The sequence below is a fragment of the Lysinibacillus sp. PWR01 genome, assembly GCF_043359455.1.
Lineage (GTDB): Bacteria > Bacillota > Bacilli > Bacillales_A > Planococcaceae > Lysinibacillus > Lysinibacillus fusiformis_F.
This window is the reverse complement of sequence record NZ_JBHERJ010000065.1, coordinates 1-57,671: the sequence shown is the minus strand read 5'-3', so window position 1 is coordinate 57,671 and position 57,671 is coordinate 1. Positions and strand designations below refer to the sequence as shown.

General features: G+C 37.1%; 58 protein-coding genes (1 of these 58 running past the window's edge). 22 read left to right on the top strand and 36 right to left on the bottom strand.

Annotated elements, in window-relative coordinates; all coding sequences use genetic code 11:
• A protein-coding gene (locus ACEVFT_RS13130; RefSeq protein WP_393950229.1) for a methyl-accepting chemotaxis protein crosses the window boundary here: on the bottom strand, positions 1–1,463 show its 5' portion. Its footprint begins 625 nt before the window's first position; 1,463 of the gene's 2,088 nt are visible here — the first part of the coding sequence; the start codon lies at positions 1,461–1,463; the stop codon falls past the left edge of the window.
• A gap of 157 nt (positions 1,464–1,620) precedes the next feature.
• A complete protein-coding gene (locus ACEVFT_RS13125) occupies positions 1,621–1,749 on the bottom strand; it encodes a hypothetical protein (protein ID WP_004227289.1) in 129 nt (42 codons plus the stop codon).
• Between the two features lie 198 nt (positions 1,750–1,947).
• Between ACEVFT_RS13125 and ACEVFT_RS13120 the strand changes: the two genes are divergently transcribed.
• The 8 genes from ACEVFT_RS13120 to ACEVFT_RS13085 all read left to right on the top strand — a co-directional run bounded on the left by ACEVFT_RS13120 (position 1,948) and on the right by ACEVFT_RS13085 (position 8,446).
• Positions 1,948–2,433, top strand: coding sequence for a hypothetical protein (locus ACEVFT_RS13120; protein ID WP_393950239.1), 486 nt, complete (start codon positions 1,948–1,950; stop codon positions 2,431–2,433).
• A 154-nt stretch (positions 2,434–2,587) separates the two neighbouring features.
• A complete protein-coding gene (locus ACEVFT_RS13115; RefSeq protein ID WP_393950238.1) occupies positions 2,588–2,992 on the top strand; it encodes a MerR family transcriptional regulator in 405 nt (134 codons plus the stop codon).
• A 32-nt stretch (positions 2,993–3,024) separates the two neighbouring features.
• Entirely contained in the window at positions 3,025–4,359 is a 1,335-nt protein-coding gene (locus tag ACEVFT_RS13110; RefSeq protein ID WP_393950227.1) for a hemolysin family protein, read from the top strand.
• A gap of 92 nt (positions 4,360–4,451) precedes the next feature.
• Entirely contained in the window at positions 4,452–4,856 is a 405-nt protein-coding gene (locus tag ACEVFT_RS13105) for a hypothetical protein (protein WP_004227282.1), read from the top strand.
• Positions 4,857–4,994: 138 nt separating this feature from the next.
• Positions 4,995–5,444 (top strand): helix-turn-helix transcriptional regulator, encoded by a 450-nt coding sequence (locus ACEVFT_RS13100; protein WP_205444392.1) that lies wholly within the window; start codon positions 4,995–4,997, stop codon positions 5,442–5,444.
• A gap of 259 nt (positions 5,445–5,703) precedes the next feature.
• On the top strand, positions 5,704–6,438 hold the full coding sequence (locus tag ACEVFT_RS13095) for a metallophosphoesterase (protein ID WP_205444393.1): 735 nt from the start codon (positions 5,704–5,706) through the stop codon (positions 6,436–6,438).
• A gap of 360 nt (positions 6,439–6,798) precedes the next feature.
• A complete protein-coding gene (locus ACEVFT_RS13090; protein WP_393950224.1) occupies positions 6,799–7,344 on the top strand; it encodes a sigma-70 family RNA polymerase sigma factor in 546 nt (181 codons plus the stop codon).
• A 4-nt stretch (positions 7,345–7,348) separates the two neighbouring features.
• Positions 7,349–8,446, top strand: a complete 1,098-nt coding sequence (locus ACEVFT_RS13085; RefSeq protein ID WP_393950222.1) for a DUF4179 domain-containing protein — start codon at positions 7,349–7,351, stop codon at positions 8,444–8,446.
• Here the strand turns inward: ACEVFT_RS13085 and ACEVFT_RS24745 are convergent.
• From ACEVFT_RS24745 to ACEVFT_RS13055, 7 genes are all read right to left on the bottom strand, one after another.
• Positions 8,395–8,577: a BLB8/JUQZ-1 family protein gene (locus ACEVFT_RS24745; protein ID WP_483869622.1), complete on the bottom strand. Its 183-nt coding sequence runs from the start codon at positions 8,575–8,577 to the stop codon at positions 8,395–8,397. The two genes, ACEVFT_RS13085 and ACEVFT_RS24745, sit on opposite strands and share 52 nt — an antisense overlap.
• 283 nt (positions 8,578–8,860) lie before the next feature.
• Positions 8,861–9,103, bottom strand: a complete 243-nt coding sequence (locus ACEVFT_RS13080; protein ID WP_393950221.1) for a hypothetical protein — start codon at positions 9,101–9,103, stop codon at positions 8,861–8,863.
• Positions 9,104–9,829: 726 nt separating this feature from the next.
• Complete coding sequence (gene cyoE / locus ACEVFT_RS13075) at positions 9,830–10,780, bottom strand: heme o synthase (RefSeq protein WP_205444397.1); 951 nt, start codon at positions 10,778–10,780, stop codon at positions 9,830–9,832.
• A 312-nt stretch (positions 10,781–11,092) separates the two neighbouring features.
• Positions 11,093–11,746, bottom strand: coding sequence for an alpha/beta hydrolase (locus ACEVFT_RS13070; protein ID WP_393950219.1), 654 nt, complete (start codon positions 11,744–11,746; stop codon positions 11,093–11,095).
• Positions 11,747–11,784: 38 nt separating this feature from the next.
• Positions 11,785–12,342, bottom strand: coding sequence for a hypothetical protein (locus ACEVFT_RS13065; RefSeq protein WP_393950218.1), 558 nt, complete (start codon positions 12,340–12,342; stop codon positions 11,785–11,787).
• A 136-nt stretch (positions 12,343–12,478) separates the two neighbouring features.
• Positions 12,479–13,180, bottom strand: a complete 702-nt coding sequence (locus ACEVFT_RS13060) for a tetratricopeptide repeat protein (RefSeq protein ID WP_393950216.1) — start codon at positions 13,178–13,180, stop codon at positions 12,479–12,481.
• Between the two features lie 704 nt (positions 13,181–13,884).
• Positions 13,885–14,364, bottom strand: a complete 480-nt coding sequence (locus tag ACEVFT_RS13055) for a thioredoxin family protein (RefSeq protein WP_205444401.1) — start codon at positions 14,362–14,364, stop codon at positions 13,885–13,887.
• Positions 14,365–14,559: 195 nt separating this feature from the next.
• On the opposite strand from ACEVFT_RS13055, the gene ACEVFT_RS13050 reads away from it, so the two are divergent.
• Both ACEVFT_RS13050 and ACEVFT_RS13045 read left to right on the top strand, forming a co-directional pair.
• Positions 14,560–16,854 carry a YhgE/Pip family protein gene (locus ACEVFT_RS13050; protein WP_393950214.1) on the top strand — a complete coding sequence of 765 codons (2,295 nt, stop codon included), beginning with the start codon at positions 14,560–14,562 and terminating at the stop codon, positions 16,852–16,854.
• An 80-nt stretch (positions 16,855–16,934) separates the two neighbouring features.
• Positions 16,935–17,447, top strand: coding sequence for a PCYCGC motif-containing (lipo)protein (locus ACEVFT_RS13045; RefSeq protein WP_205444403.1), 513 nt, complete (start codon positions 16,935–16,937; stop codon positions 17,445–17,447).
• Between the two features lie 32 nt (positions 17,448–17,479).
• Here the strand turns inward: ACEVFT_RS13045 and ACEVFT_RS13040 are convergent, their stop codons facing one another.
• The 6 genes from ACEVFT_RS13040 to ACEVFT_RS13015 all read right to left on the bottom strand — a co-directional run bounded on the left by ACEVFT_RS13040 (position 17,480) and on the right by ACEVFT_RS13015 (position 24,932).
• Positions 17,480–19,522 carry a cellulose biosynthesis cyclic di-GMP-binding regulatory protein BcsB gene (locus tag ACEVFT_RS13040; RefSeq protein WP_393950212.1) on the bottom strand — a complete coding sequence of 681 codons (2,043 nt, stop codon included), beginning with the start codon at positions 19,520–19,522 and terminating at the stop codon, positions 17,480–17,482.
• Positions 19,522–20,793 (bottom strand): glycosyltransferase family 2 protein, encoded by a 1,272-nt coding sequence (locus ACEVFT_RS13035; RefSeq protein ID WP_393950210.1) that lies wholly within the window; start codon positions 20,791–20,793, stop codon positions 19,522–19,524. The genes ACEVFT_RS13040 and ACEVFT_RS13035 overlap by 1 nt, the downstream gene beginning before the upstream one ends.
• Positions 20,786–22,234: a DUF2334 domain-containing protein gene (locus ACEVFT_RS13030; protein ID WP_393950208.1), complete on the bottom strand. Its 1,449-nt coding sequence runs from the start codon at positions 22,232–22,234 to the stop codon at positions 20,786–20,788. Before ACEVFT_RS13030 ends, ACEVFT_RS13035 begins: the two co-directional genes overlap by 8 nt.
• Entirely contained in the window at positions 22,224–23,081 is an 858-nt protein-coding gene (locus ACEVFT_RS13025; protein WP_342532981.1) for a diguanylate cyclase domain-containing protein, read from the bottom strand. Before ACEVFT_RS13025 ends, ACEVFT_RS13030 begins: the two co-directional genes overlap by 11 nt.
• Complete coding sequence (locus ACEVFT_RS13020) at positions 23,062–24,120, bottom strand: hypothetical protein (RefSeq protein ID WP_393950206.1); 1,059 nt, start codon at positions 24,118–24,120, stop codon at positions 23,062–23,064. Before ACEVFT_RS13020 ends, ACEVFT_RS13025 begins: the two co-directional genes overlap by 20 nt.
• A gap of 275 nt (positions 24,121–24,395) precedes the next feature.
• Positions 24,396–24,932, bottom strand: a complete 537-nt coding sequence (locus ACEVFT_RS13015) for a hydrolase (protein ID WP_393950204.1) — start codon at positions 24,930–24,932, stop codon at positions 24,396–24,398.
• A 384-nt stretch (positions 24,933–25,316) separates the two neighbouring features.
• On the opposite strand from ACEVFT_RS13015, the gene serC reads away from it, so the two are divergent.
• On the top strand, positions 25,317–26,405 hold the full coding sequence (serC, locus tag ACEVFT_RS13010; protein ID WP_393950202.1) for a 3-phosphoserine/phosphohydroxythreonine transaminase: 1,089 nt from the start codon (positions 25,317–25,319) through the stop codon (positions 26,403–26,405).
• 279 nt (positions 26,406–26,684) lie between these two features.
• Positions 26,685–27,044: a hypothetical protein gene (locus ACEVFT_RS13005; RefSeq protein ID WP_205444410.1), complete on the top strand. Its 360-nt coding sequence runs from the start codon at positions 26,685–26,687 to the stop codon at positions 27,042–27,044.
• A 64-nt stretch (positions 27,045–27,108) separates the two neighbouring features.
• On the opposite strand, the gene ACEVFT_RS13000 is transcribed toward ACEVFT_RS13005, so the two are convergent.
• The 3 genes from ACEVFT_RS13000 to ACEVFT_RS12990 are packed head-to-tail and all read right to left on the bottom strand — an operon-like array spanning position 27,109 to position 29,158.
• Positions 27,109–27,537, bottom strand: coding sequence for a Fur family transcriptional regulator (locus ACEVFT_RS13000; RefSeq protein WP_004227247.1), 429 nt, complete (start codon positions 27,535–27,537; stop codon positions 27,109–27,111).
• Positions 27,534–28,397, bottom strand: a complete 864-nt coding sequence (locus tag ACEVFT_RS12995) for a metal ABC transporter permease (RefSeq protein ID WP_393950200.1) — start codon at positions 28,395–28,397, stop codon at positions 27,534–27,536. The genes ACEVFT_RS13000 and ACEVFT_RS12995 overlap by 4 nt, the downstream gene beginning before the upstream one ends.
• 14 nt (positions 28,398–28,411) lie before the next feature.
• Positions 28,412–29,158: a metal ABC transporter ATP-binding protein gene (locus tag ACEVFT_RS12990; RefSeq protein ID WP_205444412.1), complete on the bottom strand. Its 747-nt coding sequence runs from the start codon at positions 29,156–29,158 to the stop codon at positions 28,412–28,414.
• A 168-nt stretch (positions 29,159–29,326) separates the two neighbouring features.
• On the opposite strand from ACEVFT_RS12990, the gene ACEVFT_RS12985 reads away from it, so the two are divergent.
• Positions 29,327–29,563 carry a Nif11 family protein gene (locus ACEVFT_RS12985; protein WP_155591608.1) on the top strand — a complete coding sequence of 79 codons (237 nt, stop codon included), beginning with the start codon at positions 29,327–29,329 and terminating at the stop codon, positions 29,561–29,563.
• A 47-nt stretch (positions 29,564–29,610) separates the two neighbouring features.
• Here the strand turns inward: ACEVFT_RS12985 and ACEVFT_RS12980 are convergent, their stop codons facing one another.
• Together ACEVFT_RS12980 and ACEVFT_RS12975 are read right to left on the bottom strand one after the other, a co-directional pair.
• On the bottom strand, positions 29,611–30,504 hold the full coding sequence (locus tag ACEVFT_RS12980; RefSeq protein WP_393950197.1) for a deoxyribonuclease IV: 894 nt from the start codon (positions 30,502–30,504) through the stop codon (positions 29,611–29,613).
• A gap of 12 nt (positions 30,505–30,516) precedes the next feature.
• Positions 30,517–31,818 carry a DEAD/DEAH box helicase gene (locus ACEVFT_RS12975; RefSeq protein ID WP_205446996.1) on the bottom strand — a complete coding sequence of 434 codons (1,302 nt, stop codon included), beginning with the start codon at positions 31,816–31,818 and terminating at the stop codon, positions 30,517–30,519.
• A gap of 293 nt (positions 31,819–32,111) precedes the next feature.
• Here ACEVFT_RS12975 and ACEVFT_RS12970 point away from each other — a divergent pair, with 293 nt between their 5' ends.
• Positions 32,112–33,167 carry a 2,3-butanediol dehydrogenase gene (locus ACEVFT_RS12970; protein ID WP_342440995.1) on the top strand — a complete coding sequence of 352 codons (1,056 nt, stop codon included), beginning with the start codon at positions 32,112–32,114 and terminating at the stop codon, positions 33,165–33,167.
• Positions 33,168–33,349: 182 nt separating this feature from the next.
• Here ACEVFT_RS12970 and ACEVFT_RS12965 read toward each other — a convergent pair whose 3' ends face one another.
• Positions 33,350–33,493 (bottom strand): hypothetical protein, encoded by a 144-nt coding sequence (locus ACEVFT_RS12965; protein ID WP_393950195.1) that lies wholly within the window; start codon positions 33,491–33,493, stop codon positions 33,350–33,352.
• Positions 33,494–33,603: 110 nt separating this feature from the next.
• On the opposite strand from ACEVFT_RS12965, the gene vrrA reads away from it, so the two are divergent.
• Positions 33,604–34,098, top strand: coding sequence for a VrrA/YqfQ family protein (vrrA, locus tag ACEVFT_RS12960; RefSeq protein ID WP_205444422.1), 495 nt, complete (start codon positions 33,604–33,606; stop codon positions 34,096–34,098).
• Positions 34,099–34,174: 76 nt separating this feature from the next.
• Positions 34,175–35,143 (top strand): 4-hydroxy-3-methylbut-2-enyl diphosphate reductase, encoded by a 969-nt coding sequence (locus ACEVFT_RS12955; protein WP_342440997.1) that lies wholly within the window; start codon positions 34,175–34,177, stop codon positions 35,141–35,143.
• Between the two features lie 47 nt (positions 35,144–35,190).
• Here ACEVFT_RS12955 and ACEVFT_RS12950 read toward each other — a convergent pair whose 3' ends face one another.
• Positions 35,191–35,892 carry a response regulator gene (locus ACEVFT_RS12950; protein ID WP_393950192.1) on the bottom strand — a complete coding sequence of 234 codons (702 nt, stop codon included), beginning with the start codon at positions 35,890–35,892 and terminating at the stop codon, positions 35,191–35,193.
• Positions 35,893–35,910: 18 nt separating this feature from the next.
• Entirely contained in the window at positions 35,911–37,512 is a 1,602-nt protein-coding gene (locus ACEVFT_RS12945; RefSeq protein ID WP_393950191.1) for an ATP-binding protein, read from the bottom strand.
• Between the two features lie 90 nt (positions 37,513–37,602).
• Here ACEVFT_RS12945 and ACEVFT_RS12940 point away from each other — a divergent pair, with 90 nt between their 5' ends.
• From ACEVFT_RS12940 to ACEVFT_RS12930, 3 genes are all read left to right on the top strand, one after another.
• The gene (locus ACEVFT_RS12940; RefSeq protein WP_393950190.1) at positions 37,603–38,652 is read left to right on the top strand and encodes a TRAP transporter substrate-binding protein; all 1,050 of its coding nucleotides are present in this window, start codon (positions 37,603–37,605) and stop codon (positions 38,650–38,652) included.
• 263 nt (positions 38,653–38,915) lie between these two features.
• Positions 38,916–40,175, top strand: coding sequence for a dicarboxylate/amino acid:cation symporter (locus ACEVFT_RS12935; RefSeq protein WP_205444427.1), 1,260 nt, complete (start codon positions 38,916–38,918; stop codon positions 40,173–40,175).
• 153 nt (positions 40,176–40,328) lie between these two features.
• A complete protein-coding gene (locus tag ACEVFT_RS12930; RefSeq protein ID WP_393950188.1) occupies positions 40,329–40,865 on the top strand; it encodes a tubby C-terminal domain-like protein in 537 nt (178 codons plus the stop codon).
• Between the two features lie 75 nt (positions 40,866–40,940).
• Here ACEVFT_RS12930 and ACEVFT_RS12925 read toward each other — a convergent pair whose 3' ends face one another.
• Positions 40,941–41,567, bottom strand: a complete 627-nt coding sequence (locus tag ACEVFT_RS12925; RefSeq protein ID WP_393950187.1) for a hypothetical protein — start codon at positions 41,565–41,567, stop codon at positions 40,941–40,943.
• Between the two features lie 284 nt (positions 41,568–41,851).
• Here ACEVFT_RS12925 and ACEVFT_RS12920 point away from each other — a divergent pair, with 284 nt between their 5' ends.
• Positions 41,852–42,031, top strand: a complete 180-nt coding sequence (locus ACEVFT_RS12920; RefSeq protein WP_004227198.1) for a hypothetical protein — start codon at positions 41,852–41,854, stop codon at positions 42,029–42,031.
• Between the two features lie 65 nt (positions 42,032–42,096).
• Here the strand turns inward: ACEVFT_RS12920 and ACEVFT_RS12915 are convergent, their stop codons facing one another.
• The 11 genes from ACEVFT_RS12915 to ccpN form a co-directional block, all read right to left on the bottom strand.
• A complete protein-coding gene (locus ACEVFT_RS12915; protein ID WP_205444434.1) occupies positions 42,097–42,636 on the bottom strand; it encodes an NADPH-dependent FMN reductase in 540 nt (179 codons plus the stop codon).
• Positions 42,637–42,850: 214 nt separating this feature from the next.
• Positions 42,851–43,099 carry a DUF2164 domain-containing protein gene (locus tag ACEVFT_RS12910; protein WP_342441003.1) on the bottom strand — a complete coding sequence of 83 codons (249 nt, stop codon included), beginning with the start codon at positions 43,097–43,099 and terminating at the stop codon, positions 42,851–42,853.
• A gap of 113 nt (positions 43,100–43,212) precedes the next feature.
• Entirely contained in the window at positions 43,213–43,437 is a 225-nt protein-coding gene (locus ACEVFT_RS12905) for a hypothetical protein (RefSeq protein ID WP_342441004.1), read from the bottom strand.
• A 14-nt stretch (positions 43,438–43,451) separates the two neighbouring features.
• Entirely contained in the window at positions 43,452–44,573 is a 1,122-nt protein-coding gene (locus ACEVFT_RS12900; protein ID WP_393950185.1) for a Nif3-like dinuclear metal center hexameric protein, read from the bottom strand.
• Positions 44,574–45,266, bottom strand: coding sequence for a tRNA (adenine(22)-N(1))-methyltransferase (locus ACEVFT_RS12895; RefSeq protein WP_393950183.1), 693 nt, complete (start codon positions 45,264–45,266; stop codon positions 44,574–44,576). It lies immediately after the preceding gene.
• Between the two features lie 165 nt (positions 45,267–45,431).
• Complete coding sequence (gene cccA / locus ACEVFT_RS12890; protein ID WP_205444443.1) at positions 45,432–45,794, bottom strand: cytochrome c550; 363 nt, start codon at positions 45,792–45,794, stop codon at positions 45,432–45,434.
• A 464-nt stretch (positions 45,795–46,258) separates the two neighbouring features.
• Positions 46,259–46,825 carry a hypothetical protein gene (locus ACEVFT_RS12885; protein WP_393950181.1) on the bottom strand — a complete coding sequence of 189 codons (567 nt, stop codon included), beginning with the start codon at positions 46,823–46,825 and terminating at the stop codon, positions 46,259–46,261.
• A gap of 245 nt (positions 46,826–47,070) precedes the next feature.
• Positions 47,071–48,198, bottom strand: a complete 1,128-nt coding sequence (gene rpoD, locus ACEVFT_RS12880) for an RNA polymerase sigma factor RpoD (protein WP_004227165.1) — start codon at positions 48,196–48,198, stop codon at positions 47,071–47,073.
• Positions 48,199–48,230: 32 nt separating this feature from the next.
• A complete protein-coding gene (dnaG, locus tag ACEVFT_RS12875) occupies positions 48,231–50,063 on the bottom strand; it encodes a DNA primase (RefSeq protein ID WP_205446999.1) in 1,833 nt (610 codons plus the stop codon).
• Positions 50,064–50,269: 206 nt separating this feature from the next.
• Positions 50,270–51,082, bottom strand: a complete 813-nt coding sequence (locus ACEVFT_RS12870) for a pyruvate, water dikinase regulatory protein (RefSeq protein WP_205444447.1) — start codon at positions 51,080–51,082, stop codon at positions 50,270–50,272.
• Between the two features lie 16 nt (positions 51,083–51,098).
• On the bottom strand, positions 51,099–51,731 hold the full coding sequence (gene ccpN, locus ACEVFT_RS12865) for a transcriptional regulator CcpN (protein WP_205444449.1): 633 nt from the start codon (positions 51,729–51,731) through the stop codon (positions 51,099–51,101).
• A gap of 427 nt (positions 51,732–52,158) precedes the next feature.
• Between ccpN and ACEVFT_RS12860 the strand changes: the two genes are divergently transcribed.
• Positions 52,159–53,544 (top strand): glycine--tRNA ligase, encoded by a 1,386-nt coding sequence (locus ACEVFT_RS12860; protein ID WP_342441007.1) that lies wholly within the window; start codon positions 52,159–52,161, stop codon positions 53,542–53,544.
• A gap of 39 nt (positions 53,545–53,583) precedes the next feature.
• Here ACEVFT_RS12860 and ACEVFT_RS12855 read toward each other — a convergent pair whose 3' ends face one another.
• A complete protein-coding gene (locus ACEVFT_RS12855; RefSeq protein ID WP_393950178.1) occupies positions 53,584–55,314 on the bottom strand; it encodes an HD-GYP domain-containing protein in 1,731 nt (576 codons plus the stop codon).
• Between the two features lie 826 nt (positions 55,315–56,140).
• Between ACEVFT_RS12855 and ACEVFT_RS12850 the strand changes: the two genes are divergently transcribed.
• Positions 56,141–57,541: an S-layer homology domain-containing protein gene (locus ACEVFT_RS12850; RefSeq protein WP_342441009.1), complete on the top strand. Its 1,401-nt coding sequence runs from the start codon at positions 56,141–56,143 to the stop codon at positions 57,539–57,541.
• The last annotated feature ends 130 nt before the right edge of the window (positions 57,542–57,671 follow it).

The window sequence follows — 57,671 nt, the reverse complement described above, 5'->3', positions numbered from 1 at the left end:
TCCATCCCTTGAATCGATTGTTCCGCATGAACCAACCCTTGCTTGGATGCCTGTGTTGTCTGCTGAGAGCGCTGCGTCATTTCTTTAATTGCCACTTGAATAGCTTGCAATTTCTGCTCAACCTCTTGCGTTACGCCTAATGTTAGGGCTGCTTGCTCGGCTTGTAAGGTTGCTCCTGTTGCCAACTCACCTGTTGTTGTTAGCACTTGGTCGATACTAACACTCATATTAGTTGTGGAGGACATGAGTCGATCACTATAGGCACTCGCCTGATTTGAAATTTGCGTCGCTTCTTGAATCAATGTTCGTGTATTACTTGTCATGATATTGACAGCCTTTGCTAAATGGCCAAGCTCGTCCTTGCTATCCTCTGCTAATGGTTCCACTGCTAAATTTCCATCTGCTACTGCTTGTACTTGTGCCACTGCCAATACAATGGGTCGAACAATTCGACGAATAAGCCATGTTAACACGATTAAAAGATAAATCATACCAGCAACGCCTATGATAACCATTGTCCATGTTAGCTTTGTTGTTTGTGCTAATACTTCTTGAGTCGGTACTGTGACCAGCAATGACCACGGTGTCTCGGTTTTCCCAATGTGAATGGGAGCAGTGACAATATAGCTATCCTCTTGTAAATAGCTTGAAAAATCCTGAATAACGGAAGACTTGCCCTGCTGAATGGCTGTTTGGATCTCTTTTATATATGTATAGTGTTCTTGCTCAGCAAGTGGCATTGTCACATAATCATTGTTTGGATGTGTCACAAACATGCCATTGTTCGAGATAATCGAGCCATAGCCATTATCAAATAATTTTACTTGTTGGCTTAGTTGAGCAAATGTTTCTAAACTCATGTCCACAGCCACGATGCCTTTAAATTCATTGTCAATCGTAACAGGCACAATGATGGACGTTAATAGCACATCCTTACCAGCGACAGGATAAACAAATGGTTCCAAAATCATTTCCTGCCCTTTTTGTTTCGGTAAAAGATAAAAATCAGACGTATCATAATCTACAATAGGAGAATGAACGATCCTATCGCCATCTCGCGTCCAGAATGGAACATAGCGTCCTGTTGTATCATGTCTATCTGTATTGACGTATTTTTCATCTTGCCCGTCAAAGGCATTAGGCTCCCATACAGACCAAACACCCATAAATTGCTCATTATTATTCAAAATACGTTGGAACATAGCATCTGTTAAAGCACGATCAGCCTTTTGTTCTTCCACCATTGTCGTTAAATTGGCTGCAAGCGTACGTGCTGTATCCATTGCATAATCCAGCTGGATTTGAATCTGATAGGCATTATCAGATGTTTCTGCCTGTGCCATTTTTTGAGCTGTTTCTATCGTTAAATTTTTTGTTTGATAAATATTCACAGCTGTTATAACTGCAAATACGACAAATACCGTTCCAATGACAGTGGCAAGTATTTTCCCCAATAAATTCATATGTATCATCCCCCTTTAGATAGAAAGTAATAGAGAAGTAACCAATTAAGCTAATTATAGCATTAGTTACTATGAGTAAAGTATCTAAATTAGAGGGATATATGTCTTTTTTATAGATAAAAACTCCTGTTTCCAGGAGTTTTTACAGTACAGCTCACTATATGTCAAGTATGCCTCGTAGCCAACGCTCCACAAAGTTTTCAAACGTAATACCATAATTATCATAAACAGCATGATAAACAAAATATGTTCCTAATCGATCAAGCATTTCATCATTAATTTTCATCACACACCGCTCCCATTCTCTTGAAATTTTACTAAATTTTCAGACTTCTATTCTTCCCAAATGCCGAACAATCAAGTGGAGGTCGCATCGTTGCAAAACCGTCACAATCTGCCGCCTTCATGCCCTTTCTTCGTATTTTTCTTTTCGTTAAGATAGTAATAACAACTTACTAGACTGGAGGGACTACTTGTGAAATGGATGACAAAAGTAGCTTGTATCACATGCATCTGCGCACTACTTTCTGGCTGTGGTAATCGATTATCAGAAATTAAAGATGCTGCTTCAGGCATCAATTCAGCTGCTAATTCCGCAGCTAGTGCAGTTAGTCGAGATGTCCATGCAATACGTGCTCTAGACATTAACTATAAAGATACATCGTTTACGGTTAATGACCTATTTAAAACTATTTTACGTGACATACGCTGGGATTATGACCTTGAAAAAAATGAGCTACATGTGAGAGGTATTTGGCAGTCTCCACTATTTTCTGATCAGGCATGGAGTGAAGAGATGAAAGAAAAGCTTGCTGAATCAGGCTTTGTAACTGTTACCTGTAAAATAATTGATGACAAAATTGATAGCCAGCACACAAACGTAACGCTTACATATAATGAAGAAGTTCTCTTACAAAAAAATGGTGAGGAAGCACTCCATCACCTCTATGATACTTATTTACTTCCGTAAACCTAGTAACGTCTCTACCATTTAATCCTGGTAGAAACGTTATTTTTTTTGTAAAGAAATTTTATAATTTCGAAATATTAGAGGCTATCATTTGAATAAACTAAAACCATCACGTTATAATCAAAGTATCACGTGATGGTTTGGAGGTGTTTGCATTGGGACAGAGAAATTAAAAATTGGCGAGCTTGCAGAAAAAACAGGCATTACTAAACGAACAATCGACTACTATACGAATATTGGTTTGCTAGATGCAGAACGTTCTGCAACAAATTATCGCTACTATGACCCAGCCATGATTAAACGGCTTCAATTTATTGAACAGCGCAAACAACAGGGGCTTTCACTCGTACAAATCCAACATGAGTTAAACATCACACCCTATGAAGAAATCGATGTACAAGTGCTTCGTTTAAAAATGCAAGATCTAGAGCATGATGTCACTTCTCTGCTAGCACAAATGAACAAGCAAGATGATAATAAAATTGAAACGATTAAGAAAAATGTTTCACCCGAAAGTATTGCATTGATGCAATCCTTATTATTACTCATTCATAATTAGGAGGTGACGTTCTGTTTTTACAGAACGACTATTTGGAGACCATAATAAACCTATCGATTTTTACCATTTTATTAGCTTTAACAGGCTTTTTCGTGGCAACAGAATTTGCCATTGTAAAAGTACGTTCCTCAAGACTTGATCAACTGGTTGGAGAAGGCAATAAAAAAGCAATTGCTGCTAAGCATGTTGTTCAACATTTAGACGAATACTTATCAGCCTGTCAATTAGGAATTACTGTAACAGCTCTTGGTATCGGGATGGTTGGTGAAAAAACATTTGAATTTATGCTTCACCCGCTATTCGAAATGATCGGCATTTCCGATAAGTATATGACGATCTTTACAATTGGAACAGCCTTTGCCATTGCAACGTTTTTACATGTAGTGGTCGGCGAGCTAGCCCCAAAAACGGCAGCCATTCAAAAAGCTGAATCCATTACACTTCTTTTCGCAAAACCAATTATGTTTTTCTATAAAATCATGTATCCATTTATTTGGTTCTTGAACGGCTCTGCACGCGTGTTAGTTGGTTTATTCGGCATGAAACCTGCTAGCGAACATGAGCTTTCTCATACAGAGGAAGAATTGCGATTATTACTGTCTGAAAGCTTTAAAAGTGGTGAAATCAATAAATCTGAGCTCAAATATGTCAATAACGTCTTCGAATTTGACGAACGTATTGCGCGCGAAATTATGGTTCCCCGAACAGAAATTGTTGGAATTGAACAAAATGAATCATTTACCAATATTATTCATTACATTGCGGCTGAAAAATATACGCGTTACCCGATCTATGATGGTGACCGAGATAATATATTAGGTTTCATCAATGCCAAAGAACTATTAACGCATGGTCTACTTGAACAACTGACAGACGACTCATTAGTTCTGGAGGATTTCATTAACCCTGTCATTCGAGTAATTGAAACAATTCCAGTCCAAGAATTACTTGTACGTATGCAAAAAGAACGAATCCATATGGCCATCCTCATGGATGAATATGGTGGCACATCTGGTCTAGTAACAGTTGAAGATATATTAGAAGAAATTGTTGGTGAGATTCGAGATGAATTTGATGATGATGAAATTGCGGATATTCGAAAAATTACAGATCATCACTATTTATTAAATGCAAAGATGCTTGTGGAAGATGTGGAAAATCTATTAAACATTACGCTGGATGCCGAAGAAGTGGAAACATTAGGTGGTTGGTTCTTAACTGTGAATAATGGCATTAAAGCATCAAAAAATATTGAGCTAGGCTCCTACATTTTTAGCATCTATGAACAACAAGGTCATCAAATTCATTATATTGAGGTACGTCCTCTTCGAAAAAATCTCCCTCTCAAAACAGAGGTTCAATCGTAATAGTATGAAACAGGTATTCCTTATTCCATTATTAGCCATTTCACTATATAATGAATAGAGAAAAATGATTCTAGTTGCAGGGGGCCATACACATGACATTATTTAAGCTATATCATTCAGATGGTATTCACATTATTACTGACGTAAAAAAACACAAAACAAATATTGAATTAAAAACAATCACGGGAGAAGTTCTATTTATTATCGTGGTAACAGATGAAAATTACACAGTCTACGATGATCGTTTTGCAGGCGCATCTAAGCAATTAAATTCTGTTGAAGCTTTCGATATTGATGGGAGTTTTCGTAGTTTAGATTTCGATAATATGCGCTCCTTATTTAAAGAATCTTTTACAAAGCTATTACAAGAGATTGCTGTGTGTGTTAAAAATAAAGAGGAGCTTGTAGATATTGATACACTTCGCCATAAAGTAAGTGCACAGATTAAAGGCATCCACTTCAGGGTGATCTCTGATACGAAAAAATATGAGATTTAACATCCGATAGACTGTCCATTATGGGCAGTCTGTTTTAATTTTAGTCCATCTCCTCACCTTCCCATGTTGAAAGAAAAACACGCATCTTTACTTTCATGTATAATGGAATTTAACAATCTGAAAATAAGGGGTGTTAGGATGAATCGTGAACAATTAATCACACTCGTTTCAGAAAAACTGAAATTAATCCGTACAGAAAAATCTTTTACACAGGATCAAATGAGTGATTTACTAGGACTATCCAAAAAAACACTTGTCCAAATTGAAAAAGGTCGAATACTAGCCGGCTGGACAACCACTGTCACTGTTTGCACATTGTGTCGGGACAGCACGATATTACAGCACGAGCTTGGTGGTGATCCATTAGAGGTTGTGGATTTAATCGCGAATAATGGAACATTGCAGCCAAAAGAAAAAACGATGGGTGGATACATATGGTGGAAAAACATTCAGGAGCACGGTGGTTTTCGACTACAGCAAAACGTCATCAGTCAGCATTTCCGCATTTTAGACAGCCATAATTTTCGCCTAATTTCAACATTTGATGAGCAAATAGCAAAGCAAGCATGGGAAAAACTACAAATATAATCTTACTATTGAACAGTAGAAGCATTGCTATTTGCTTCTGCTGTTACGTTTCCCCCTTTCCTTCCTCTCATAAGTCATCCTCTCTAGACAAATGAATAAAGATATAAAATCACCTATCATATGATAAAAATAGTAGTAAGAGAATTATTTCTCTAAAATTTCTATGGAAAAAGCCAGGAGAAGCTGGAAAAGTCGAAATTTGTAGAATAATTCTCTATACTTAAGGGTAAAGCTGTACTATTAGAAAGGATGCTCGTAAATGAAGCGAATACTAGCAATTAGTGATATACATGGAGAATTAGGGCTGCTGGAAGAATTACTATTAAAAGCAAACTACGACCCAATGAACGATCAGCTTTTTTTACTAGGTGATTACATTGATAGAGGGCCCTCTTCTAGTGGTGTGTTAAATTTAGTGAGTGAATTACAGGCAAAGGGTGCACGCGTTTTGCTAGGCAATCATGAGGCGATCATGCTCAATGCATGTCGTTCAGGCCTTGCTAAACCATGGAACCATTGGGTAGGACTTTGTGGTGGAGAGGCAACATTAGCAAGCTATGGCTACCAGCTAGAAGACTTTGAGGAAGCGATCCAAAGCAATACTTTGCCTAGCTTTATTAAAACATTGCCGAAGCTCGAAGAACATTTACAGTTAATCGAGACGTTTGAAATATACATTGAATTAGAGGATGCTATTTTTGTCCATGGTGGCGTTGTACCAGATGTTGCGATAGCCGAAACTGACCCCATGCGCTTACTTTGGATTCGCGAGGAATTTCATGCCGGCTATCAAGGGAAAAAAACGGTTATCTTCGGCCATACTCCTACCTATAACCTACACCACAATCCAACTGATTATCGTGTCTATTTCGGAGAAAATAATATTATTGGCATAGACGGTGGGGCTGTGTTTGGTGGACAGTTACATGCATTCGAATGGCCAAGTCGCCAAATCATTTCAGTCGATAATGAAAAAACAACAAATATACTCTGAAGAATGTATTCTAAAACCATAATCAAATCAGTACATCACTAAAATAATAGTGGTGTACTTTTTTATTTGTAGACCACTTGTATCTTTAAAACAAAATTTAACCGTTTGTAAAAAAGATGAACTGTTTTTTAGAACTTAGAATAATACTTTAAAAAAGTTTGAACAACACCTTTAAAGAAAATTGGATTTTTATGTTAGAGTATGGATAAGATTGTGAAGGATTGTAGGTTTTCAAATTATATAAAGGAAATTTTTAAAAGATTAACATTTCTGTTATTCTTTTTTTCTTTTGTGATAGATTTATCGTATTCATTTCGTATTACATAGTAGGTACCAATATTCATTGAGCGGGGTGAACAATTGAAAATTACAGAGAACAATGTTGTACAACACATACAGAAAAAAAATGAAAAAGCAATTCCTTTTATTATTAATCAGTATGGTGGTTTACTTACAGTGATCATTAAACGTCATTTAAATTACCAGCAGCAAGATTATGAAGAATGCCTTGATGATGTTTTATTATCGATATGGAATAATGTTCATTCCTTTGATCCTAAGAAAAATTCATTCAAACAATGGATTGCAGCGATTGCAAAGTATAAAGCAATTGATTATCAAAGAAGACAAATTACCATACAAAATCAGCAATTTTCCGTTTCAGAAATTGATGAATCCATGGTAAAGGCAAAACAACCATCAGAAGAAAACTGCGTTGAGGAACTCCTTGAGCAATTGTCAGCTAGTGAACGGGAAATCTTTGAAAAATACTATTTAGAAGGAACCCCTTCAAGTGAAATAGCAAAAGAATTTGATGCGAAAGAGTCTTGGGTTTATAACAAGCTTTCCAGAGGACGTAAAAAGCTTAAAAGTTTTTTAGTTCAAAAAATGAAGTGTGAGGAGTGAGAATATGTCTATTTATAAAGATTTAAATGATATGAATATTGATTTGGAACAGTATGAAGAACAAAACCTTACAAACTTCGAGAAAAAGAAATGGGAAAAGCGTATATTAAAAAAGATAAGTAAAGAAAAGCCATCTCACGTAAAAAAATATTTAGGAGTTACAGCAGCTGTAGCAATGATTTTTAGTTTGATTATTGTTACGGGTTTAATTTCGCCAACGATGGCTGCGACGATGAAAGAAGTGCCTTTATTATCATCTGTTTTTAAATTTACAAGGGATCTTGGTCTACACGCCGCAGATGAAAAGGGACTCTCAACAAAATTGAATACAAGCGTTACGCATGAAGGCTTTACATTAAATGTAACAGAAGTAGTGTATGACGGTACACGTGTTGCAATTGGGATTGAACGCCATCATAAAGAAGGTGAAAATGCCAAAGAAAGTTTATCAGATCAAATTAGTAATATTGAATTTTTACTAAATGGTGAACTATTGAATCAAACCAATTTTAGTGGTGTTTTTGGACAACCAAGTAAGGATAAGAATTCAGCAATATTTGAATTTGCAGATTTGAAAAACCAAGGTGGAAGTCCTTTCCCGAAGAAGTTTAATTTGACATTATACATTACAATAACTGGGATTTCTGAACCTTTTAAAATGGATATTCCAGTGAGTGATATTGGTAACTATGTAAACTTACAACCTAATATAAGTAGAAAATACAAAAATAATCAGTTTACTATTGAACAAATTATGCTAACTCCCATAACAACTAGTATTACAACAAGAATAGCCTTGCTTGATAAATCAACTTCTGTAGATTCCCGGCAAGGAATAAGTATCGAAGTTTTTGATGAACAAGGTCATGAACTAAAACTAATTCATGGCAATGGTAGACGTGAGACAAATAAAGGAAATAGCGATCTCATCATGGATCTACGGGTACATCCATTTGAAACCTTACCAAAAGCCATTACAATCAAACCGTATATTCATCTTTATGACGATGAGGGATCATACCAAATGGATGAAAACGGAGACCCGAAGATTCAATACATTCCAGAGCTAGAAATAACAATACCAATTAACTCAAAAGAATAAGTACCAAGTAGTGCTCCGTTAGATTTAAACGCTTTAACTTGAGCAGTTCCTGTATTTATCATAATAGCTTTATTACGAACAAGACGTACAACAATATTTCCATACAAAACTAACCAATGAGTACCTTGCATAGCGTATTCAGAGCTATAAGCGATTTTAGGAGTAAGCCCATATTTTAGTTATTCCATTAAAGGCGCGATTGTGGAGCAACACAGGTAGAAAATAATCAACATTTTTTATAATAACCTAACTTAAAACTGCTAAAGAAGAATCCCTTTTGATCAAACTTTTTTCAAAAGGGATTCTTCTTATTTATCGTAAAATAAGGGTTTGCGAAGTATTTTTGCTCAAAAGACATCTTTTTATGGAATTACATATAACGATTGCTGTCTCTTTTTCAAATAAAGCATCCCGTTAATTGAAGAGTATCTCCAAAACTACAGAAATTTTCTTTCGTCTATCAAACCAAGGCACAATTTTCTTTTCATATATTTTCATTCCTACATATCCATCAACAAAAGCAGCGAATAATCCAATAAGAGTCATGCTTATTCCCGTATTGTCAGCCAAAACAATTGGTTTAAGCACTGTAAAAACAACCAAGAACACGATTGGCACTGTTAAACCAACCCATAAACTCACAAAGGTTATAGCCATTTTCCCATCTCCCTTTAATAGTCATTATCAAGCGTTATTCTTTTCAATTCACTTGCACCGTTAGTTGAATAAGAATCAACATTTCTTTCGTGAACTTAGATAACCTAGGTGTATGATAGCTTCCATTGGTATACATCATAATCCAAACGATACTATTGTCATATAATTTACCTCTTTTATAAATAAAATAATCATGCACGAAATCAAGTGTGTATAGGGCAACTTACATCATAATTTCGCATTTAAAAATCAGAAACACTATCATAAAAAAACCTTATGTACTATATAACTTCATTTTTATCCTTCCTAAATATAAAGATTTACACAGTATCCCTTTGTTCTGAAAATTTCCCAATAGGATGTTTGACCTATCAAATCTTAACAATGTATTGCCTGATTTCATATATGTAATTTTTTCCACATCCACCTAAACTGACCCGTTAGTTGAATAGATAGAAGCTCCTTTTGAATTACTTAAGGTCATTTGTGAAAAGAAAAAGGATAGAAAGAGCAAATTTACTTAAGCTCTTCTATCCTTTTTCTTTCTATATATATAATGTGTGACATTATATAAGAATTCACTATTTAAAATAAATTTAGCTTCTACCTTAACTTTTAATAAAAACGCGTAAACTTGTTGGTTTTTATTTAGCAATTGCTTCTGAACTAAGTAAATTTTTCTTTTTCCCTGCCATTTCGGAAATAAATAGACATCAAAGGGGAAAATTAATATAGCTTAAAGATAACCCCTACTAACGAGTACACAATGACTGTTGAGAATAGTATAGTCATATGGAATAGTGAAAAAACAAACATTTTGGTAGCCCATTTCACTTGATCTGTATTACTATGATAGCCGTAAATACTCATCACTAGCCAAGCAACGCTTAAGATCAATGCCACGAGCATAATACCTACACTTAAAGAGCCAAATAAAAAGCTTGATAGAATCAATAAGATTAAATAAAAATTGGTTTGATAATACGTACGTCGCATCCCTTTGACAACTGGTAGCATGGGCACACTGGCTGCTTCATAGTCTATACGTTTGCGAATGGCAATAGCATAGAAATGCGGCATTTGCCAAATGACCATAACAAAAAATAAACCAAGTATCGCTGGGTGTGTAATATCTGTCGATACAGCAGACCAACCAATTAATGGTGGTACTGCACCACTAATACTACCGATTTCTGTATTATAAATCGTACGACGCTTTGTCCACATTGTATAAGGGACTACATATAGGAATACACCTAATAAACCAAATGCAGCGGCTAGCGGTGAAGCAAGTGCTAGCACAGCTATCCCAATAATTAACATTACGACAGCTAATGATAAAGTCGATTTCGCTGACATTTCACCTGTAACAGTTGGTCGGCTTTGTGTACGAGGCATAATCGCATCAATGTCACGATCATAGACATTATTAAAGGCCCCTGCTGCTCCAATGACAAGGGCAGAACCGATTGTTGAAAAAATGATTTCTGGTATATTGTCTACAAACGTCATTTTATTTTTGTACATGCCTAGCGTTAAACCAGCCCACATAGGTATTAAATTGGATTTGATAATCCCTGTTTTGACGGTTTGCGCTAAAATAGAAGAACGTGATGACTTCCCTCTTGTTTTTTCGGAGGATTGTGGTTTATGCTCCGTTTTCAGATTTTGTTCCATTCAGCTTAATTCCTTTTCTCCATAATTTCTACACGCTTCCATCGATAGAAAGCGACAAAATTTGCATCTAGCACATCAAATTATTATTTTACCCCTTTTAGATCTGTTCTGTCTCTCTGTTCACATAAAGTACATGTTTTCATCTAACAAAGCACGCTCATTCACAACATCTTCTATGATACCACCGACTGACATGAATTTGAACCTTCTTGCCTCGATTCTTCCAATCACTATTGGAGAAAAATAATTGGATGATAGATCATACTGCAGTAGCCAAAAAAACCGAGACAAATCTTTGCCTCGGATTTCCTTTTATTGAATTTCTTCCTGCAGTTGCTGCGCTAAAAATGCTACCAAATCCCGAAGATTGTCAGGTGTTACACCATGTCCATCTGGGTATTGTTTAAATGTCACCGTGGCACCAAATTGTTCAAAGATCTCTTTGCTTTCCATGCCCCATTGAGAAGGGATGACATAATCATAATCTCCGTGCGAAATAAAAGCCTGTAAATGTTCTACAGAACGGATGGCATATTCCTCTGTCACAAATTTGGGTGTATAGCCACTTAATGCAACGATTCCTGTCACTAAATTCCCCATAACAAAGGCAAGTGATTGTGCTAATACCGCACCTTGGCTAAAGCCTAGAACAAATACTTTATGGGGATCGATTTGATATTCATCGATGGCCTCTAATATAAACCGTTGCAATGCCACCAACACTTTATCAAAGATAGCACGATCTGGTTGCCCTACTTCTTGAATGGTGAAAAAAGCATAGCCAGGTTTCTGTGTAATCGGCCCTCGTAAGCTAAAAATATGACATTGCTCTTGAAAATCCTGCACTAATGTTGGTAAATCATCCTCATGGCTGCCCATGCCATGTAGCAAAAAAATAGCAGGGTATTTCTTCGTTGGATCCATATTTGTTGGTTGTGTATGTTTAAAAGTAAATGGTGTATTCATTCAATTAAATTCCTTTCACGTAAAGCTTTGTAACAAAATTAGCATAATTTTGTTTTATTAATTAGTCCATCTGTATGGTAGGCAATATAGCCATTAACAATACGTATCGTTTCTTGTGGGTCTGCGTCAAAGAGTATTTTGGATTGTTCTGGCGTTGATACAAGAACAGTTAATAAATCCATGCGCATGGAATGCCCAGCAGAGCTATACGCATAATCATAAATAATCGCTTCCTCTGTCATGCCTTCCGTCTCATATTGCTGATGGAATAAATCCTTTGCAGCATCCATTTGCTCTGCAACTTGTTGACGAATTCGCATCTGATGCATTAATAATTCCTCTTCAAGAGCTGCTGGCTTTAGCCACTTTTTTGCCTGGAGCATTTTTAGAAATTCCTGCTCCCAAGCCTGTTCATTTTCTGTAAAATAAAGCATATTAATCATCAACATATCCCAAAAGTCCATTGATGTTGCGGCTGATTGTCGCTGCACGGCAATCGTTTCCTTAAAATGCTCTTCCACTTTTGTAATATTCATATTGCGAACTAAATGATTACATACGTTTTCAATAAACTTATTTGCCACTTCTTGTGCCATAAAAAATCCGTCCTTTATATCTACAAATCATTTTCTTTCTTATCATACCATGATTGTGGAATATGGCAACGAACCCCGCTCACTAGATTTCTAAGTGAAAAGGATGTCTCCATATGCGTTGGAGACATCCTGAATGTTAGGAGAAAACATAGCTATCCATATTATCTATTGTATTTTGAATGGCCTCTTTCAATGACCGCTGCTGTTCGCCACAAGAAGCTAGTGCGTCCTCTAAAGTGATTGCCGCATTCGCCATAAATGGAGCCATTTGCAAATCTTTAGCTAATTGAATAAGTATGAGGGCTTTATTCCATTTCCAACGAGGGTTTGTGGGATCTAGATGTATCGCTTGCTCTAAATAACCAAGCGCATCGAAAGGCATCCAGCCAAAACGGTGCATGGTCTGTCCTGTGATTCCCCAGTAGACCGCTTTATTCGGGTTTTCCCTTACGGCTTGTTGAAAGCAGTGAACACTCTCATTGTAATGATGTGCAAATAAGAACAGCTCTCCCTGTGTAAAAAAAGACTGTGCTTTGTCAGCTGGTGTTCCTGTTTTCGCGACTTCCTCCAGTTGCTGAATACGCTTCGCAAATGCCTCCTCATCTTTTATTGCCCGTATTTCTACAACTAGATCTGATTCTGGATAGCTTTCATCGGCACGTTCCACATGCTGTACTTCGATATGAGGAGTTGGCTTTGGATAGCGATCATATTCATACTCTTCTAATAAAGTGATATATTTTTGTGCCAGTGCTTTGTCCTCTTCGTTTGTCACCTGCTTCGCTAATTCATAGCATTTCATTAGCTCACCATTATAAAAATAATCATCCATTGACATTCATAATTCCTCCAGTGTACAACTATTCAGTATTTTTAGTATACACTACAAAAACAAAAGAGACTGTATTAAAATAACTTTTGATACAGTCTCATGTTGTTGAAAAAAGATGATGTCAACGGCAGAAAAAGCAACTTTGCAAGGCGAGGGGTTGATTTCCGTTCCGCCAGCATCCTTTCCAGGGGGCGTCCGATGAGCCGCTTCACTCACTTCCGTTCGCTCCAGGCTCTCCTCTGTGACGCTAAATCCCCTTGGAGTGACGCTGGCTCCACTCCAATCAACCATTCTGCAAAAGTGGCTTTTCCTTATCTTTCAAACTAGCTAGCCGTAGTAATCAAATTAGCCCATTATTTGTATGATTAGAGAAAGGATAGACTCTTAATTTCATTGCGAAGAAGTGATGAGTGTCAAAAGCCCTCCATAGAATGGGTAGTGAAGACCTTCACTTTATTTGAAGACCTTTTCTAAAAAGTTAACATTTTGTAGGTTGGAGTGGAGGGCTACTTGACTCCCGTGGGATAGCGAGACAGGCAAAACTCTAAACGGAGCGGTAGCGGAGGAAGCGATTCGGCGCTCGCCCACAGGAAAGCAAGTAGCCTGTAACGGAAACCATTTTCACCTTTCACAAAAATTCTATTGATTGTTTTATTTTTCAACACTAAGAGACTGTATCAAAATAATTTTTGATACAGTCTCACACTTCTCTATTTATTTAACACAACGGTATTTAAGAATGTGCGTAAATCCTCTTCTTTTAAAGCTCCTACAAAACGATTTACTTCTTTACCATCTTCGAAACGAATGAATGTTGGTGTTGCTTCAATATTATATTTTTCCCATAAATCATCATATTCATAGACATTCAATTGAGCAATATCCACACCTAGCTCATCGGCAATCGGCATTAATTCAGGTGTAAATGCTTGACAGTGTACACAGATTGGACTGAAGAAATAAGCATTAACCGGTTCGCCCGCTTTAATTTTAGCTTCTAGTTCGTCTGGTAACATAATGTTTTGATAGTTTGCATCATCCAATTGATCAATTGTTTCTTGTTTTAGCTTTTTATCGCCATAAGGATTGTTTGCGCTTTCTAATTTACTTTTGTTTGAGACATTGGTAAGCACAATAATTGCAGCAAATAAAACAACAATTACAGAACCAATAATTAATAATTTTTTCACTAAAGTAGTGACCTCCTTTTTTACACTAAAAGCCCTAGTTTTAGTGCATTCGCGATTGATTATAAATTGTTTTGAAAACCTAGTAAACTAATTCGCCTTTAAATGAAGATATTTCACATTTATAACATAATTTTAAGTATATTTGGGAACATACATAATGAGAGTTCATGCAAAATTTGAATGTGGGGTGATTAGATGAAAAACTCGTTCCAGCATGTTTTTCAAATTTATTCAAAAGATATCCGTAATATTGTCACAAACTGGGTCGTAGCTGTCATTATCGGTGGACTAATTTTCCTTCCTTCTCTTTATGCCTGGCTAAATATTTATGCCTCCATGGACCCATACGCCCACACCTCTAATATGAAGATCGCGATTGTCAATGAAGATACGGGAACCACTGTAAGAGATGAAGCAATCAATGTCGGGAATGAGGTTATCGAGACTTTACGTACCAATAAAAGCTTTACTTGGGCGCTCGAAACGGAGAAAAAAGCCAAGGAACATTTAAAAAATGGTGATTACTTTGCTGTCATTGTCATTCCAAATGATTTTTCCAAAAAACTAACCTCCATTCTAACCGACCAACCAATGAAAGCCCATATTGATTATTATGTAAATGAAAAAAAGAATCCTATTGCCCCTAAAATTACAAGTAAAGGAGCGAGCGTACTTACGCAGCAGGTTTCGAGTGAATTTGTCTCGACAGTCAATGGCACACTTTTTTCTATTTTTAATACGATTGGGATTGAAATGGAACGTGACATTCCTGATTTCCGTAAATTCGAAAACTATGTCTTTACAATAGAACAGCATTTACCTGATATTCATACATTTTTGACTCAAGCCTCTACACAAGGACAAGAGGCAAATCAATTACTTAATCAAGCGCTTACACAAGTTCCCCAGGTGGAACAATTGACAACAGATGGTTTAACAACCATTCAGAAGGGTTTACATTTAGTGAATGAAGCAGATGCTTTGTTTAATGAACTATCGCCCGTCATCAAAAAGGATATCGCAACTGTCCAAAATATCGCACAACATTTTACAGATATCATCAATCAGCTCAATAGTATAAGCCTTGATCCTACCTCTATCACGCAAACGAAAGAGGCACTTAAAAATCAATTGGCAACATCCAAAGATAATATAACCAATAGTATTCAAACGCTTGAGGCACTGCAAAAATTAATTCAGGCAGATGCTTTGACTCGTAAACAATTAGAGGACTCCTTAACAACCATTATCGACTCTTTGCAGGAAAGTAATGCGGAAGCGAATCAACCAATTATTGAACAGCTTACAGCCATTCGCGAAGTTTTGCAGCATCCTCCAAGCTTCATTGATTCAACGTCAAATGCGCTTACCGCTTTACAGCAATTGCAAAATTTGCATGACGATATACTAAATAAAATCAATCAATTAAAGCCAATTGATCAAGATGTCATCCAGCAGGATATTTCATCTATTCAGCAAATCGCACAAAATGCTACAGCTAATTTACAAAAATTCTTATCCTACTATAACGAAAGTCTAGAGCCACAAATTCGATCTACCCTTACCAGTGCGAAACAAACTTTAACTAACGCTTCTACCATGCTGACAAATGTAAAACAATTCATACCTCAGGCAACAGATAAATTGACACAGGCCAAAAACACGCTAGGAACAGCAAATCAAGCTATTCAAAAAATACAAACTGAATTTCCAACTTTAAGTGCTAAAATCAAAGAATTAGCGAATAAGCTACGAACTTTAGAAGAAGAAGCGGATCTAGCAGAGATTGTGCAATTACTAAAAAATGATGTCAACGCCGAACGTGATTTCTTTGAGGAGCCTATTAAATTAAAGGAACATCGCGTATTCCCTATTGCGAACTATGGAACAGCCATGACACCGTTTTACACAGTACTATCTATTTGGGTAGGCTGTTTACTGTTAATTTCATTATTATCTGTGAATCTTCATGGAGATACACCTTACAGTATTCGAGAAATTTACTTTGGCCGACTCTTAACATTTGCAACTTTTTCGTTTATTCAAACCCTTATTATTACTATCGGAGATATTTTCTTAGTAGATGGCTCCATTCAAGCACCTACCTACTTTATCTTATTTGGACTTTTCATTAGTCTCGTATTTGTAACGGTTGTCTATACACTCGTATCCGTCTTCGGCAATGTAGGGAAAGCATTAGCTATTGTGATGCTCGTATTACAAATTGCTGGCTCTGGCGGAACCTATCCAGTTGAGTTATTGCCAAGGTTTTTCCAAATAATCAACCCGTTCTTACCTTTTACGTATGCGATTGAAATGATGCGTGAAGCTGTTGGAGGAATTATCTGGTCAACAGTCTGGATGGATCTTCTTTTCCTAGCAGGTTTCTGGTTCACTTTTATCCTGTTCGGCTTTTTCCTAAAAAAATTATTGAGCGAGAAAATGGAACATTTCATGAACAAAACACGTGGATTAGATATATTTCATTGATTTTCAACGAGGCTGCCTGTAAATGTTTATGAAAACGATGTTATAATGGAAGCATTGTAAACATGTAGGAGGCGCTATTTTTGAAGAAATCGATTTCTATTTTTGTTGTATTGGCGTTACTGTTATTAAGTGCTTGTGGAGAAAATAAAAACAGTGCTGATACCACTCCTGAGGCAAATGACGCCTCACATGAAGGACATAGCCATGCGGAGGCTTCGGGTGATATCCAAGAAGTAACCGCTTCTGCTGACGTCCTACCGACCTTTTTAGAGGACAAACAAGAAAATATTCGCTTAGTCTATCAAATCGCTGGACAATCGACAGAGATTCTCGAATGGATGCCATGCTATTGCGGCTGTGGAGAATCTGCTGGCCATAAAAGTAATTTAAACTGCTTTATTCAGGAAAAACGTGAGGATGGTTCTATCGTCTGGGATGATCATGGGACACGTTGTTTAGTTTGCTTAGAGATTGCTGTCCAGTCAGCACAACTGCATAAAGAAGGCAAGAGCTTAAAAGAGATTCGTCAGTTCATTGATGACACATATAAAGAAGGCTATGCAAAACCAACACCAACGGACATGCCTGCGTAAAAAAGCAAAGTCGCACAATCGCGACTTTGCTTTTATTGTTTCAATTGATTTTTCTTTCGTTTACGAAGGATGATATACAATATTACTGCGATGACAAGGATGAGCCCAAGAAATTCTGCAATTAAAATATAGGATATTTCACCTTTTTTATCTACCTTCACATCACCACTATCAGCTTTTTGCTCCACTGCCACGACAAATTGTCCTTCTTTTGTTTCAATCGCAGCGTCTGTCTGTGAATCTGTCTCTTTTAAGTGAGCATAAAAGTCACCTTTTACAGAAGCATGTTCTACTGAATGAATCCATAATAAAGGCTCGTTAAGCTGCCAGAAATTTTTTGTTATAAACACATATTGACCAATTGCCTCAGGTAAAAACCCTTGTGTAAGAAGCTGCTCAGATGTATGAGGAATTTTTGTGGCTTGTTTGGAAAGCCATGTGAGCTGTTCCATTTCGCCCATAAAAATCACTGCATGCTTTTGTAAAGCTTCCTCTGTTACATTCTTATCCTTCATCAGCGAAATTTGCGCCATATTGCCATTCGTCATTAGCGATTTATAAAGCGATACCATTGTTGTATCGTCCATTTCCCCATTATCAGGTATAACGATTAACGTATTTTCATGAAAAGCATTAGGAAAATCACGTAATGTAAATGTCGGTTCAGAAGTGTCTTTTGTAATCGATAATGTACTGTCACTATCAATGTAAATCCAATAGCGTTCATTGGTTGTTTCGCATGGATCTTCTAGTTGGAAGCCCGTTACTTCAAATTGGATATCGGTCATTGATAGTCTGTTGAGCACATTGGTTTGAATCGGTATAAGGGCCTCATACATATCTGTTGTTGTTTGTTCTAATTTTCGTAAATCTACTGCATGTGGCACATTATTGATATACGCGATCAATTCTAATTTTCGATCCTCATCCTCTTTGCTGTCCGGTATAGTTGCTGATTTTTTGACTATCAAACGCATGAAAGCTTCTTTATTTGCCTCTAACTGTGGCAAGGACACATAGTAATGAGGTGTCATTGTCGCCTGGCTGGATAAAAGTCGATCCTCAAAGCCAAATTGCTTAAATGAAATCGTTGTATCAGATGAATCCTCTATTTTAGGAATATCTTGAATCGCTAATGTATCACCGATTAATTGCTCGAATAATCTTGCTTCGGTTAAAAAAGATAGTCGTTCCTGAATCACTTGTCCATTTGAAGAGGTTACGGCTAAAAGAGGTACTTTTCGATGAGAGTCTGTATTCACTAGTTCCTGCATCGTAAGTGTCATGGCATCTTTCTCAACACTTATATTTTCTAACATTTTTTTCAATAGGCTTGTACTAAATTCATTTTTTGCCCCTACGATGATGATGGGACCTGTTATCTTATTAATAGCACCTTCACGCTCAATCTGTACATCTGTGTCACCATGTTCAGATAAAAAGGCTGCAAGCTGATACCCGCTGTTTAATGTGGCTTCAGAGGCTTGCTTTGGTACAATAACCGTCGTTGCATAGCCCTCATAGCCTAAAAACGCAGCAGGATAGCTATTTAATGACCAAACATTGCTCTCCTCGCTAAATGCTGAAATAGACGATTGTATTTCGATACGTAGCCAATTTCCAGCGTTGCCAGGAGGTACACAAATCCCTTCTTTAAGAATGCCATAAAAACTAGCTGAAATTTTATGAGAACCCTTTAGCAGTGCTTCTTTTGGAAGATTGGCGGTAACAGTCTGTTTTAATAAATCTGCTTTCAATGGGATTGTTTTAATGGCTACATCATCCACTTTCACCGTGAAGGAGGATGGCGCTATAAGTAGCTCAGAATGCTGGATTTGAAAAGTAACTTGCTGGTTATTGGATGCTACATCTTCGTTTAGATTGTAATAAAAATCTCTGGACGAGGAAGGTCCCTGGAATTCAATTGGCTGTGCTAATAATGGCTTTTTCTGCTGTTGATTGCCTTCAATTGCAATGGTGTTGTCATCTACGGTAATGGTAGCTGCAACGGCATCGTTAGCAAAACATAAAAAACCAATATAGAATAAACATAAATAGAAAAATTTGGTTCTCATTATTTTGCTCCTTTATCTGATTGCTTGGAAAAACGCTCTGTCTTATACCACTGAACTTCTTGGCCTGTAAACATGCGCTTTATTTCTAATAGTAATGACCAAACGACTAGTACAATCCACATTTGTGAATAGGTAAAATACATAAGTATGACATAGAAGAAATTTTTTCGATTCATTTCTGTTTTTTCAATACTTAAGGTAATCATCACTTCACCTAAAAATAGTAAAAAGGCTAAAACCCATAAAACAAGGGCAATGTCGCCAACGGTCAATCCAATATCATAAAATAAATTAATAATAAACAGGGCATTGGATAAAATGACACCAAAGAAAAATAAAAAATACGTAAAGAAGAAATAAAATAAATCAAATATTATACTTTTTCTTTTTAGGGTGAAGAATTGACTTAAAAACTTCAGCACGACATATTGATTACCTCTTGCCCATCTTGTGCGCTGCTTCCACCATACTTTTAACGTTTCTGGTTCTTGCTCCCACGTAATGGCTTTTGGGAAAAAACGAATATGGTAGCCTAAATTATAAACACGGATGGTCAGCTCCGTATCTTCAGCTAATGCTTTCACATCCCATCCACCTAATTGCTCCAAAACCGTCCGCCGGATTGCGAAATTGGTGCCAGGTATAGTTGCCACCTTAAACCATTTCCAACGCCCGCCTTGAGCCATCCATTGGAAACAAATGGTTTCTATATTGATAAAACGCGTTAACCATGTTTCTGCCGCATTAATAACGCGAAATTTCCCAACAGTGGCAGCCGCTTTCGGATCATTCATGAGCCCCATCACTAAATACCAAACGGCCATCCGTTCAGGTGTATTATCAGCATCATAAACCACTACAATATCCCCAGTTGAATCAGCTAGGGCAGAATTTAAGGCAGAGGATTTACCTTTCCCTTTGTTTGGCTCTACCGTTTTAATGACACGAATAAATGGGAATTTCTCTGCGTATCGCGCTGCAATAGCTCCTGTTTCATCCGAGGAATTATCATTAATGACGATCACCTCGAGTTGATCTTTCGGATAATAAAGTCGTGACATGGCCCGTAGTGTCTGTTCAATAACGAGCGCTTCATTGTGTGCAGGAATAAAGACACTAACAGAGGGAACCTTGTCCATTTTTTTAGCCCAGTCATCAATGGGCTTTTCAAATGTCCGAAAGTGTAAATAACCACCCTCCATTAAAAACATATGGTAGAGCAGCATGATCCAAATGAGGAAAAGAGAAATAAAAAATAATGTATTAGCCATTTGTTTTCCTCTCCTCAAATAATCTCTTACGTAAGGTAATCCGTAAACGCAAGGTACTTATAAAAAATAATGTAACAAACAGCGAAACAATCAAGACAAGCGCCCATAAGATCAATTCAAATGGTCGTTCATCAAATAAAATCTTCAAACGATCTATTTTTGTAAACGATAATTGAATCGTTTGTTCGCCATTTTCATCTTGCACAATCGAAACATTTTCTGATGTGACTCGTTGCTTTGTTTGCCGGAAATTAAGTAGTTCAATTTGTGGATGTTCACTTAAATAAGTGGCAAGATCTTGAACATAGGAAGCATTAAAATAGGCTGGGTATTGAATACCGATGATAGAACTCGGAACTTTTAATAACTGCTCTATTTTCTGTTTAACAGGATACAAAGGATTATTGTCCGTATTGGCAATAGCTCCTACTGTCATCGGATATATGGTGTGACTGTCGTTTTGCGATAGATAGAGCATTTGATTTCCTTGTTGAATACTACCTTGAAAAAAAGAGCTACTGCCACTAATTATTGTTGGATAGATTTTACGAAGCACTAAATAATCGAGATTTTTTTCAGTTTGACTAGCAGTAGACGAAGAAAGGACGAATGGATACCCTTCCTTTTGCAATTTTTGTAAATAACTTAATAATTTTTTGTTATCGTGCAAGTGATAGGTTTTTTTTTCATATTCATCCTGCAAAATCGGTGTGACTTCAAGAGCTACCGGGATTCTTTTTTCAGAAAATTCTATCACCACTTCTTTTAATTTCTGTACCTCTGTTTTCATATTGATATCTGTTAAAACGATAAAGGCAGGATGTATCTGCGGCTTGGATAAATGTAATAATTCACCTATTATGGCTGGCCATTGATAGTGCAAAAAATCCTTATTGATGAAATCCCCAATAAATGACCAATTGTCCTTTGTGACGATAAAAGGATAGGACTGATTCAAAGAAGAAGCATACTTTACTATTTCCGAATCTGCAGAAGGTTGTATACTTTTCCATCGAACAGGGTTGTTTAAACTTTCTTCTCCTATAGCTCGAAGTTCCACTACAGATCCTTCCTGCCACTTGGAAAAAGTTGTGAATTGAAGTGCATTCTCACCAATCAGCAACACAGGTCCTTGAAATTGATTCAATGCAGATAGTGCATTTTGAGGGATTTTTGTTTGGTAGGAGTTCAAAATTACAATGCGTTTATACTGTTGTAGATTGCGTTCATTGACATCCTCTATATAAACAACATCTACGGACGTAGATGTTTGCAGCATCTCTTGCAAAGCGAATACATCATCAGTTGGCTGCTGGTTGCTCGTGACATAAATCAATGCCACGTCCTTGTCAGCTTCTACTGCAGATGCGATTTCATTATTGATGAAAGTATAAAAACAAAGCAATCCCATGGCGAACCATAATTGATAGTTAGAGTGCACTTGTTTTCATCTCTCTTTCCAGATCTTTTAATAATTCATCAAACGTGGATTCTTGCAGTGGCTGATAGGTGAAATAGCTTGTTTTATAACTTATGGTTACCCATTTACCATTTAACAATTGATGATTTTTCAAAGCTTGGTCCAATTTGTCATAGATGACTTCCATATATTTGTCAGTCGTATCGATTAGTAGCAATCCGATATGATCTTCACGAAAACGAAATTTTTTATCTGTTAGTCTGACAGTTTGCTGTATCCTTTGTGAAAGTTGTTGCCATAAATGTTGAATTTCTTTTGCCCCGTAAAGCTGTTGGAACTTTCGATAATTCTCAATTTTTAACACCATAAAAACAAAGGTTTGTTTCTGTCGATCCGCTCTTCGCATCTCCTCATTGACACTGATATACATACGTGTTTCATTATCAAAACCCGTTTCAACATCAATCGCTACATAATTCCTTACGTCTTCTTGCAGTTTCTTTAAATAGTTTTCCTGATCCTTCATTAATTCATGCACCCTACCGGCACAAAGAATAAGTAGCAATAACATAATGCCATAGAGGAAAAACAGCTGCATGGAGAAGGCTGGATTTAGAAATGTCAAAGATCCTGATATTCCTGTATAAAGCAACGTTGAACCTGTAATAAAAATTAATACTAAGCTACTTATAAGTCCAAATACGATCCCTCTCCAAAGTGTAAGAACAATTAATAGCAATAAAAGAACGTATAATAGCAAGCCTTCAGCATCCTGACGCAATAAAAAATAAGTAGGTATTTGTAAGAGTAAAATAAGGATGGTTCCATAGACAAAAATAGCTCTATTTCTAGTCATTGTTGTACGCATTTTCTACCTCCCTTTCTGCTAATAGTGGTAGTAAATTATCAAAACTATGCGTTGCCCTTGTTTTTTTATCAACATAACCTGTTGTAGGGTCCTTTAAGGTTTCCATTTTCTCAATAAACTGCTGTGCTATTTGCTGTTCGCCTAGTGCAAGCATGTATCTCGCTGCCATGGCATAAACAGCTGGTGATTCATAGTCAACAGTTGGTTGATTCGTTTGAGGATTATAACGACCATATAATTGATTGTCTCTTTTCAGAAGGTTTAATAGCCAGTCTTTGAATGCTGCTGTATCCCCATCTATAGAAGCCAGATGATAAGCTGTATACAACTGATCAATCATGTGTAATTCTTCGTCAAACACATACTTTTCAGCGGAAATATCATAATATTTTGGAAAAAACCCTGCGTTAGCTTGTGGCGCATTTTGTATAATAGCTAACTGCTGTTGGACTTGTTGTTGGGATAAGAGACCGTTTTTTTCCATCTCATAAAAAGCTGAAGGCATAATATAGCTAATCGTTAACGTATTGGCTTTGTCATGGCTGTCAACATCTACAAAATCGACAAATAATTCTTTATTCATTCCATGCTGAACCAAGTTCTCTCCTATTTTTTTACCCAATTGTAAGTAAGTTGAATCATGCCATTTTTCACCCGCTGACAGTAAAACACGAATGATTCGCAAATCATCAATCAATGCATTAACAGAAGCCTTTCTAGTCCCCTCGATTCGCCAGACAATAAAATCATTTGTTAAAAAGTATGATTTCATAACATTTATTTGTTCATTAAAACGGGCTTGATCATCTTTTTCTAGTAAATACGCCAACCATAACCCTACCGACTCTGATAAAAATAGATCTTTTTGGTTTGTTAAATCTGTGCATAATAATCCTTTATCATTCAGTAAATCTTGAATAACAAATTGTTCCGTTGATGAAAGAGGATCTTTTTGTCCATTTACTTCTTTACCTGTACAACTAATCGAAAGAAAAACTACACTAACTATTAACAGTAACCATTTAATATTTTTTATCATCGTCATCATCCTCATTAATAGTTATCTCCCTATAATGAATTCCGGTTTTTTATTATAGTATACAACAATTAGAATGGCTAAGTTTTTATATGAGTAATGTCATAATTTATACAGATTTAATAAAAAAAGATGTTTGAAAAAGGTCTATATACCCATCAAACATCTCCTGTTTTATATATAAAATTATTATATTTTTATACATTTCTATCGAAAGCAAAAATTGTTATTACAGTGAATGAAGGACACAGACCTATTGTTTCAATTTTAACTCCACGTCACTTAACAAGCTTCAAAATGGTTTTAAAATGTTCATGATCTGCACGTTGTAGTAGCTCATATAAGATCATTTCGGTGCTTGTTGGATAAATACCAAGGGCATTCATCTTTGCAAGCCCAATTTCTTTATTTGCCTTTGTTCGAGAAGATACGGCATCAACAACAACCTCGACTTCAAACCCTTGTTCTTTCAGTTGTCTAGCCGTTTGGTACACACAAATATGTGTTTCGATACCTGTGACAATGAATTGAGAACGTCCATTTTCCTTCATCGCCTCTACAAATGCCTCTTCTTGGCACGCACTAAAGACCATTTTGGCAATAGGTTGCCCTTGTAAATGCTGGGCAATATCAAGTGCCGTTCCGCCTAAACGACTTGGATTCTGTTCTAGCCATAAAATAGGTACTTCTAGTGCTTGCATCGCTTGTACTAGCTTTGCCACATTATCAATTATCGTTTCACTGTCATCCACAATTGTTGCTAACTTTCCTTGCACATCTACAACTACTAAACAAGCTTTCTCTACTGTAAACATCCTAAACACCTCTTTTTCTTTTCTTTATAATATTATACAAAAATTTGCTTACCTATCGTAAAGTAATAAGGATTTTCTCTAATAATAGATTGATTTATCATGTTCTTTCACACTTTATCAAACGGAATCATCCGTAAACAAAAAACACGAACATTGTTAATATCAAACTCTAAAAATATATTCAATATACGAAAAATATAACTTTTGTTTAAAAATAACCTTCTATTCGTTCGTGTTTAATACAAAATACCTGCTTAAATGTGTACATTTTGTTGCGAGCCTGTCGCCATTCTGCTCAAATATTAAGAATTTTATTTTTTCTCTTGAAAATTAGGGTATAATCCAGTAAAGTTCTGTTATTAACCAAACAAGGAGTGTACCACTTTGACACAACGTGCATACAATTTCAACGCAGGTCCATCTGCTCTACCACAAGAAGTATTAGAGAATGCTCAACAACAATTAGTAAACTTCCGTGATTCAGGTATGTCTATTATGGAAATGAGTCACCGTAGTGCCATTTTCGACGATGTACATAACGAAGCTATTACTTTATTAAAAAAGCTTTACGCTATTCCAGAAAACTATGAGGTACTATTCTTACAGGGTGGAGCAAGCCTTCAGTTTACAATGGTGCCTATGAACTTCTTAAACACTGAGCAAAAGGCTAGCTATGTATTATCAGGCTCATGGTCTGAGAAAGCTTTTAAGGAAGCTAAATTGTTTGGAACACCTGTTGAAGCTGCAAGCACAAAAGAAAACCAATACCGCAATATTCCTGCATTAGAAGCTATTCAATTCAATGAAGATGATGCTTATGTTCACATTACTTCCAATAACACGATATACGGTACACAATGGAAAAACTTCCCTAACACAGGAAATGTTCCACTAGTAGCGGATATGTCAAGTGATATTCTGTCTAAGCCAGTGGATATTGAAAAGTTCGGAATCATCTATGCTGGTGCTCAAAAAAACCTTGGCCCTTCAGGTGTAACGGTCGTGATTATTCGCAAAGATTTACTTGAAAAAGCGAATAAAAACATCCCAACGATGCTAAAGTATACAACACATGCCGATAGTAATTCTCTTTATAATACACCACCGACATTTGGGATCTATATGTTAGGCGAGGTGTTAAAATGGGTAGAAGCTAAAGGCGGCGTAGCAGAAATTGAAAAACATAATGAATTAAAGGCAAAAGTGATTTATGATGCCATTGACAATAGTAATGGTTTCTACAAAGGCCATGCGACACCTGAAAGCCGTTCTTTAATGAATATTACATTCCGTGTTGCAGATGAGGAGCTTGAAAAGCAATTCCTTGTAGAGGCAAAGGCAGCAGGTTTTGTCGGGCTAAATGGACACCGTTCTGTAGGTGGCTGTCGTGCTTCCACTTATAATGCAGTGCCACTTGAGGCTTGTGAAGCTTTACGAGATTTCATGGTAGATTTCCAACAAAAACATCAATAAACTTATCTTTGAACGACGAGTCCTTACATTTCTGTAGAGACTCGTCGTTTTTCTCGTTTGTAGAGGGAAACAAGCAAATCTATCCCCATAAAATTAACTTGTGTAGATGTTTATAGCAATATTTCAACTTAGGGCTTTACACAATGCCAAAGTTTTTGAGAAATATATAGATTTTTAAGCTGCCTATCGGACATATCGCCAGCCTCTAGCTATGCACCAAACATAGATTATTACTGTAAGGGTTACCCTTACGAAACTAGAGGAAGGGAGGTCTAGACAATGGAAGATAAACGATATATGTCACATATGAATTGGCAAGGCTGTAAATGTCCTAAAAAAGAGGAAAAATGCTGTCAACGTAAAGTTGAGAAATGTCCTTGTCAAAAAGAGGAAAAATGTACACCAAGAATGAGCAGCAACTGTAGAAGTTGTATTTGTCAACAATTAAGAAAATTAGAGCTTGCTACTACACTAGATATCTTCTTATCTGGAGGTATTAGCTTCTTAGGTGTGACTTTCATTTCCTTCGATCCACGAACTTGCTGTGCATACTTCCTTGAGCCAGGTGCAGCAGCTGCTTCTCCTTTAATCGTAGATTGCAATAAAATTGTTGCAATTCGCCGAGTGGCAGTAGCTTAATCAATTTAGAGGGTAGCCCTATACAGGCACCCTCTTCTTACATAGAAAAAAACTCTGTCAACATTTAATGTGACAGAGTTTCATGCTTACAATCTGGGCATTTCCCATATATTTCGAACTTATGATTTTCAATTTCATAGTCAGGCAATTTTTCACCTAACATTTCCATTGGACAAAGATTAAGCTCTTTGACGTTGCCACAATCCATACAGATAAAATGATGGTGATGATGCGCAGATTCACAGTGCATACGGAAATTACGTTCCCCTGATAGCTCTGTTTCTTCTAATATCCCAAGTTTCACAAAAGTAGCAAGGTTACGATAAATGGTATCAAAACTCATTCCCGGAAAATCTTTTTTTAAAACATCCAATAAATCACGAGCTGTTAGATATTTATCTGTTGCTGCAAACATATCTAATATTAACTCCCGTTTATCTGTTTTTTTATAGCCATTTTCCTTTAATATTTCCCACGCTCTTGAAATATTCATTGCGCTACCTCCCCCTGCTTTGCAGCCATTTTAAATGCTACCTTCTTTCCTAGGATTACAAGTAACAAAATCAAAATAGAAGTGACAACAATCGTGCCTCCTGGCGCTAAATCCATATAAAATGCACTAATTAGTCCAATTAATACAGCTGTTTCTCCAAAAACAATAGCATAAAAAATGGTTTGCTTAAAGCCCTTTGCCAAGCGCATTGCAGCTGCGACAGGTAACGTCATCAACGATGATACTAGTAAAATACCTACTATGCGCATGCTTGCCGCAATGACAAGTGCTGTCACAATCATAAATAAAAGATGAACCCAACGAGCCGGAAGTCCGCTAGCTTTTGCATATTCCTCATCAAAAGACAAAACAAATAATTCTTTAAAAAATAAAAATAAAAAGACAATAACAATAGCCGCTATTCCGATCACTACCCATAAATCTTGGCGAGACACAGCAGATACTGAGCCAAATAAATAGCTCATTAAATCTGTACTAAAGCCACTGGCAAGTGAGATAAAGATAGCACTAATCCCAATACCACCTGACATAATGATTGGAATGGCAAGCTCCTCATAGTGCTTATACAAACGTCTTAGACGCTCAATTAAAATAGAGCCACTAACAGAGGCTAGTATTCCTAGATAAATAGGATTGAGCATTGCTAATGCTGTTACTGATTGACTGATGTATAAGCTCCCAGCGATTCCTGCGAGTGTTACATGCGATAATGCATCCGCAATCAAGGATAGTCTACGTACAACAATAAACACACCCAGCAATGGAGCAAGTATGCCAATTAATAATCCAGAGAAAAAGGCATTTTGTAAAAATTCATAGTGTAAAATTGCTTCAATCATCGTGCCTACTCCTTCTAATGAATCTTTCTCACGGAATGGCCATACCAAGCGTCTAGCGCATCCTGAGAAATATTATCAAATTCATTTTTATAGCCATGAAAGTGAATGGTTTGATTCAAACATGCCACATGGCTAATGCGATTTGATACCGTATCAACATCGTGTGTGACAAGAATCATGGTAATTCCTTGTTCCCGATTCAATTTCGCCAGCATATCATAAAATGACTGCACATTCTCGTGATCAATGCCGACCGTTGGCTCATCTAAAATGAGCAGTTTGGGATCACTGACTAAAGCTCTTGCAATAAAAACACGTTGTTGTTGTCCACCAGATAGTTCTCCAATGTTACGATTCATAAAAGCATCCATGCCAACTGCCTTTAAAGCTTCTTGAACTTTCCCTTTGGCATCTCGGCCAGGTCTTTTAAAAAGCCCTAATTTTTTCGTTAATCCACTTTTCACGACCTCTTGTACGGTTGCTGGGAACCCAGAATTAAAGGCATTGGATTTTTGCGACACATAGCCAATCCATTCACGGTGCTTAAAATTTGCACTTGGTTCGCCAAATAATTTTATTTCTCCAGATAAAGGTTTCAATAAACCTAAAATAATTTTTAATAAAGTTGATTTTCCCGAACCATTCGGACCGAGAAGTGCTAAAAAATCACCCTCTTCTACACGAAAAGAAATGTTTTTTAGAACTTGCGTATAGTCATATTGAAATGACACATTTTCAATGTCAATAAGTGTTGTTTTCATGCATGATCGCTTCTTTCTAATTCAAAATCATTACGATTTACAAATTGTAAGTATAAAGGAAAGTGCAGTTTTTGTAAAGAAAAGAAGATGGATGCTTTTTTCGAATAGGCTAAATGTAAGTGTGTATATGATTTCATGAAAATAAAATGGGATAAAGGAGGATTGACTTTGAGTATTCAATTTTTACAGCAATTAGCACAAAGCACGGATAAGGAAATTGTCGCGATTGCTCGTGAAGAAGGCTTTAACATTACGACTTCTGAAGTAAAAAAACTTCGACCTTATTTGGAGCAATTCTCATTTTCTTGGCTATTTTTAGGTATTCCTAAAGATATTCTTGTTGAAGTGGAGGCCGTTTTAGGAAGAAAGCGCTCTCGTCAACTCATCGCCTTGTTTACAAAATAAAAAAAGCCCGAAATCAGAATCACAGCCTGATTTCGGGTTATTTAATGTTAGCCTTTTAACGCTTCAATAAGCTCAGGCTTAAATGTACCGTTTCGTAACATATCGATTTCCACTTTATACGGAGCTACCTTAGATTTGGCATCACTATTGAGAGGAACAAATGGCGTTTCTAAAATTTTGGGAACATCCATTAATTGCGGATGATGTACTACATAGTTGAGGGCATCAAAGCCAATATGACCAAAGCCAATATTTTCGTGGCGATCTTTGCCTGCACCTCGCACATTTTTGGAGTCATTAATATGCAATACTTTAATGCGCTCCACACCGATTATTTTATCAAATTCGTTTAATACACCATCAAAATCTTCTACAATATTATAGCCAGCATCATGTGTGTGACAAGTATCAAAGCATACAGAAAGACGTTCATTATTTGTTACACCGTCAATAATTTTAGCAAGTTCTTCAAAGGAACGCCCACATTCTGTCCCCTTCCCTGCCATGGTCTCTAATGCAATTTGAACGGGATAGTCTTGAGATAATACCTCATTTAAACCTTCAATAATTTTAGCAATTCCAGCATCAGCACCTGCACCTACATGGGCCCCAGGGTGTAAAACAATTTGCGTTGCTTCCAGTGCGGCAGTACGTTCAATTTCTGATTGTAGAAAATCTACGCCGAGACGGAATGTTTCTGGTTTTTCTGTATTGCCAATATTAATAATATAAGGTGCATGGACAACAATTTTGGTCATACCATGCTCTTTCATATGCAGGAGGCCATTCATGATGTTTAAGTCAGCAATGGCTTTGCGACGCGTATTTTGCGGTGCTCCTGTATAAATCATAAATGTATTGGCTCCGTATGATAGAGCCTCTTTACTAGAGCCAAGTAGCATTTCTTTCCCACTCATCGAAACATGTGAGCCAAGTAACATGTAAAAGCCTCCTTATTTTTTACCTCGTGCTTTTAAGCGACGTTCACGTTTTTTAACTTTTTCCATTTCCCACTTCATATTACGTTTATAGCCAGGTTTCACCTTTTTAGGCTTACGCACCAATGCTTTTGCTTTCACATCAATTTCATTCTCTTGCTTCACACGATTTTTACGAGCATGACGCTCTTTTAACTCTGACCATTCGCCATCTTTGACATCTTTTTGTACAAAAGGAATGCCCATTTTTTCTACGCGAACTACTGCATCCTCATCTGATGGCTCAAATAAAGTAATGGCTGTCCCTTTATTGCCTGCACGAGCTGTACGACCAACACGGTGAATAAAGAATTCTAAGTCCTCTGGGATTTCGTAGTTAATTACATGAGAAATTCCTTGAATATCGATACCACGAGCAGCTAAATCAGTCGCTACAATGTATTGGTAGTCAAGATCACGTATTTGCTTCATCATCTTTTTGCGATCACGTGGACTTAAATCACCGTGAATTTGGCCACAACGGATACCATGTTCATTTAAGTAACCAGCAACGTGTTCTGCTGTTTTACGTGTATTGGTAAAAATAACAGCTAAAAACGGATTAATGCCTTCAATAACTTCTAGTAAACGTTTGTTACGCGATTTTGAGCGCACTGGCACAAGTACAAAATCGATCCCTTCTGCCACTGGTCGTTTATCATTCATATGGATGTGCACTGGCGCTTCCATATATTTCTTTAAAAACGGCTGAAGTTTTTCCGGAATTGTTGCAGAAAAAACATACATTTCAAGCTTTTCTGGCATCTGAGAAGCAAATCCATCAATCTCTTCAATAAAGCCCATATCAAAAGCTAGATCCGCTTCATCAACAACTAAAATTGGTGCTGTATGCACAAATAACGCTTGTGCTGAAACAAGGTCACGAATACGTCCTGGTGTTCCAACAACAATTTGTGGCTGTGTTTTTAATTTATCAATGGAGCGTTGTTTGTCCGTACCCCCAATAAATAGTTTTGCTTGAATAGCAGTTCCTTCTATTAGTTGATTTAATGCATCAAAAATTTGTTGTGCTAACTCTCGTGTAGGAGAAGTAATAACGGCCTGTACTTCCTGTTTTTCTGCATCAATACGTTGAACAATCGGAATTAAAAAACTATGTGTTTTCCCTGTTCCTGTATGTGCCTGTCCAATAGCACTCTTCCCTTTTAATAAAAGCGGAATAATTTCTTTTTGAATTGGTGTCGGTTCTGTAAAGCCAAGATTTGCAATGGCGTCCTGCAAAAATGGCTGAAAATTATAATCAGTATATTTTGACATCATTCGTTCCTCCTAACATCTTTTTCATTGTACCATGATTCGAACTTTAAGGTATATTTACGTCCTATTTCTTACTAGCATAAACATAATTTTAATGTTTTATTATCACCGTAACAAAGCCCTTATCAAAGGTACTTGAAATACGCAGAATATGCAATCAAAAAAGCGCTGCAACAATGTTCGAAAACGCTTGTAATATGTAATTTTTATGTCAATTTATAGGGAACTAATGATTAGCAGATTCTCCACATGTTATGATAGGGCTGTAAGACATTATAGGAGGTTGATAGATTATGAAAGCAGCAAGATGGTATAAAGCAAAAGACATCCGTGTAGAAAACATTGAAGAACCAGTCATCGCACCTGGAAAAGTAAAAATTAAAGTACATTGGACAGGGATTTGTGGCAGTGATTTACATGAATACGCAGCTGGGCCAATCTTTATTCCAGTGGAGCAACCTCACTATGTAAGTAAAGACATCGCGCCCATTGTGATGGGACATGAATTCTCAGGAGAAGTAGTTGAAATTGGCGATGGTGTAACATCTGTTAAAATAGGAGATCCAGTAGTAGTAGAACCAATCCTTGCATGTGGCGAATGTGCTGCCTGTAAAAAAGGTAAATATAATATTTGTAAGCATTTAGGTTTCCACGGTCTTTCAGGCGGTGGCGGAGGATTCTCCGAATATACAATGGTAGAGGAAAAATTAGTTCACAAAATGCCAGAAGGTCTTTCTTATGAGCAAGGGGCACTTGTAGAACCAGCAGCAGTCGCTTTACATGCCGTGCGTCAAAGTAAATTAAAAGCCGGTGACAAAGCTGCTGTCTTTGGAACAGGACCTATCGGACTTCTTGTTATCGAAGCATTACGTGCAGCAGGCGCTGCAGAAATCTATGCTGTAGAGCTTTCGGCAGAGCGTGCCGCAAAAGCTTTAGAACTAGGTGCAACAGCTGTCATTAACCCTAAAGATGAAGATGCCGTTGCGCGTCTACATGAATTAACAAATGGTGGCGTAGATGTTGCCTTTGAAGTAACGGGCGTTCCTGTAGTATTACAACAAGCTATTGACTCAACAACTTTTGAAGGCGAAACAATCATCGTGTCGATTTGGGAGTCTACAGCAGCTATCCAGCCGAACAACATTGTTCTATCAGAGCGTACAGTCAAAGGAATTATTGCCTACCGCGATATTTTCCCAGCAGTAATGGAGCTTATGACACAAGGTTACTTCCCTGCAGACAAGCTTGTTACAAAACGAATTGCTCTTGATGAAGTAGTAACAGAAGGCTTTGAAGCTTTAATGAAGGAACGTAATCATATTAAAATTCTTGTCAATTCTCAAGCATAATCTAGCATCAATTACGCCTCAGCTTAATTGCGTCCAGATTTTTTTCGGGCTTCCTCTTCAAAATCTGTGACATCCGCTGGAGCTTTTATCTTGATTCAGTCGGTGTTTGGACACCGACTGAATCAAAGAGAACAATTTATGCAGTCATCTCACCACCGATAGAGGTGGCGTTTTCTGCTGAATCAAGATAAAGAAAAACGTCGAGTAGTTGCTCGGCGTTTTTTGTCGTTCGGCGTTCCAAGGTAAACTTGTGGCACAATTTTTTTATCTACATATAATACGCTCACAAGCAAAAAGTAGTAGGTCACTTCTGTGCATTTCCACATATGGATCGTGGGTTATTGTTGATCTATATTGAACCCTCCCATTAGCCTTTGCATATCATAGCTATAGTCAGGTATGTCATCAATGAAAAACAAGTAGAAAGGAGATCATTATGGTATTTCGACCACCTTATCCATACCCAATGTACCCGGGTGGCATGAGAATGCCCATGCCCATGCAAACACCTCCACAGATGTCGCCACAGTCCTTTTTCCCTCCTGGAGGCTTCCCTGGTCAACCACGAATTCCAGGCGGCTTTCCAATGGCTAATGGAATAGGTTCATTTGGAGGGCAAATGCCGATGCCACCTGTGCAAGAAGCTTCGAAAGTCGGTTCATTTTTACAGCAAGCCAACAGTTTATTCAATACAGCCAAAACCTATACCCCTTATATCCAACAAGCTATGCCAATGGTGAAAAATATTCCATCACTCTTAAAATTGTATAAAGGATTCCAAGGACTTCCTTCCTCTGGCGGTGGAGCAGCTGAAGCAGCAGGAAGCGACAGTAAGGCTGCTGGAAGTAGACGGTCATCCAGGCAAAGTGCATCATTTACGCCTCCCGAGCCACTTCCATCCAAACCACGTATTTTCCAACCACCTATGTAAATGAACGTTTCTTTGTATTCACAGTCCCTGTCCGTTATAATGTAGATAGGTAAGCTTGAAAGGAGTCACAACCACCATGCAAGTATTAAAAATTAATCCACGTGGCTATTGCTACGGTGTTGTGGATGCGATGGTGATCGCTCGTAACGCCGCACTTGATAAAACATTACCAAGACCTATCTACATCTTAGGGATGATTGTGCATAATAAACATGTCACAGATGCGTTTGAAGAGGATGGTATCATCACGTTAGATGGTGAGAACCGCCTAGAAATTATTGAACAAGTTGAAACAGGTACTGTCATTTTTACAGCACATGGTGTTTCACCGGAAATTCGTGAGATTGCGAAGCGAAAAGGCTTAGTGTCCATTGATGCTACATGTCCTGATGTAACAGTTACCCACGATTTAATTCGTGAAAAATCTGCAGAAGGCTATGACATTATTTATATTGGTAAAAAAGGACATCCCGAACCAGAGGGTGCTATTGGCGTTGCCCCGGAGCATGTCCATTTAGTACAGTCTTCTAACGATATTGATGCTTTACAATTAACAAATGATAAATTACTTGTCACAAATCAAACGACAATGAGCCAATGGGATGTCGCCCATTTAATGGATAGTTTAAAGGAAAAATTTCCACATATTGAGGTACACAAAGAGATTTGCTTAGCTACACAAGTCCGTCAAGAGGCTGTTGCTCAGCAAGCAGGTGAAGCGGATTTACTAATTGTTGTAGGTGATCCTAAATCGAATAACTCGAACCGTTTAACACAAGTTTCTGTAGAAATTGCAGGAACACCATCCTATCGAATTGCAGATGTTTCAGAGCTAAAAGTAGAATGGTTAAAAGGGATCAACATTGTAGCAGTAACAGCGGGTGCTTCTACGCCAACACCAATTGTAAAAGAGGTGATTAACTTCCTTGATCAATTTGATGAAAATGATCCATCTACACACGAGATCAAGCGTACAGTGACACTTAATAAAATTCTGCCAAAGATTAAGACACCAACACCTGTTGATAAAATCCTGCCCTATTAATGAATAGCAAAAAATCCTGGTTGCCATCATGACAATCAGGATTTTCTTTATTTACTAAAATAATAGTTTATCGGACGACCAATCCCACCGTAATGGACATCCATTATGATTTCCTCTTGTTTCTCTAAATAATCTAAATATCTTCTGGCAGTTACGCGGGCAATACCCACTCCACTCGCTACTTCTTCTGCTGAGGCACCATCTACCGATTGTAAAAAGTGCACAACCTTTTCAAGTGTGGTACGATTAAAACCTTTTGGGAGATTTTTCTCAGATTTCAATGGAACGGATTGTTCCAAAATGGTTTGTCCATCACGATAATGAAATAACTGATCCAATTCTCCTTGTGTGAGCTCATGTTCTGTTTGTGTTTGCTTTTTAAAGCGTAAATAATTGTCAAGTGTCCCTTTGACACGTTCAAAAGAAAATGGCTTCATTATATAATCAAAAACACCTAGATGCAGTACCTGTTTCACTGTCTCCATGTCATTTGCAGCCGTTACGGTAATGACATCTACTGGTATATCCAGCTCACGTATTTTGCGTAAGCTTGTAATACCATCTTGCTCTGGCATAAAAATATCCATAAAAACTAAATCAGGCTCAAGATGACGAATTTGTGTAATGCCTTCTAAGCCATTAGGTGCCTGTCCAATCACTTGAAAATGTTCTACCTTTTCAATAAATTGACGATTTACCTCTCGTACCATTGGATCATCCTCAATTAATAATACCTTGATCTGTGCCACTGCTAGCCCTCCATCCCATTATGCATAATAAAAGGTGATTAAAAAACTTGTGCCTTTGTTTGGCTCACTGATGACTTCAATATCACCCTGTCCTTTTTCGACGATTTCTTTTATTAAAAATAACCCTATTCCACGGTAGTTTTTCTCTTTTGTAGAATAACCATTGTCAAAAATGTGCTGCTTGACCTCTTCCGTCATGCCAACACCGTTATCGGTTACTAAAATAGCTAGTACATCATCATCTTCATCCACAGAAACATGAATCACTTTCTCCTCAACCTGTACATCCTTTAATGCATCAAATGCATTTTCTATTAAATTACCAAAGAGAATGACGAAATCATGATGATCCAAATTAGGTGGAAAGGATGTTAGTCGGCTTTCACGATCAATTTCCAGCCGAATTCCTTGTTCTTTCGCATAGGAAATTTTACTGAGCAGTAGTCCAGATATATTTTCATTTTTTATTCGTTCATTTAAAAAGTTAGTGATTTCATCATGCTCTTCCTTCACCTGTGTTAAGTAAGAAAGTGCCTGGTCATGATGACCTAGCTGTAAAAGACCTGCTATTGTATGCAGTTTATTTTTATGCTCATGTGTTTGCACGCGAAGGGCTTGGACAAATGCCCTCACTCCTGTTAATTCTTCGGCAAGTTTTTTCACTTCCGTACGGTCCTTAAACATGGCCACTGCTCCAACAGTTTCGCCATTAACCTGTATCGGAATTCGATTACTCATAATACTATGATTATTAATATACAGCTCACGATTAAATAACGGCTGATCCAGCTCTAAAATTTCAGGAAGTCGTGTATCTGGCAGGACATGAAAGATTTTCTGTCCTATCAATGTAGAGGGGTTTTCATTGACCCCTAAGATATCACAGGCTTTTTCATTAAAAATCGTAATGGTCAAATCATTATCGATAGCAATGATACCTTCATGCATGGCATTAAACGTTTCTGTACGTTCTACATACATTTTGGCAATTTCATGCGGCTCTAACCCAAACATTTGCTTTTTCATATGCAGCCCCAATGTTCGTGCTCCCCATGCACTAAAAATCAACGATAATAGAACAGTAATCATTAGTTCGGTTTGCATTGATTGCAGTAACTCCACTACTGTAAGTACACTGTACCCCACTACTGTGACACCTATTTGTCGTCCTTCATGGTTCATAATTGGGACAAACGCACGAACCATATTACCATGTTCCCCACGTGCAATCGAGGTATAGTAATGCTCTGAAAAAGCAGCGTTTAAATCTCCAGAATGTGATATTCGACCAAGTTCCTGACTGTTAGGATGAGAATATTTCCGTCGTTGCATATCAAGAACAACAATATATTTTGCCCCATTGATATCACGGATTTCTTCTACGACAGGGTTAATATGCTGTATAGCCTCAGCGCGATTATCACTCGCAATATATGTTTTGATTTCAGGGAGCTGTGAGACGGTTTTTGCTACAAGAAATGCCTGATCACTTAGTTTGGTCTTTTGCTCATTCATGACAAAACCTAACAAAAAAGTACCACCAATACTAAAGGAAAGCATCAGAATAAAAAAAGTCAGAGACATAATTTTTCTCTGCATGGATAACTTGTGAAATTTCATATGACCGCCTCCCTCCTACTATATTTTAGCTTACTCCATATGTTAGAATAACAAAAACATCAGAAAATACGAATAAATTGGGTGTATTCAATGAAAAAATTTATTATTGGAACGATTATAACTGTGTTTGTATTAATCGTCTCTATCAGTGTTCAGCAAGGATTACTATTCGCCAAGCCATTACCCTACGATGATGAACAAAAGGGCTTAGACACACAGATAACGATTCATTTAAGTCATGTCGTCGCTGAAAATACGCCTAAAGGACAAGCTGCCAATAAATTTGCTGAGCTAGTAGAAGAAAAAACACACGGGAAAGTCAAAGTACATGTCTACTCCAACTCCTCTTTATTTAATGATGAAAATGAATTTCAGGCATTGCAAAAGGGTGACGTAGAAATGATCATCCCTACTTTTTCGAAGATGACAGCCTATGTTCCTAATTGGCAGGTGCTTGATTTACCCTATCTATTTAATACAAACGAGGAAGTAAAGGAAGTCCTAACAGGTTCTATTGGTGAACAATTAGTCAATGAGCTAGAGCAAATCCATATTAAAGGACTTGGCTTTTGGTACAATGGGTTTAAGCATCTAACCTCTGTCGATCACCCTATTCATACATTTGAAGATTTACAGGGCTTACGCGTGCGTACGATGCCAAGTAAAACATTAGAAAAGCAATTTGAAGTGGTCAAAGCAACACCTATACCCATTTCTTTTAGTGAGGTTTTTTCAGATTTAGAGAAACATGCGATAGATGCACAAGAAAATACCGCTTCTAATATCTATTCAAAGGGTTTTTACAAAGTACAAAAACATATGTCGATCACCCAACATGGTATTTTGGGCTATGCTGTGTTAATGAATGAAACCTTTTGGAATTCTCTACCTGTCAAAATTCAGCATCAGTTGTTGGATGCTATGAAGGAAACAACCGATTGGCAATTTGAGCAGGCTGCGCTGATGAATGAACAAGATATGGAAAAACTGAAACAGCTAGATGATTTTGATGTGTATACAATGAATCCACAAGAGAGACAGCGCTTTAAGGAACAACTAGCCCCTGTCTATGATTTTTATCGAGCGCATATTCAAAACGATCAAATCTTAGCAGAGATTGAAAAAATCGTTGCTCCCTAATACTTTTGTTCATTAATGAAAGATCCTTACAAAACGTAAGGATTTTTTCTTTTGTATTATAATAGATTCAATAAATTCAAATCTACTATAAAACAGCTCAAAATCCTTGATATTACTAGCTTCAACTCCCCCCACCATGAAAATGACCAAAATGAACAATACAACCATTACGGTCATAAGCACTATTGTCGGAAAATTTCAGCTATGATAACCACATGAAAGCGTTCACACAATATTCAAAGATGTTGTAGGGGGAGAACTATATGCGGATAAATTTGAAAAACTTAACAGTACAAGTATTGATCGCCATTGTACTAGGGATTATCGTCGGAGCAACATTCCCAGAATTCGGGGCAAAGCTCAAAATCTTGGCGGATATATTTATTAAACTGATTAAAATGTTGATAGCACCAATTATCTTCTTAACAGTCGTAATCGGCATTGGTAGTATGGGGGATGTTAAAAAGGTTGGGAAAATTGGTGGCAAGGCTTTAATTTATTTTGAAATTGTTTCAACCTTTGCTCTTGCAATTGGTTTAATCGTTGTCAATATTGTACAACCAGGTAAAGGTTTTAATACAGATGCGGCAAGTGGTGCTGATGTTTCACAATATACAGAAGCGGCTGCTGCAGAACATGGTTTAGGTGCATTTATTATGCAAATAATTCCTGAAAATGTAGTAGGTGCTTTAGCAAACGGTGAATTATTACCAGTCTTATTCTCAGCTGTTTTATTTGGATTAGCCGCTGCAGCAATCGGAGAACCAGCTAAACCCGTTATTAAATTTTTCGAGCAAGTGGCAGATATTTTCTTTAAAATCGTTAACATGGTGATGAAACTATCTCCTATTGGTGCATTCGGTGCCATGAGTTATACAATTGGAAACTTTGGACTTAAATCACTTGGAAACTTAGGATTTTTAATGTTATCTGTTTATCTTACAATGTTTATTTTTATTGTTGTGATTATTGGATTGATTACCCATTACTTCGGCTTTAGTATTTTTAAATTTATTAAGTACATTAAAGATGAGATTTTTATCGTTATCGGAACATCTTCATCCGAATCTGCACTACCTTCCATGATGCGTAAGCTCGAAAACTATGGCTGTTCGAAGCAAGTGGTAGGACTAGTTATTCCAACAGGCTATTCATTTAACTTAGATGGAACATCCATTTACTTATCAATGGCGGCTATCTTTATTGCACAAGCCTATGGTGTGGATTTAGATATTTGGCATCAAATTACGTTATTAGCCATCTTAATGCTTACTTCTAAAGGAGCAGCTGGTGTAACAGGCTCTGGCTTTATTACACTTGCAGCAACATTAGCAGCATTCCCGATGATTCCTGTAGAGGGGATTGCCCTTTTAATCGGCGTAGATCGCTTTATGTCAGAAGCACGTGCTGTCACAAATCTAATTGGGAATGGTGTGGCAACAGTGGTCGTGTCAAAAATGGAAAAAGAATTTGATACAGAGCAGGAAAAACGTGCTCTGTCAGGGCATACCCAGATGCCATAAAATGAAAAAGGCTGCTGAAAGCGAAATAATTCGCTATTTCAGTAGCCTATTCATTTATAGTAGATAGGCATGTTGATAAAAAGGATCGTAGAGCTCATTTCTTGAAACCTCCTCGACTGCTTACTCGTATAGATAATGACTGGAGGTTTCTTTATGGCAACATTTACACTTACCTATCCGAAAGGCTTTAAAAGCTTTACCGATATTCCGATCGTGAATGAACACAACGAAACAGTATGTGTGCTTCAAAAAATGGAACGATCCTCTACTGGTAAAGTACTGAATGCTGTCTTGCTGGTAGCGGCACAGCAAACATTGCCTTATCGTTATGAAACACGCACTACATTAGGTGCACCACTTTTTCAAGTACAATCGACCCTGTTAACAAAAGGAGTCAGCTATCAAATTGTCATGCCTAATGGTAGCTTGATACCGATTCAACGGAAAACAGTGCAATTATTAGAATCCTCTTATTCATTCAAGATGGACGATTTAGAATTTCGTTTTGAAAAGGATTTTACCTCTACTGCCTATTTATATTGCAATGATGAAAAGATTGCTAGTGCAAGCTCTATGGAAACTGAACTAGTACTTACAGGTATACAGTTTAAGCTTTTCCATACGGACGATATGCACTTTGTTGCACTCCTCGCAACCCTTTATCAAGCACTCTTTGCAATAACTACATAGTCTAGCTATAAACATGACAAAGGCATCGAGCGTCTAATTCTCGATGCCTTTATCATGGGTCACCTTTCTACAAGGCTAATTTATTTTTTCGCGCTGTACATTTAATATGTTAATGACATAGGAATCATTTTGTGATGCTTTTGCTTGTACAATCTTCTTGATGGCTTCTTCCATCCTCAACGCTAACTCAAGTGCCTCATGAGTGGCACCCTTTATTGTTGTTTGAATTGTAATGGTCGTTCGATTTTCAATGACTAAATATTCGTATACATCAAAAGCTTCTAAACCTGCGATTAAATCTTCCATCAATAGGTTTATATCATCCCCCATCATCTTGTTGTTATCGAGCAAGGAGGTAAACTCCCACCTTTCAAAGACTATGGGATAGTCCTTTAATGGAGACGTTTGAATAGCCTTTTTTGCAATGGATTCCATATCTTTTTTGACTGATTGAAAATAGTCTTCTCCGCCTACAACTTGAATCACTAATTCCTTTTTTTCAGTCGTTTTGACGTCAATGCCGACATACTTTTCAAGGAGCTTATCCTTCAACCGAGATAGACTCAACTCTTCATTTGTAATAAGCGAGTGAGCCTTTTTATTTGCTTCTGACCTTTTCTCTCCTACTAATTTATCAACTAGGATTAACATAGATATAATGACTACTAACAGTCCGATCACAAGCCCAAACCGTTTAACCATTGAATCTCCCTCCTGATAGGAAGGTATGTCCCCTTTTACTACAATATTCGCTTTTCTAGCTTGAAATAGCAGATACTTTTCGTACTAAAAAACGCAGTGTCAAATACATCATAAGGGAAATCAGCAAATGTTCAAACTGGTCTATCAGATCTTGTATCGCTTACTTTTTCCCACATATTCCGGGACGCGAAATAAATTTGCTTTGTTTTGTCCTTTCTGTGCCATGCTTCTCAAAAAGGAGTACACTTAAGAGGTAGTAATTCTATCATTTTGGAGGGTTTTATATGGAATCAAAAGCAGCGGATATTAAAAATATGCTGACATTAAATCTGCTCATACAAATCTTAGAGGAACGTGGCATTATGACAGATAAAGAATTAAAAGAGCGCCTGACAAATACTGTAAAACTATCTTCTATGGAGAATGATTTAAAAGAAAAAGTCATTGAAGAAATCAAACATTAATGGATTTTACCTTATCAAAAAACGACCGCTTTCTGAAAGCGGCCGTCTGAATCATATTCTTGAGGTTATGATCGAATTGTTTTCAAAGCCGTTGACCATGGTACAAGCTGATCTAACATTTGATGAACAGAATCTGCTTGCACCTCTTTTGGTTTAAAGACAGAGCCGTTTTCAAAATCAGTAAATAATGATAATGCTGGATGCACTCGAACATCGGCAACTAGTAATTCTCCAAGAATTCCCCGTAAATGCTCTGCTGCACGTGCACCTCCAACAGAACCGTAAGAGACGATACCAGCAGCTTTATTGTTCCATTCCACTCGTAAATAATCTAATGCATTTTTTAATGCACCTGTAATGGAGTGATTGTACTCTGCAACAATAAAGACAAAGCCGTCACATGCTGCTACTTTTTCTGACCATGCAGCTACACCAGAAGTATCTCCTCCTGGCTCCCCTAAAAACGGTAATTTAAAATCAGCGATATCAATTATTTCATATTCCGCATCACGACGTTTTTCCGCAACTTCCTTTACCCAAGTTCCAACTTGTGGGCTTACACGACCTTCTCGCGTACTTCCTAAAATAATACCGATTTTTAACATATGACGCCTCCTCTTATCATCCATTCTTGTGACTCGATCACGGTTCATAGTACGTGCTCGCCACTCGTAACCATTTTGGTCAGGAAAATATCCCTTTATTCATCACCAGTTAATTAGCTCTGAATAGTTTGAATTAAATTATCTTTAATTCAAGATTAAGGTACCATCAATCTTTATTTCCTGTCAAATATTTAAACTAGAGGGATAAAGAGGATTATTTCATTTGAATGGGCTGCTCCAATGCCTCTAATTCCTCTTCAATAGAGGCGTATTGTCTTTCCACTACATACTTAGCATCAGACAAGGCAGCATTATAAATATAGGGAGCAATATGCTCCTTAATAAAATCTAATACACGCTCCGCTTCAAACTCACTAATGTCTTCATCACGCTGATTATAGAAAAATCGTTGAATATCAGCAAGAATCATTTCCTGCTGATCTTTGGATAAACGGATAAACAAAATAACTCTCTCCATTTCTGCTAATAAATTTTATCTTCATCTTATCACTATCCATAGATTCCTTGCATAAAAAAAGGCTGAAACACTAGTTCTACTAGCGTTCAGCCTCCATTTCATTTTTTACATTCAAATGAATAGCTCGTGGATAAAAAATTTTTTTCCTTTGATACTATCGCTTGTCTCCCATCATCTTCACATTGCTGTGTCATTGCATCGATTTTCTTATTATTGACCATATTTGTCATCACCGTCATACCAATACCAAAAACAACGATGAATAAACCAATCATGATCCATAGCTTGCCGGCCTTATTGCCAGCTGGTCTTTCATTAGCCATATTTGTTCCCTCACTTATACAAATAAAAATGGTTCTGTATGGATGGTTGATTGGACGAATTCAACCAGATATTTTTTATTCTCACATAGTTCAGCCATTTTTTTTGCTACTCCCGCAATCATCACCTTTTCTACATGATGACCAGGATCTACTATTTGCAAGTCAATCGCTTGTGCGTCCTGTGCTGTATGGAAGTACATATCACCTGTTAAGAAAACATCTGCTCCTGCACGTTTTGCCGCATAAATATATTTATTGCCGTCTCCACCTACAAGCGCCACTTTGCTGACCGTGGATTGTAAATCCCCAACTACACGAACTGCCGGGACATCTAGTTGTTGCTTTACGAATTCAGCAAATTGTTGCAACGTCATTTCTTGCGTTAAGTAACCAACACGCCCTAATCCCATCACATTTGTTTGCTGCTCAAGACGTATTACATCATAGGCAGGCTCCTCATAAGGATGACTAGTCAACATGGCCTTTAACACGCGACTTTTAATGGATTCAGGAAATACGACTTCTACCTTCACTTCTTCCTCCACATGTAATTCGCCAACAGAGCCAACAAACGGATTTGCTCCTGCTAATGCACGGAATCGTCCTTCTCCAGTCGTTGTATAACTGCATGCTTCATAGTCCCCAATACGACCTGCCCCAGCCTTTGCAAGCGCCTCACGTAATGCTTCTGCATTGGCAGTTGGTATAAAGACTGCTAGCTTCAACAGATTTTCAGCATACGTTTCTTCTAATATTGAACGATTTTTTAGCTGTAGGGCATCTGCTAGTAAATCATTGACTCCACCTTCAGCTACATCTAAGTTTGTATGAGCAGCATATACAGCAATATCATGTTTAATGAGCTTTTCATATAAACGCCCTGCTGGATGATCTGTGCGGATATTCGCCAGGCGTCTAAAGATTGGTGGATGATGAGCGATAATCAGCTCACAGCCCTTTTCTATGGCCTCATTTGCAACGGCTTCATTGACATCTAACGTCACCAATACTTTGTTTACAGGTTTGTTTAGGGTCCCTATGGCTAGTCCAATTGGATCATTGTCCATACAAGCTAGTTTTTTGGGTGACCATGATTCGAACACTTGAATAACTTCTTGGCCATTTACCGTTTTCATCTACAAAACTCCTTCTACTAAGTGTATCAGAGCCATTAACTCTGCACGTTTTTCTTCAATTTCAGGTGTCTGTTCTGCTCCTTCAATGGATTGTAGTACACGTTGCCAGTTGTCTTTTTCGCGCAACCATTTTTTCGTAAATACCGGTGATTTACGCAGGCTTAGTTTAGGCCCAAACAAAATCTCTGCTGTAGAGAGCTCCATTTGCCCTCTTTGTAACACAAGGATTTCATAGATTTTATCATCTTCCTCTAAAATCTCTTCATCAAGAATCGCCCACTGTTGTGCTAAAGCCCACTCACGAATGACCTTAGCATGTATATTTGGTTGTAAAATAAGACGTGTGACACCTTGAAGCTTCTCTGGATGTTTCTCTAGAATGGAAACAATCAATGGTCCACCCATCCCAGCTATCGTGATTGTATCCACATGGTCAGCTTCTTCAATTGCTGCTAATCCATCTGCAAGGCGGACTGTCATTTTTTCAGTTAAGTTTTCCTTCTGTACTTGTCCTACAGCTGATTCATAAGGCCCTTTTACAACTTCCCCTGCTATGGCATAAGAGGCTGTTCCATTATGAATTAAATAGCATGGTAAATAGGCATGGTCACTACCAATATCCGCCATGATCGCTCCTGTGGGAACAAATTTTGCTACTGCTTCTAATCGCTTTGAAAGTTTTTGTGCGTTCATTTTTATACCGCCTATCTTCAATAGAGTCCATTAATAGTATGGATGATGTCGTGAAAAAAAACAAATGGAGTTGTCTCACATTTTTATGTGGACAACCCCATCTTCATGATTCTTTAAACCTAAAAAGTAGCTGTACGATTTCAGTACAGCTACTTGTCAGTTTTACTATTCTAAAGTAGAAATGTATTCAGCGATTGCTTTTGCTTCCGCTTCAGTTTTCATGTTTGGTTGCATTGGAGTACCTTCGATACCCTTAGTTAAAACTTCTACGATATGAGCTTCATCTAAGCCATGTAGGTTTGGACCCATACCACCAGTTAAGTCACCACCGTGACAACCAATACAAGCTTGTACTAGTGCTGAACCATCAGCATCTGCGTCTGTTGTTTCTGTAGTAGTTTCGCCACCACCCTCATGTTCAGCAGCAATTTCTTTCTTGTTATCTGCACCTTGTAAAGACATGAAGAAAATAAGACCAATACCAAATGCCAGAATTAAGATGTAAGGAACGACTGGATTGTTTTTCATAAGTTTCCCCTCCTCATTTTAAGTCTACTTCTATTATAATATAGAATCAGTCAACATCTAATATTGTACTTCATTAACAAAGAAACGAAAAGCCCTATTCGCTAAGTTTTCCTTTGTTTGTAACAAATTCGACATTTCTGTATCTATTGGATAAAATATGTCTTGCCAACATCCAAAATTGGTCAAATTTATCCTTTTATACAATTTCTTTTTCATTATATTCATGCTGTTATCATACCCTTTTCACGCATTCATATACCCAAAAAGTAAAAATCTGCACGCTTAAAATCAGCGTACAGATTTTGAATCTTCTTAGGTTAAAACTTTAACATGATGATGTTCTTATTATAGATAAATTGTCACAAATTATGATATTTATAAAAACACTAAAGTTCGATTAAGTTTTCTTCTCTAATATAGTAGATGGAGTCCTCTGTACATCGATACAAAAAACATTCGCTAAATCAAGATAAATTTATGATATAGTACCCAATCAATGCTATTAATCCTAAAGCACCTGAGACTGTGAAATATAGAAGTTTCATTTTGATACCTGACCAAAGCCATATGACACAATTCATTGCAATCAAGCAAAATAAAACCGTATTATTTCCACTAAAATATGTAGTACAAATGCGGATCGACATACTAAATAACAGAATAGCCGCTAGTACATGAAAAATAGGGGCTAGTAGATGTTTTTTTTGTGCCATTTGCCACGCAGCAATAAATAAGATGCAAGCGCCTACTCCCACGATTACTGTAAAAATCAATGTTAAAGATTGCATTGTAAAATAGAGTGCCAAAACAGCCATTATGACGATACATAGACCTACTACTAACAGGATCATTTTTCTTTTTTCTGATGGCAAGACCGCTTGTTTAGGATGTTGCACTGGTTCTAACTCCTCTATATCAGCCCCCTCTGTATAAAGAGCTGCTAAAAAGTCACAATAGTGCTCAGGTAAAAGTTTATTTTGCTTCCAAAACAAAATTTCATTAAGGATTATTTTTTTACGAGGATTTGTCATAGTGTTAGCTCCAAACATTGCTTAATAATGGTTGTATTACAATTTTATCTCACACTATTTGAAAACACATCTGTATAAAGTCGCAAATCTAGCATTTCCCTCATTCTAATTATCTATCATTGCGTAACATCGATAGGTGAATAGCAGGGCTAATTTCTTTTTGTTCACTTTTCATTTCTATAAAAAAGGAGCTATACCAATTAGTCATTTTCTCACTACTTGGATAGCTCCAGCTATTTTTAATTTTATTCTAAGAAATCTTTTAAACGTTTACTGCGAGAAGGATGGCGTAATTTTCTTAGTGCTTTCGCCTCGATTTGACGAATACGTTCACGTGTTACGCCAAAGACCTTTCCTACCTCTTCTAATGTACGTGTGCGACCATCGTCTAAACCAAAACGTAAACGAAGTACGTTTTCTTCACGGTCTGTTAACGTATCTAGTACATCCTCTAATTGTTCTTTTAACAGTTCATAGGCTGCATGGTCGGATGGAGATTGTGCTTCTGAGTCCTCGATAAAGTCTCCTAAATGGGAATCATCTTCTTCTCCAATTGGTGTTTCAAGAGATACTGGTTCTTGTGCAATTTTTAAAATTTCACGTACTTTTTCAGGTGTTAAATCCATTTCTTCTCCAATTTCTTCTGGAGAAGGCTCACGACCTAAATCTTGTAAAAGTTGACGTTGTACACGTATTAATTTATTAATGGTTTCGACCATGTGAACAGGAATACGAATCGTACGCGCTTGGTCAGCAATCGCACGTGTTATCGCTTGACGAATCCACCATGTAGCGTAAGTCGAGAATTTAAACCCTTTACGGTAATCGAACTTTTCAACAGCCTTAATAAGACCCATATTTCCTTCTTGAATTAAATCAAGGAATAACATTCCACGACCAACATAACGTTTTGCAATCGATACAACTAGACGTAAGTTCGCTTCTGCAAGACGTTTACGTGCTTCCTCGTCTCCTTGCTCTATACGTTCTGCAAGCGCAATTTCCTGCTCAGCAGATAATAAATCTACTCGGCCAATTTCTTTTAAATACATACGTACAGGGTCATTGATTTTAACTCCTGGTGGCACACTCAAATCATTTAAGTCGAAAGTTTCTTCGTTCGCTTCTTCTTTCATTAGACTCTCTTCTTCAAATTCTTCTTTTCCAATGATTTGAATATCTTTATGCTTTTCAAGATCCTCAGCGAAATGGAAAATTTCTTCGTTTTCCAATTCATAAGGTGTTAGTTTCTCTGAAATTTCTTTCATTGAAATTTCACCTTCTGTTTTCGCTTTTTCTTGTAGGAATTTTTTTGCATCATCTAATGTAATTTCTACTTCTATCTCTTTTGAACGTTCTGACTTGTCCGCCATAAACCTTCCTCCTTCTAAACAACCGAATCGGGTTAAATCGCCGATAACGATTTTCTTAAATGAATAATCTGTTGGGCGATTTCAAGTGCACGTGCATACTCATGCATCTTCTCCGCTTCCTTTGACTCATGCATCTTTTGATAAATTTCTTGCTCAATTCTATATTTTTGAAGCTGACGGATGGAGTCCATAACCTCTGCCTCTGCTTGATCAGGATCTCGCTCGACTAAAGCTGCTTCCATGACAATTTTCCGTAATTCAGCGTCATCCAAAATTTCCACAAAACGTTGATAATCAGGATGACCATACTCCTCATAAAACCCTACTAAGCGAACAAAAACAGCCATATAAGTATCTCGTACAAATGGCTCTTTTTGCTCACTACGTAATACCCTGTCCACTACATCTATATTATGAAGCATATGAGCCAGTAATAAACGTTCGGCACGTTCGGCTGCGTCCATAGGCTTTTGTTGTTGCGTGACTGGCATTGAAGGTATCTGTGTAGGCATCTCTGCTTTTGCAGAACGTACCTGATTAGCCTCCAGTTTTCGGAATTGGGCATAAATGGCTTCTTCCGAGATATTTGTTTCATTTGATAGCTGCCGTATATACAAATCTCGTTCAACTGGTGAGGATCTACCCACTAGCTGTTCAAGGACTTCTTGAATATATTGAAGCGTATCATTTTCAAATTGAAAGTTCTTATTGCGTCTAGCATGCATCATCATAAAAGCAATATACGCATGAGGGTTTTCCAAAATTTGTTCCTTAAATGCTTGTCCACCTAAAGTGCGAATGTATTCATCAGGATCTAATTTTTCTGGCAACACGGCAATATTGACTTTCATGCGCTCTGTGTGCAGTAGCTGCGCTGCTCGTTTCGCTGCATCAAATCCAGCATTATCACCATCATAGCAAATCGTAATTTGCTCTACTAAGCGCTTTAGCTTTGTGATATGCTGATTTGTTAGCGAAGTACCCATTGTCGCAACAACATTCATTACACCTACAGAATTGGCTGCTAAAACATCCACAAAACCTTCCATCAATACTACTTGACGATTTTTTCTGATAGAAGTTCGTGCTTTATCTAGGTTATAAAGCACTTCACTTTTTTGAAAAATTGGTGATTCTGGACTATTTAAATATTTTGCTTCCTCACCATTGGATGAAAGGATACGTCCTGAGAAGGCAATAATTTTACCATTCTCATCTCGAATAGGAAACATGATACGTCCTCTAAAACGATCAAAATAACGTTCTTCTCCCTCTCTTTTGATGATTAAGCCACTTTCGGCAATTTCTTGTAAGTTATAACCTTTTCTTTCAAGCAATATTGTTAATGCATCAAAGCTTGGGAGAGACCAACCAATGTTATTAGATTCTATAAGTTCCCTTGTAAATCCTCTTTCTAGCAAATAATTTAAAGGTTCTTCACCATCCTCTGTGTTCAACAGTAAATGATGAAAAAAATCTGCTGCAAAAGCGTGTGCTTCTTTCATCCTTTCTTCTGCTTTAGATATCTTTTTCGTTCCTCCGGGAAAACTTGGCTCAACATCTAAGTGTATGCCAACACGTTCCCCAAGTTTCACCACTGCATCAGGAAAAGAAATGCCTTCAATATCCATTACAAAAGTAATGGCATTGCCCCCTGCACCACAACCAAAGCAATGAAAAATTTGCTTGTCTGTAGATACAGAAAAAGACGGTGTTTGCTCTCCATGAAATGGACAGAGACCAAACCAATTTCGCCCACGCTTAGTAAGCTGCATGTATTCACTAATAACATCAACGATATCCGATTGTGTGCGAATCTGTTCAATTACTTCTTCTGGAATCTTCCCTGCCAAATCCATCACCATCTTTAATATTTGCGTTCTAGAAACACAATTCGCTATTCGTTTTAAAATTCCTTTATTTCTCGACAAAAAATTAGGATTTTTCTCTTATAAATATTTTTACCACAATTTTATTATTATAAAACAAAAATTAGTTTTTATCTATACCATTTTCAAAATCCACTCAAAAAAACCGCCTCTGCTAACCGAGGTGGTTTAAAATACTATCCTTATTTACAGGTCAAAATATGTTCAATAATCGTATTTGCTGTCTCTTCAACAGCTTTATTTGTCACATCAATAACTTGACAACCTATTTTACCGACAATTTTTTCAAAATGCTGTATTTCATCTAGAATTCTTTCATGCTGCGCATAGATGGCATCATCATTTAAGCCGAGAGACATTAATCTTTCTTTCCTTATAAAGTTTAACTTTTCAGGTGAGATGATTAAACCAAAGCATTTTTTGGGGTCTATCTGTAAAAGCTCTTCTGGTGGTTCTACCTCTGGCACTAATGGTACATTCGCCACCTTATATTTTTTATGAGCTAAATACTGTGATAGTGGCGTTTTAGATGTTCTAGATACCCCAACGAGTACGATATCAGCTTGTAATAATCCACGCGGATCTCTACCATCATCATACTTCACCGCGAATTCAATCGCTTCAATTTTTTTGAAATAATCATCATCCAGCATATGAACAATTCCTGGTGTTTCCAATGGGTTTTCTTCCATAAAAGCTGCCATTGATTGTAGGGCTGGACCTAATATATCCACAGCCTGGATTTTTTCTTGTTCACATAAATCATGTAATAATTTGCGCATTTCTTGACGAACAAGTGTATAGACTATAAATGCTCGCTGCTGCGAAGCAAGAAAAACAATTTTACGGATAAGCTCCTCTGATTGAATATGTGGAAATCGACGAATTACAGTATTTTCAAGACCCGGTCGGAACTGGCTAATAACCGCTTTTGCAACTTGGTCACCAGTTTCACCGACAGAATCAGATACAACAAATACGCGTAGTCTTTTCATGCAGCTCTCCTTCAATTTAGACATTTTGTGCAAGAGATAAGAAAGCTCGTGTAATCGTTGTTTTTGTAAGACGACCAACAATCGTTAAACCACCCTCTTGTGGTTCAACTACTGGTAGTGAATCAACCTCTCGTTCAATAAGTTTGTTCGCTGCAACAATTAAAGAATCTGATCTTTCACAGTACGAAATATTTGGCATACGCGTCATAATAATATGTACTGGAATTTTATTTAAATCCTGCGTGCCAATACTTGTACGCAGTAAATCTTTGCGAGATAGTACGCCTGTCAAAAACTCATTCTTATCTACGACAAAGAGTGTACCAACATCTTCTGAAAACATAAAGCAAATTGCATCATAAACCGTCATTGTTTCAGGGACAACTACAGGGCCTGAATGAAAATCCTTCACTTTTAAATTGTGAATACTATCTATTAATGCAACAGATGCCTTCTTACCTGAATAAAAATAACCAACCCTTGGCCTTGCATCTAGAAATCCTGCCATTGTTAGGATGGCTAAATCTGGTCTTAAAGTGGCTCTTGTCAGATTGAGACGTTCGGCAATATGTTCTCCAGTAATAGGGCCGTTTTCTTTCACAATTTGTAATATGTCTTCCTGACGTTTATTGAGTTCGATTGGACTCACCGCCTCAAATCTAATAGTGTTATACTTATGCTCAATTATTATATACTATTTTAATAATTATTGCGAATTAAAGAACTACATGCTACAATATTCACACATACGCTTGCTCTATCAGTATTTTCGAGCAAATTGCGTTATACAGGCGATGATGGGAAAAAAGTATCTGTTCCATTCAAAAGCGAGTAGAAGATGGTGAAAGTCTACACAGTAACAGAGAAAAGGCACTCCCTGAGCTAACTTTTTGAAAAGAGGTTTTAAACTACTCGTTTAAAACAATCAGGGTGGAACCGCGGGTATTAGCACTCGTCCCTGGGCATACATTGTGCCCGGAGACGGGTGCTATTTTCATTTAGTTGCCACTGAATGAAAAAAACTTTGGCGTTTTACCGCTAAAAAACAATATGAAAACTTTGAAGGAGGCTATTTTATGGCTAACAAATCAATGGAAACCATCGTATCATTAGCAAAACATCGAGGGTTCGTCTTCCCTGGTTCTGAAATCTACGGAGGTTTAGCAAATACTTGGGATTATGGTCCACTAGGCGTTGAATTAAAAAACAATATTAAAAAAGCTTGGTGGCAAAAATTCGTCCAAGAATCAGAACACAATGTAGGTATTGACGCTGCCATTTTAATGAACCCAAAAGCTTGGGTTGCTTCAGGTCACGTTGGTAACTTTAATGACCCAATGATCGACTGTAAATCATGTAAAGCTCGCCACCGTGCAGATAAAATTATCGAAGACGCTGCATTGGCAAAGGGCGATGAAATCATTGTTGATGGTATGACATTCGATCAAATGAAAGAAACAATGATTAAATATGACGTCGTATGTCCTGATTGTGGAAAAGCTGATTTCACAGATATTCGCCAATTCAACCTTATGTTTAAAACATTCCAGGGTGTAACGGAATCTTCTACAAACGAAATTTATTTACGTCCAGAAACGGCACAAGGTATTTTCGTGAACTTTAAAAACGTTCAACGTTCTATGCGTAAACGTACACCATTTGGTATTGCACAAATCGGTAAATCTTTCCGTAACGAAATTACACCAGGTAACTTCACATTCCGTACACGTGAATTCGAACAAATGGAGCTTGAATTCTTCTGTAAACCTGGCGAAGACCTTGAATGGCATGCATATTGGAAAGAATTCTGTAAAAATTGGTTACTAAACCTAGGCATGAAAGAAGATTCGATGCGTCTTCGTGACCATGAGGATGATGAACTATCTCACTACTCTAACGCGACAACAGATATCGAATTCAAATTCCCATTCGGCTGGGGAGAGCTTTGGGGTGTAGCAGATCGTACAGATTTCGACTTAAAACAACATATGGAGCACTCAGGTGAAGATTTCACTTATATCGATCCTGTATCAAACGAACGCTATGTTCCTTATTGTATTGAACCATCATTAGGAGCTGATCGTGTAACATTAGCCTTCCTATGCGATGCCTATGATGAAGAGGAGCTAGAAGGTGACGATAAGCGTACCGTTTTACGTTTCCACCCTGCTTTAGCACCATTCAAAGCTGCCGTGCTACCACTTTCTAAAAAATTATCTGATGAAGCTACAGATGTTTGGGCTGAACTGCGTAAAGCATTCCCTGTTGATTTTGATGAGTCACAATCAATTGGTAAACGTTACCGTCGTCAAGATGAAATTGGTACACCATTCTGTATCACATATGATTTTGATTCAAAAGAGGATGGCCAAGTAACAGTACGTCATCGTGACTCTATGACACAAGTTCGTATGCCTATTGCTGAAGTAAAAGCATATATTGAAAAACATCTACAATTCTAATAAAAAAGAGGGGGTAGCCAATTGGCAACTCCCTCTTTTTTATGCTTTATATGTTGAAAATAAGCGCTCTTGCATTTTTTCCTCGAATGAAAACTTTTTCATACTCATCCCTATTAAGCTCACTAATAGCTCCTCAATATCTGCTAGTGAGTAATAAAGGAATGTACCTTCTCGCATTGGACGAACCCGTTTGTCAAACGTTTGTTCATCTTCAATAAAATAAGCGACATTGACCTCACAATGTTCCATCAATTGTGTAATCCGTTGATCATCACCTGGATTTATGAAGAATGGCACAATTTTATCAATATACAAAATACTTTGCACAAGCTTAATGAAGAAATTTTCGCGTAACGATGTTTCCACAACTAAAATGGTCGTTTGTTCATGCTGATAATCCATATATAAAACATTTAATTGCTCTTCTAGTAGTGTTTTTAAGATACCAATAGAATTTCGATATTTCGTCATATCCGTTTGGATTTCTCTTGTTAATAAACGTAATATACGAAAGGCTGGTAAGAAAATTTTTAAGACAATTTCTTTAGGATGTAAATGGTCAATTAATTTATTAAAATGAATTCTCAGATTATTTTCATCACAGCGGATTAATTGCTCTACAAATAAATTGAAAATCTCTTCAAAGCTATTAGCTCGATAGTCTATCATTTTCGTAATTCTCACACTATAGTTCAAAGGTAAGTTCATAGATTTCTGCTCATCTAGCAATCTCACTTTTGGTAATGTAGGAAATAAATCATAAACAAGTTCTACTTGTGCACTGCGATTATCTGATAACATGACAACAGAGTTGACTGGGTAAATCCCTAAACATTCTACAAATTTATGCATAAAGCTCTCATTATATAAATGACGATCTCTGTATAAAACAGCTAAAGCATCTGTAGCACCGTAGCCAACGTGATAGACTCGCTTGGATGTCATTGCTGAATATACATCAATAATTTGTAATAATTGTACACCATCACTCATATCATCCGCACAAAGTTGATTTGGATAGCCCTTTCCCGCAAAACGTTCATGATGATCTCGTGCCAAATAGGCGATGTCTTCCTCTTTATGTTCGATAAGTAGCTCGTAGCCTTTTGTGGTGTGTGCCTTGACAATATCAAACTCATCTTCAGAGAGTTTACGTTTTAAATTTAATATTTCTTGAGGTATAAAAACCTTCCCGATATCATGGAACAAGTAGCCCCTAGCTAATGTTTCGATATCTGTTAAACCTAAGTATCTGGCAAAAATTGTACCTAAGACAAATACATCAAATGAATGGACAAATGAATACTCATCCCATTCCTTTAAACGCATAAGTAGCTCATAGCGATATTTTTTTTCCAAAATCTTTTCAAAAACACCTCTTACATAAGCCGTATCCTGCATGCTTTTAAGAATTTGTCCATAGCGTAATTCATGCACGACATTCTCCAGTGTTGTCATAAAAAGTTGACTAACTGTCTCTTTATAATCATCCACTGGATCTCTTTTTTCCATTAATGGGGCAAATAGATCTTCATATTCTCTTGTTCGTTGAGCACTTAAATCATGGACAACTCGAACTGAATCAGATGGCAAATAGACAGATAATTCATCTACTTTACGAAGTTTAAGTAAGGCAATAATTCGTTCCGTTAAAACTAAATCTTTTTTAGCTAATAAACGATACTCTGAAAAAATATCTTCTGCTAATATATCATTTGCTTCAACTTCATGAATACTTAAGGTTACTTTTCGTAGCATATATTTTGCCACATACGCAATGTACTAAGCACTATGTGACTCCCTCCTTCTTCCATAGGACTGCGCTATTCTGATAAACGTATAACAATACGTTTTGCTGATAGAGGCTTTTATATTTCATAGGCGTGTCTAAAGTGATCTAGCGTACATCAGTTTCGATGGGGATTAAACGACTAAATTATATTTAAAAAATATAATTACCATTATCTATACCATTTACAATATCATAGGTTAAAATGCCTTTTCAACTAGTATATGGGACTCAAATGAACAGTTTCTACCACTTATATAATGAAAACTAAACGAAAATACAAATCTTTTTACCTATAAATTTATGTATACATATAGATAAAAAATAAATTATAAGTTAATTAGACTCTATATTTTTCAATTCATGATAAATAATTATTAGATAAAATTAAATTTTTCCAATAATTTTATTTTGTAAAAATTAAAATTTTATTGATTAACATTCCATCTAAAGTGAAGAATATAACACTACTATGGTCCTGGATATAGAAAGAGAAGTGGCAGATATAGTTGCTTCCACCTATAAACTTGTAAACTCAAAAAATTGAATGCTTTTGTGCTAAGACATAATTGCTTACCAATTACGTCATGATGAGGATGAAATTTCCTCTATTCGGAGTTCCATCTTTTTGGTATAAATAAGGTATTATAGTTAGTATTAGCTGTTAAATAATGAATAATTAACAAGCTAAAGACACACCCCCTTTTAACATTCAATCGTCCGGAAGTTTGAACTGATACATAGGAAGGTCTGACCAGAAACATTCATACTATAAAATTTTCTATTGTACTATTTGGAGGAATTCAATTGCAGTCTCAACGTTTATTTCAACTAGCTATAGCAACTGCTTTAGCAACAAGTGCGATTATTGTCGCACCACCAGCACATGCAGCATCATTTTTTCCTGATATCAACCCATCCAACGAGGAAGGAAAAGCCATTATTCAGTTAGCAGATCGAGGCATCATATCTGGCTATATGGATGGAACATTTAAACCTGCAAACCCTATTACACGTACACAGGCTGCGAAGATTTTAGCAGGTATTTTAAAGCTCGATACAGTTCACGTAAAAAATCCTCAATTCAAGGACATCAAACCTGGCGATGAAAACTACGGTGCCATTGCTGCATTAGCGAATGCTGGTATTATTAATGGAGCAAATGGTTATTTCTACCCTACTCAAAATATTACACGCGAGCAAATGTCAAAAATGATTGCAAAAGGCTTTGGATTAACAAGTCCAAGTAACACACAATTACCATTTACAGATGTCAAAAAGGGGAATGAATTTGAGCCTCATATTAAAGCATTGTTTGCAAATGGTATTACAAAAGGAACATCTGCAACGACTTTCGGTCCAAAAAGTAATGTGAAGCGCTCTCAACTGGCTGCTTTTGTTGTGCGTGCTGAAAAGATGCTTGGCAATGCAACCATCTATGCAAAACAATTTAAGCAAGATTATATCTTTGCATTTTATGGTGGTTTAGAGCCAGCAACGGATATTTTCACTTGGGATGAAAATGAGGACATGACAGAATCTATCACCATTACCCCATTAAAAGAAGGAACGGGCAAATTGGTAATCACTGGATTCACAGACGATTCAGAGGACTTTACTGAAATCTTTTATTTAGTACATGTAAAAAATGTTAATGGGAAGCTAAAGACAACGCTTGAAGAAGTAAAGGAAGAAGATTATATAGAAAATTTACCACTTGATATAACGGAGAGCCATTTACCTTTCGTGCCAACAGAGGTGACGGTCCATAATACGAATGGACAGGCACTTGCTCCCAATTTATACAGCTTTAATCAACAAGATCAAACACTATCCATCTTGCAAAATGGACAATTCATTGTTACATTTTCAGATGGAACTCAACAACAAAAGATGGCTGCAGAAGTGTATTCCTATGATTTTGTTCGCAACATTGATTTATATCATTTAACAGATGAATTAATACTGACGACGCAAGAATTACCTTTTGAACCAGCATATGTAGCTCTCGAAAGTTTTGGTTTTGAGCCAGTACCTGTAAAAGCGACGATTCTTAACGGGCAACTACATGTTACGCCAAAAGCTGAAGGTCTAGCGATTCTCCATTTAACAGGTAAAAACGAAGAAACAGCTTACCTTTATATTGAAAGTAAAAAAATTGCTGGACAATGGGCCTTTTTAGTGTCAGAGGATGAGGAAGAATTTTAAATAACGGAAAATGCCAGATGAACATTACGGTTCTTCTGGCATTTCGCAGTGTTGAAACCAAAACCATCAATAGAATTTTTGTAATAATGAATTTCCGTTACAGGCTACTTGCTTCCTTCTCTACCGCTCC

What these genes read in the sequence shown, in the direction of transcription:
- ACEVFT_RS12900 (WP_393950185.1), bottom strand. Translation starts at nt 44,573, where the DNA reads ATGAAAACGGTAAATGGCCAAGAAGTTATTCAAGTGTTCGAATCATGG.
- ACEVFT_RS12990 (WP_205444412.1), bottom strand. Translation starts at nt 29,158, where the DNA reads ATGAAAACAACACTTATTGACATTGAAAATGTGTCATTTCAATATGAC.
- ACEVFT_RS13050 (WP_393950214.1), top strand. Translation starts at nt 14,560, where the DNA reads ATGAAAAACTCGTTCCAGCATGTTTTTCAAATTTATTCAAAAGATATC.
- ACEVFT_RS12925 (WP_393950187.1), bottom strand. Translation starts at nt 41,567, where the DNA reads ATGGTTAAACGGTTTGGGCTTGTGATCGGACTGTTAGTAGTCATTATA.
- vrrA (WP_205444422.1), top strand. Translation starts at nt 33,604, where the DNA reads ATGGTATTTCGACCACCTTATCCATACCCAATGTACCCGGGTGGCATG.
- ACEVFT_RS12895 (WP_393950183.1), bottom strand. Translation starts at nt 45,266, where the DNA reads ATGAACGCACAAAAACTTTCAAAGCGATTAGAAGCAGTAGCAAAATTT.
- ACEVFT_RS13070 (WP_393950219.1), bottom strand. Translation starts at nt 11,746, where the DNA reads ATGAATACACCATTTACTTTTAAACATACACAACCAACAAATATGGAT.
- ACEVFT_RS13100 (WP_205444392.1), top strand. Translation starts at nt 4,995, where the DNA reads ATGAATCGTGAACAATTAATCACACTCGTTTCAGAAAAACTGAAATTA.
- dnaG (WP_205446999.1), bottom strand. Translation starts at nt 50,063, where the DNA reads ATGGTGATGGATTTGGCAGGGAAGATTCCAGAAGAAGTAATTGAACAG.
- ACEVFT_RS13060 (WP_393950216.1), bottom strand. Translation starts at nt 13,180, where the DNA reads ATGTCAATGGATGATTATTTTTATAATGGTGAGCTAATGAAATGCTAT.
- ACEVFT_RS13000 (WP_004227247.1), bottom strand. Translation starts at nt 27,537, where the DNA reads ATGAATATTTCAAGAGCGTGGGAAATATTAAAGGAAAATGGCTATAAA.
- ACEVFT_RS12965 (WP_393950195.1), bottom strand. Translation starts at nt 33,493, where the DNA reads ATGTGGAAATGCACAGAAGTGACCTACTACTTTTTGCTTGTGAGCGTA.
- ACEVFT_RS13020 (WP_393950206.1), bottom strand. Translation starts at nt 24,120, where the DNA reads ATGATAAAAAATATTAAATGGTTACTGTTAATAGTTAGTGTAGTTTTT.
- ACEVFT_RS13040 (WP_393950212.1), bottom strand. Translation starts at nt 19,522, where the DNA reads ATGAGAACCAAATTTTTCTATTTATGTTTATTCTATATTGGTTTTTTA.
- ACEVFT_RS12995 (WP_393950200.1), bottom strand. Translation starts at nt 28,397, where the DNA reads ATGATTGAAGCAATTTTACACTATGAATTTTTACAAAATGCCTTTTTC.
- ACEVFT_RS13015 (WP_393950204.1), bottom strand. Translation starts at nt 24,932, where the DNA reads ATGTTTACAGTAGAGAAAGCTTGTTTAGTAGTTGTAGATGTGCAAGGA.
- ACEVFT_RS12970 (WP_342440995.1), top strand. Translation starts at nt 32,112, where the DNA reads ATGAAAGCAGCAAGATGGTATAAAGCAAAAGACATCCGTGTAGAAAAC.
- ACEVFT_RS13095 (WP_205444393.1), top strand. Translation starts at nt 5,704, where the DNA reads ATGAAGCGAATACTAGCAATTAGTGATATACATGGAGAATTAGGGCTG.
- ACEVFT_RS13025 (WP_342532981.1), bottom strand. Translation starts at nt 23,081, where the DNA reads ATGCGTACAACAATGACTAGAAATAGAGCTATTTTTGTCTATGGAACC.
- ACEVFT_RS12940 (WP_393950190.1), top strand. Translation starts at nt 37,603, where the DNA reads ATGAAAAAATTTATTATTGGAACGATTATAACTGTGTTTGTATTAATC.
- ACEVFT_RS12920 (WP_004227198.1), top strand. Translation starts at nt 41,852, where the DNA reads ATGGAATCAAAAGCAGCGGATATTAAAAATATGCTGACATTAAATCTG.
- ACEVFT_RS12955 (WP_342440997.1), top strand. Translation starts at nt 34,175, where the DNA reads ATGCAAGTATTAAAAATTAATCCACGTGGCTATTGCTACGGTGTTGTG.
- ACEVFT_RS13120 (WP_393950239.1), top strand. Translation starts at nt 1,948, where the DNA reads ATGACAAAAGTAGCTTGTATCACATGCATCTGCGCACTACTTTCTGGC.
- ACEVFT_RS12935 (WP_205444427.1), top strand. Translation starts at nt 38,916, where the DNA reads ATGCGGATAAATTTGAAAAACTTAACAGTACAAGTATTGATCGCCATT.
- ACEVFT_RS12930 (WP_393950188.1), top strand. Translation starts at nt 40,329, where the DNA reads ATGGCAACATTTACACTTACCTATCCGAAAGGCTTTAAAAGCTTTACC.
- ACEVFT_RS13080 (WP_393950221.1), bottom strand. Translation starts at nt 9,103, where the DNA reads ATGGCTATAACCTTTGTGAGTTTATGGGTTGGTTTAACAGTGCCAATC.
- ACEVFT_RS12945 (WP_393950191.1), bottom strand. Translation starts at nt 37,512, where the DNA reads ATGAAATTTCACAAGTTATCCATGCAGAGAAAAATTATGTCTCTGACT.
- ACEVFT_RS13085 (WP_393950222.1), top strand. Translation starts at nt 7,349, where the DNA reads ATGTCTATTTATAAAGATTTAAATGATATGAATATTGATTTGGAACAG.
- ACEVFT_RS13105 (WP_004227282.1), top strand. Translation starts at nt 4,452, where the DNA reads ATGACATTATTTAAGCTATATCATTCAGATGGTATTCACATTATTACT.
- ACEVFT_RS13035 (WP_393950210.1), bottom strand. Translation starts at nt 20,793, where the DNA reads ATGGCTAATACATTATTTTTTATTTCTCTTTTCCTCATTTGGATCATG.
- cyoE (WP_205444397.1), bottom strand. Translation starts at nt 10,780, where the DNA reads ATGGAACAAAATCTGAAAACGGAGCATAAACCACAATCCTCCGAAAAA.
- ACEVFT_RS12885 (WP_393950181.1), bottom strand. Translation starts at nt 46,825, where the DNA reads ATGACAAATCCTCGTAAAAAAATAATCCTTAATGAAATTTTGTTTTGG.
- ACEVFT_RS12860 (WP_342441007.1), top strand. Translation starts at nt 52,159, where the DNA reads ATGGCTAACAAATCAATGGAAACCATCGTATCATTAGCAAAACATCGA.
- ACEVFT_RS13125 (WP_004227289.1), bottom strand. Translation starts at nt 1,749, where the DNA reads ATGAAAATTAATGATGAAATGCTTGATCGATTAGGAACATATTTTGTT.
- ACEVFT_RS12980 (WP_393950197.1), bottom strand. Translation starts at nt 30,504, where the DNA reads ATGTTACTTGGCTCACATGTTTCGATGAGTGGGAAAGAAATGCTACTT.
- ACEVFT_RS12975 (WP_205446996.1), bottom strand. Translation starts at nt 31,818, where the DNA reads ATGTCAAAATATACTGATTATAATTTTCAGCCATTTTTGCAGGACGCC.
- ACEVFT_RS13065 (WP_393950218.1), bottom strand. Translation starts at nt 12,342, where the DNA reads ATGGCACAAGAAGTGGCAAATAAGTTTATTGAAAACGTATGTAATCAT.
- ACEVFT_RS12905 (WP_342441004.1), bottom strand. Translation starts at nt 43,437, where the DNA reads ATGGCTAATGAAAGACCAGCTGGCAATAAGGCCGGCAAGCTATGGATC.
- rpoD (WP_004227165.1), bottom strand. Translation starts at nt 48,198, where the DNA reads ATGGCGGACAAGTCAGAACGTTCAAAAGAGATAGAAGTAGAAATTACA.
- ACEVFT_RS12870 (WP_205444447.1), bottom strand. Translation starts at nt 51,082, where the DNA reads ATGAAAAGACTACGCGTATTTGTTGTATCTGATTCTGTCGGTGAAACT.
- ACEVFT_RS24745 (WP_483869622.1), bottom strand. Translation starts at nt 8,577, where the DNA reads ATGCAAGGTACTCATTGGTTAGTTTTGTATGGAAATATTGTTGTACGT.
- ACEVFT_RS13005 (WP_205444410.1), top strand. Translation starts at nt 26,685, where the DNA reads ATGGAAGATAAACGATATATGTCACATATGAATTGGCAAGGCTGTAAA.
- cccA (WP_205444443.1), bottom strand. Translation starts at nt 45,794, where the DNA reads ATGAAAAACAATCCAGTCGTTCCTTACATCTTAATTCTGGCATTTGGT.
- ACEVFT_RS12915 (WP_205444434.1), bottom strand. Translation starts at nt 42,636, where the DNA reads ATGTTAAAAATCGGTATTATTTTAGGAAGTACGCGAGAAGGTCGTGTA.